Genomic DNA, 56,796 nt, shown 5'->3' on the forward strand with positions numbered 1-56,796 from the left:
CCTCGACCCGGGCCAGCGCGCCCAGGTCGTTCACCGGTCCCTGCCGGCCGTCCGGCAACCGGCCGATGATGTCCCGGAAGCCGACCGCGTCGCCGCCGTCCGGGTCGGTGCCGTCGGCGTAGGCCCGCGCGTCCAGCACGTACTCGGCGAACCGGCGGGCCTGTTCCGCGCCGCCCAGCGTCGGCGACTCGACGCGCAGCAGCGGCAGGCCGACGGCGACGCAGACGGCGTCGGTCAGCCGTTCCTCCCGCCGCGCGGGCGATCCGTCGCCGGCGGGCGCGGTGAACCGCACCGCGAAGCGCGGCAGCCCGGTGTCGGCGGCGCAGACCACCAGGTCGAGCGCCGCCCGCCCGGCGGTGCTCCACTGGCTGCCGGTGACCCCCGGCGGGCGGCCCTGCACCAGCTCACCGAGCCGTCGCCCGGCGTGGCCGAGGTGGCCGGCACGGACCAGGGACGGCGCGACACCGGGCGGGATCGGCCGCAGCCAGGAGGCGGTCACGCTGCCTGTGCTCGTCATCTCGCCCCGATCCCCCTTCGTCCGGTCGACGCCCGAGTGTAGGCGGTGCGGCAGGACCGGTCCGGCCGACCGGTGCGCTACCGCGCCCGTCCCTCTAGGCTCTGCCCGTGCCCAGCGGACGGACCCCGGAACAGTTCACCAAACGCAGTCTCGTCGCCGTCTCCCATGCCATCGAACGCGCCGCGCTCGCCGAGGCCGAGGACGGCCCGCTCGTCGTGCTCGCGCTGTTCCAGCGGCTGCCGTACTTCGCCCGGGAGCGCGAGGTCTACCGGCGCATCGCCGGCCGCGCCGCCGTGACGGTGGTGGCGATGGTCGGCGGACCGCCGCCCGACCTGCCCGAGGGCGCCTACGGCGTGGCGCTGGACGAGGCGGAGGCGCTGGCCCGGGAGTGGACGGTGGTGGCCCTGAGCCCACGTTTCGGCGCCACACTCGTCGCGCACGACCGGGCCGACGTGGTGCCCGCGCCGACGCTCGAATCCGGCCGCCTGTTCGAGGGGCGCTGGGGTTTCCGCCGCGACGAGGCGCTGCACGAGGCGATCCGGCTGCGCGAACAGCTCGCCGAGCGGCTGCCCGCCGCGGCGCGTACCGCGCTGGACGAGGCGATCGCCCGGGTACGGGACATCCCGGCCGGGCCGGGCGAACCCCGCGCCGAGGCGGCGCTGCGGCTGCTGGCCCGCCGCGGCGACCGGAACGACCAGCCGGTCGAGCCGGCCGAGGCGATGCTGGACGAACCCGGCCTGGCCCGGTGGTCCGGCGCGGACGGGGTGACCGCCTCCGGCACGCTGCCGGTGGCGCTCGTCGGCCTGCGGGTGGACGCGCCGCCCGGCTCGCCGGAACGCTTCGGCCGCCGCGGTGTCGCCCGCGAGGGGCACGCCGTGCTCACCGCGATCACCGCCGTCCTGCGGCCGGTCGACCGCGCGCTGCGCGTCACCGAGAACGAGTTCCAGCTCCTCCTGCCGGGGCTCGACGAGCCGGCGGCGCTGGACGTGGTACGCCGGCTGCACGACGCCATCGGCGCGCTGGCCCGGTCGTACCCGTTCATGGCGTACACCGTGCACGCGGCGGTCGGGGTGACCACCCGGCGGCCGCTGCCCACCGCGGACCTGCGCGCGGCGGTCGACTGGGCGGTACGCAAGGGCGTGCCGGTGGCGGGCCTGCCGACCGAGACCGCCGACGCCGTGGCCGCGCCGGCCCACTGACCGGCCGGTCCGGCCCGAGGGGAGGAGACGCGGTGCGGGTGGTGTCGCTGGTGCCGTCGCTGACCGAGGCGGTCGCGGCCACCCGCCCGGAGGTGCTGGTCGGAGCCACCGACTGGTGCACCCATCCGGCCGGGCTGGACGTCGCCCGGGTCGGCGGGACGAAGTACCCCGACCTGGACCGGGTGCTCGCGCTGGAGCCGGATCTGGTGCTGCTCAACGAGGAGGAGAACCGGCTGGCCGACGCCGAGGCGCTGCGCGCGGCCGGGGTGCCGGTCCGGGTCACCTTCCCGCGTACCGTGCCGGAGGCCCTCGACCAGCTCGGTGAGCTGGTTGTTGCGCTCGGCGCGCCGGCCGAGCCGCCGTGGCTGCGCGAGGCCCGCCGCGCGTGGGCCGCGCTGCCGCCGCCGGGACGGGTCCGCACCGCCGTGGTGCCGGTGTGGCGGCGGCCGTGGGTGGTGCTGGGGCGGGACACGTTCGCCGGGGACGTGCTGGCCCGGCTCGGTGTGCGCAACGGCTGGGCCGACGACCCGGAACGCTATCCCCGGCCGGGCCTGGACGAGCTGCGCGCCCGGGCGCCGGACCTGGTGGTGCTGCCCGACGAGCCGTACCGGTTCACCGCCGACGACGGGCCGGAGGCGTTCCCCGGCGTGCCGGCGGCGCTGGTCTCCGGCCGTCACCTCACCTGGTACGGCCCGTCGCTGGCCGAGGCCCCGGCGCTGCTCGCCGCCCAGCTCGCCACCGAGGGCCCCACCTGACCGGTGGGGCCCGGGCGGCGGCGCTCAGGCCACCGGGGTGGCGTGCACCGGGTCCAGTTCCATCAGCGTGGTGTCGTCCACGTCGTACCCGATCGCGTTGTGCACCGCGACCACGCCCGCGACCTGGGCGGCGAGACGGCCGGCCAGGTCGACGGCGCTGCGCCGGTCCAACCGCCCGTCCATGGTGACCTCGCCGCCGCGGACCTGGACGGTGACCAGGCCGTCGCGCACCGACAGCACCCGGCGCAGCACCTCGTGCACGACCTCCTCGCGGATCTCCGCGTCGGTACGCAGGTGCACGCGCAGCAGGTCACCGCGGGTGACGATGCCGGCGAGCCGGCCCAGGTCGTCCAGCACGGGGAGCCGCTTGACCGCCTCCTGGTCCATCAGCCGGGCGGTCGCCGCGAGCGACGCCCGCTCGTGGGTGGTGACCGCCGGGGCGGTCATCAGGTCCCGGGCGACGAGCGCGCCCGCCTTCTCCCGCGCGGTACGCCGGCGCCGCCCCTCGAAGACCCGCCGCTCGTCCGGGTGGCCGGACCGCTCCACCTTGTGCAGCAGGTCCGCCTCGGAGATCACCCCGAGCACCCGGCGGAACGAGTCCACCACCGGCACACCGCTGATCCGCTGCCGGACCAGCACGTCGACCACCTCGCGGTACGGGGTCTCCTCCGTCACCGTCGCGACGTCCCTGGTCATCACGTCGGCCACCTGCCACGTCCTCATCACGACCTCCTCGTGCCGGGCCTCCACCTGCGACGGTAGGCGGTCGGCGGGCGCCCTGGTCAGGGGCGGCGGACCGGCCGCGACGGGCCGACCGGACCGGGTCGGGACGGGACCAATGACCCGGTCACGAGGGCACCTCTCGGCCCTGCTCCCGGACGCCGCGCGGCGGTGGAATGAATGTGCCACCGGGAAGCGCGGTGCGAGGCACAGGAAGGGACGTGGAGACAATGACCGCGACAATCGAGCGGACCCCCGCCGTCAAGCGGACCCCCGCCGCCACCATCGCTCCGGCGGCGCACACCGAGACCACCCGCCAGAAGGCCACCCGGTACGTCTGGGCCGGTCTGCGGCTCGCCCTGGGCTGGGTGTTCCTCTGGGCCTTCCTCGACAAGATGTTCGGCCTCGGCCACGAGACCCCGGCGAAGAACGCCTGGATCAACGGCGGCAGCCCCACCAAGGGCTTCCTCGGCAACGCCGTCGAGGGACCGTTCGCGGGCTTCTACCAGAACCTGGCCGGCGCCGCCTGGGCGGACACGCTGTTCATGGTCGGCCTGCTCGGCATCGGTGTCGCCCTGATGCTCGGCATCGGCATCCGGGTCGCCGCGGTCGCGGGCGGTCTGCTCCTGGTCCTGATGTGGACAGCGGTGCTGCCCCCGGCGAACAACCCCTTCATGGACGACCACCTCATCTACGCGGGCCTGCTGGCCGGCCTGGCCCTGGTGGGCGCCGGCAACACCCTCGGCCTCGGCCGGGTCTGGGCGAGGCTCCCCCTGGTCCAGCGTCTCCCCTGGCTGAAGTGACCAGCTCGCCCCGGGGCGGGCGTCGCCGACAGGCGGCGCCCGCCCCCTTTCGTGTCCCCGCCACGCCGGTGTGCGGGGACCAGCGCGTATCGGCCGGTCGCGATCCGGCAGGATCGACAGTGACCACACCGTCAGCATCCGAGGAGACCCGCTCATGGACAAGCCCGAGGTCGGCCCGATCGAGGGCGCGCCGCCCGCCGATCTCGTCGTCGAGGACATCACCGTCGGCGACGGCCCGGAGGCCCGCCCGGGCCAACTGGTGAGCGTGCACTACGTGGGCGTGGCCCACTCGAACGGCCGCGAGTTCGACGCCTCGTGGAACCGGGGTGAGACGTTCGAGTTCCCGCTCGGCGGCGGCCAGGTCATCGCCGGCTGGGACCAGGGCGTCGTGGGCATGAAGGTGGGCGGCCGGCGCCGGCTCACCATCCCGCCGCACCTGGGCTACGGCGCCCGGGGCGCGGGTGGCGTCATCAAGCCGAACGAGACGCTCGTCTTCGTGGTGGACCTGCTCGGCGTGCGCTGAGCGCAGCGCCGTCCACGTCGGGCCGTCGGCACTCGCGCCGGCGGCCCGAAGTGTGCCCGGCCGACGCGCGGCGGCCCGGTTCGTGCCCAGCCGACCTGCGGCGGCCCGGTTCGTGCCCGGGGCGCGCAGCGGCTCCGCTCGTGCTCCGGCCGCCCGGCGCCCCGCTCGGGCTCAGGCGGCGCAGGCCACCAGGTCGTGGGCGCGGCCGGGCAGGTCGTGGGCGCGGCCGGGCAGGTCGTGGGCGCGGCCGGGCAGGGCTTGCGAACGGTCGGAGCAGCGCACCGGGAGCACCCGGTGCAGGCCGGTCACCCGCAGCACCCGGGCCACCACCGGGTCGGGATCGGTGAGCACCAGCTCGCCGCCGCGGGCCCGGACCCGCAGGTGGGTGGCGACCAGCGCGCGGACCCCGGCGGCGGAGAGCAGCCGCACACCGGACAGGTCGACCCGCAGCACCGGCCGGGCCGGCGCCGCCCAGAGCGCGGCCCGGAACGCCGTCACGGAGGCGATGTCGATCTCGCCGACCGGGCGCAGCTCGACCACGTGATCGTGCACGTCCATCGCCACGTGGAAGCGCTCAACGCTGTGTACCATGCGACCAAACCTACCCGGCCCCACCGACATTTCCGGGCCTCGCGGCGGGGGTTCCGGGTACTGTCCGGGACCCGACCCCGAGCCGTCTCAGGGTCAACCCGCAGCCGCCACGCCACGCCGCGCGGGACGCCGCGAAACGCCGTCGGGGACTGCCCACCGCGACGCCGCCGGGCCACAATGAGCCGATGGTCGTCCCCCGCCCGCGTGCCCCCCCTGCTGATCCGGCCGGTCCGCGAACCGGCCACGGTGCCGCCGCCGCTCACCGGCCCCTGGACGCCCGCTGACACCCGGCTCGACCGGGCCGACCTGCTGCCGCTGCCGGCCGGCGGGCACGGCCCGGAGGACGTGGTGGTCGACGGTGACGGCCGGGTGGTCAGCGGCGACGAGGACGGCCGGCTCTGGTGGTGGCCGGCCGACTCCCCGCCCGGCACCGCGCCCACGCTGCTGGCCGAGACCGGCGGACGGCCGCTGGGCATCGAGCACGATCCGGTCGACGGCGGGTTGCTGGTCTGCGACGCGTACCGGGGACTGCTGCGGGTCGACCCGGCCGGCCGGGTGCACGAGCTGACCGGCACCGCGCCGCCGGTGCACCTGGCCGACAACGCCTCGGTGGCGCGCGACGGCACCGTCTACTTCACCGACTCGTCCGACCGGTTCCCGCTCTCGCACTGGAAGCGCGACCTGCTGGAGCACCGGCCCAACGGGCGGATCCTCGCGTACGACAGGGGCACCGGGCGCACCGACGTGGTCGCGGACGGGCTCTACTTCCCCAACGGGCTCGCGCTGACCCCGGACGAGTCGGCGCTGATGCTCGCCGAGACCGCCACCCACCGGCTGCTCCGGGTGGACCTGCCGAGCGGGCGGGCCACGGTCCTCACCGACCTGCCCGCGTACCCGGACAACATCTCCGCGGTCGGCGACGGCACCTACTGGGTCGCGTTGCCCAGCCCCCGGCTGCGCGCCATGGAACGGCTGCTGCCACACCCCCGGGTGCGGCAGATCGTGGCCCTGCTGCCCGGCGCGGTGCAGCCGCAGCCGCGCCGCTACGGGCTGGTCGCGCTGGTCGACGGCACCGGCCGGGTGCTGCGCACGCTGCACGGCCCGAGCGGGGCGTACCCGATGGTCACCGGCGTGCGGCAGCACGGCCGCCACCTCTGGCTGGGCAGCCTGACCGCGACCGGGGTGGCCCGCGTCGGCCTGGACTGAGCACGACGCGGGGCCGGCCCGCGCGGACGCGGGCCGGCCCCGTGGCCGTTCCTCCCCAGGTTCAGCCGCCGCTGTTGCTCCGCGAGGGGGCCGGGGCCGGTGACGACCCGCCGGCCACCGCGCCCGGGTGCGGCGTGGCGCTCTGCGTGGGCTTCAGCCCCGCCGGTACGGGCAGCGCGCTGCCCTTGGCGAACTCGTCCCAGCCGACGTTCCAGGCGGTGAACCCGTTGCCCTGGTCGAGCTTCACCTCGGTGCCCTTGACCGTCACCAGGTCACCGACCTGCGTGAAGCCCATCAGCCAGTCCGCGGCGGTGGCCGAGACGTTGGTGCAGCCGTGCGAGACGTTCGTGCTCCCCTGGTCGCCCTCCGACCACGGCGCCGAGTGGATGAACTCGCCGCCCCAGGTCAGCCGCTGGGCGTCGTCCACGTCGACCACGTAGCCGCCGTTGGGCTCACCACGGGTGTCGAACGTGGTGTGCTCGTGCTTCTCCATGATCACCATGTTGCCGCTGGACGTCGGCGTGCTCGCCTTGCCCAGACTCACCGGGATCTTCTTGAGCACCTTGCCGTCCTGGTAGACAGTCATCTGCTTGGTCCCGTTGTCGATGTCGAGCGTCACCTGGCGGCCGACCTTGGCGCTCGCGACCCGGTCGGAGTCGCCGATCGCGTCCTTGCCGATGGGCAGCCCCTGCAACGCGCTGCGCACGCTGATCTTCGTGCCCGGCTTCCACCGGTCCGGCGCCCGGTACTCGGCCTGCTTGCCGTCGGCCACCCAGGACCAGGTGCCCGGCTGCGGCGGGTCGGTCTTCACGAACAGCCGGCGCTGGACGTCCGCGCGGGCCTCCTTCGGAATCGGCGGGTCGAATCCGAGCACGACCGGCATCGCCGTCCCGTACGTCTGATTCGGCCGGAAATACAATTCGCTGGTGACGGCCGGTTTGGTGGATTTGGCCATCGTCGTGAACGTCGTCTTCTGCGTGGCGGTCTTGCCGGAATCGCCGGTCGCGGTCACCTCCGCGGTGTACGTCCGGGAATTGGCGAGCGGCCGGTCCGGCACCCAGCCGGAGCCGTCCTCACGCGGCTGGGCCGGCACCGCGTTTCCCTTGTCGTCGGTCAGCTTGACGGCTGTCACCTTGCCGTTGCTGACCTTCGTCCCCACTTCCGCGCTGATCGGCACGTCCCGGGTACGGTCGGCCGGCGACACGGAGACCGACGGTGGTGCGGCCTCGGCCCGCTTCGCCACCGACTTCGGGCCGGCGGTACACGCGCCGACCGCCAGCGGCGCGGCTGCGACGGTCATCGCGAAAAGCGTCAGTCGGCGCCTCGCAAACATATTTCGCCCCCCATTTCCGAACCCTCTCGCCCACATTCTGTAGGCCCGGGATCGCGCCGTGGCACCTTCGGCGGAATTGCTCGGAAACAGCTGCGCGAATTGTGCCGGACAGGTAATTCCCGTCCCCGCTTGCGCCCCACGCCCCCTCCGCCCGGTTCCCCGCCGCTCGCACCCGCCGACTCGCCCGCCCGCCCCCGCCCCTCGCCCGGCCCGGCCCCGCTCCACCCGGCCCCGCCCCGCCCCGCTCAGCCCAGCCCAGCCCAGCCCAGCCCAGCCCAGCCCAGCCCAGCCCGTCGATCATGAAGTTAACCGCGCGATGTGCCCGTTTTCTCCCCGTCAACCTCATGATCGACGCAGAGACGGCGAGCACCAGGGGGCCGATGCCGCGCGATCTTGGTACCAAACGGTCCCCAGAGGGGCCCTTTCCTACCAAGATCTCGGCCCGTCCCACCGTGCGAAACAACCGTCTCGCGAGACGGACAGCGCTCGGCGCCGCAGGTCAGTCAACCCCGGGCTCTCGCCACGCCACAGGGCCACTGCCGCGATCTTGCGATTGCGGCCCTCCCAAATGGGGACGAATAGGGCACGTCGGGGGCAGCGAGTGCAAGATCGCGGAGGGAGGGCGGGGACGGTGCGGCCCCGGCCCTCTTGGTGAGGGCCGGGGCCGGAGGAGGTTGGTCAGACGTTGGCTACCAGCAGGGCGGGCTGCTCGACGCAGTCGGCGACGTGGCGCAGGAAGCCGCCGGCCACGCCACCGTCGCAGACCCGGTGGTCGAACGTGAGACTGATCTGGGTCACCTTGCGAACGGCGAGCTGCCCGTCCACCACCCACGGCTTGTCGACGATCCGGCCGACGCCGAGCAGCGCCGCCTCCGGGTGGTTGATGATCGGCGTGGAGCCGTCCACGCCGAACACGCCGTAGTTGTTGAGCGTGAACGTCCCGCCGGTCAGCCGTGCCGGTGGCAGCGTCCCGGCCCGGGCGGCCGCCGTGGTCTCGGCGAGCGCGGCGGCCAGTTCCCGGGTGGTGAGCCGCTGCGCGTCGCGTACCACGGGCACGACCAGGCCCCGGTCGGTCTGCGCGGCGATGCCCAGGTGCACGCCCGCGGACTGCACGATCCGCTGTCCCTCGGTGTCGACGTGCGCGTTGAGCTGCGGATACCTCCGCAGGCCGCTGAGGCAGATCCGGGCCAGCAGCGCCAGGATGCTCACCGACGCGTCAGGGGTGGCCGCGTTGATCGCGGCGCGCGTCTCCAGCAGGCCGGTGGCGTCCACGTCGACCCAGATGGTCACCTCGGGGATCTCCCGCCGGCTGCGGGAGAGCTTGTCGGCGATGACCTTGCGGATGCCGGTGAGCGGGATGACCGTGTCACCGTCGCCGGCCGGGGCGAGCCCGACGTGCGCGACCGGGGCGTCCGGCACCGCCGCGAGCCGGGCCGCCGGAGCGGGGGCGGCCACTGCCGCGTCCAGGTCCGCACGGCGGATCACGCCGCCCGGCCCGGTGCCGCGCAGCGATGCCAGGTCGATGCCGTGCTCCTTCGCGAGCCGCCGCACGATCGGCGAGATGACCAGCGGCGCCGCCGGTCCACCGGTCGGTGCCGGCTCGGCCGTGCGGTCCGCCGACCGGACGCCGCCCAGGGCCGGCGAACCGGCTGGACCCGGACTCGCCGGGGCCGGAGAGCCCGCGTGCACCGAACCCGCCAGGGCCGGAGAGGCCGCCGGGGCCGGAGAGCCGGACGCGGACGCCGGACCGGGCACGGGGCCTGCCGCGTTCGGCGTGCCGTGCTCGGGGGCAGGGCTGGGCGCGAGGCCCGCCGCGTTCGGCGCGCCGGGCTCGGGGGCCAGCGCCAGCCGCGGACGGCGCCGCCGCCGGCCGGAGCCGCCGTGCCCGGTGCCGTAACCGATCAGGACGTTGCCGGACCCCGCCCGCTCCTCCTCGCGGTAGGTGGCGTGCGGGTCGGGGGCGTCGTCGAGCGGGGCGATGGTGATCAGCGGCTGACCCACCGGGCGGACCTCACCGGCCGCGCCGTGCAGGGCCACGACCCGTCCGGCGTACGGGCACGGCACGTCGACCACGGCCTTGGCGGTCTCCACCTCGACCACTGTCTGGTCCACGGTGACCACGTCGCCGACGGCGACCCGCCACTCGACGATCTCCGCCTCGCTCAGCCCTTCCCCGAGGTCGGGCAGGAGGAAGTCGCGGGTTCCGATCGCCGCTGTCATGCCGTGCCGGCCGGGCATGGCCTCACGGCCCTCGCTCCGCTCGGTGCGTTCGCTCATGCCGCGCTGACCGGGCATGCCCACACGGCCCTCGCTCCGCTCGGTGCGTTCGGTCATGCCGCCACCCACCGCGTGTCGGGCTGGTCGTCCCACTGCAACCGGGCCACGGTGTCCAGCACCCGGTCGACCGAGGGCAGGTGGGTGTGCTCCAGCATCGGCGCCGGATACGGGATGTCCAGCCCGGCCACCCGCAGCACCGGGGCGTGCAGGGCGTGGAAGCAGCGCTCCTGCACCCGGGCGGCGATCTCCGCGCCGACACCGGCGAAGCCCTGCGCCTCCTGGATCACCACGCACCGGCCGGTACGGCGTACCGAGGCGGTCACGGTGGCGTCGTCGAACGGCACGATGCTGCGTACGTCGACGACCTCCAGGTCCCAGCCCTCCTCGCGGGCGGCCTCGGCGGCGGCCAGTGCGACCGGCACCGCCGGGCCGTACGCGATCAGCGTGGCGTCGGTGCCGGGGCGGCGCACCACGGCGGTGCCGATCGGCGCGGTACGGGCCGGCAGCTCGGCCTCGGCGCTGGTGAAGTAGAGCTTCTTGGGCTCCAGGAACACGACCGGGTCGGGGTCGTCGATGGCGGCACGCAGCAGCGAGTACGCGTCGTCCACAGTGGCCGGGGTGACCACCTTCAGGCCGGGGGTGTGCGCGTAGTACGCCTCGGACGAGTCGCAGTGGTGCTCCACACCGCCGATGCCGCCGGCGTACGGCACGCGGATGACGATCGGCACGCTGAGTGCGCCGCGGGTGCGGTTGCGCAGCTTCGCCACGTGCGAGGCGATCTGCTCGAACGCCGGGTACGCGAACGCGTCGAACTGCATCTCGACCACCGGCCGCAGCCCGGACATGGCCAGGCCGACGGCGAACCCGACGATGCCGGCCTCGGCGAGCGGGGTGTCGAAGCAGCGCTTGTCGCCGAAGCGGGCCTGCAGCCCGTCGGTGATCCGGAAGACGCCGCCGAGCTGGCCGACGTCCTCACCGAAGACGAGCACCCGGTCGTCGTCGAGCATCGCGTCGGCGAGCGCGGCGTTGAGTGCCTTCGCCATGGTCATGGTGGCCATCAGGCGTCCCCCTCCGCGTCGGCGGCCAGCTCGGCCCGGACCATCTCGCGCTGCTCGACGAGTTGCGGCGTCGGCTCGGCGTACACGTGGTCGAACAGGCTCAGCGGGTCCACAGTCGGCTGGGAGTCCATCCGGCGGCGCAGCGCCGCGGCGTACTCCTCGGCCTCCGCGGCGATCGCCGCGACGGCGTCGTCGTCGAGTACGTCCTTGGCCCGCAGGTACGCCTCGAGCCGGGCGATCGGGTCGCGGTCACGCCACGCCTCCACCTCGTCGGCGTCGCGGTAGCGGGTCTGGTCGTCGGCGTTGGTGTGCGGCTCCATCCGGTAGGTGTGTGCCTCGATCAGGTAGGGGCCCTTGCCGGCGCGGGCGTGCGCCACGGCGCGCTCCAGCACCGCGAGGACGGCCACCGGGTCGTTGCCGTCGACCTGCTCGCTGGGAACGCCGTAGCCGACGCCCTTGTAGGCGAGGCTCGGCGCGGCGGTCTGCCGGGACAGCGGCACGCTGATCGCGTACTTGTTGTTCTGCACCAGGTAGACGACGGGCGCCTTGAACACGGCGGCGAAGTTGATGCCCTCGTGGAAGTCGCCCTCGCTGGTGGCGCCGTCGCCGATGAACGCCAGCGCCACGGTGTCGCGGCCCTGGTACGACTCGCCGTAGGCCAGCCCGGCGGCGTGCACGCACTGGGTCGCGAGCGGGGTGCACTGCGGCGCGGTGCGGGTGGCGGCCGGGTCGTACCCGCAGTGCCAGTCGCCGCGCAGCAGCGTGAGCACCTCGACCGGGTCGAGGCCGCGCGCGGTCAGCGCCATCGACTCGCGGTAGGTGGGGAACACCCAGTCGGTGTCGCGCAGCGCGAGGACGCCGCCGATCTGGCACGCCTCCTGGCCGCGGGCGGACGGGTAGACGGCGAGGCGGCCCTGCTTGGTGAGCGCGGTGGCCTGGACGTCGAAGCGGCGGCCGACGACCATCCGCCGGTACATCTCGCGCAGCGTCTCGACCGGCGGCTCCGGGTAGTCGTCGCGGGCCGGCAGCGGGGTCCCGTCGGGTTCGAGCAGCCGGACCGGTTCCCGCTGCGGCATGAAGCCGGCCGACGGGTCGGGTGCGGCCGGGGTGGTCTTCCGGCGGGTGCGCGGGGATGCCCTGCGGACCGCCTGGGGTGTGGTCGTCACGGCGGGGACCTCCTGGACGTGTGGTGGCCCTATGCTCCCGGTCGTGGATGATTGACTCAACATGCGGGATGAACGCGGGACGAATGGCACGGGAGGGCGGCTGAGGTGAGCCAGGAGACCGGCACCACACCGGGCGCGGCGGGCGGAACGGGACGTTCGGCCGGGCCGCTCGACGAGGTGGACCGGCGGATCCTGCGCGAGCTGGTCCGCGACGCCCGGACGTCGATCCGTACGCTCGCCGAACGGGTGCACGTCTCCCGCACGAACGCGTACGCCCGGGTGGAGCGGCTGCTGCGCGACGGCGTGCTGACCGGGTTCACCGCGCGGGTCGCGCCGGAGCCGGCCGGGCTGGGCACGTCGGCGTACATCGCGCTGACCATCGAACAGAACACCTGGCGGGAGGTGTCCGCCGAGCTGGCCCGGGTGCGCTACATCGAGCACGCGGCGCTGCTCAGCGGCGAGCACGACGTCCTCGCGCTGGTCCGGGCGCCGGACAACGCGACGCTGCGGGACGTGGTGCTGGACCGGGTGCAGAGCATCGCCGGGGTGCTGTCGACACGTACCTGGCTGGTGTTCGAGGAGTTCGACGGCACGCAGAGCCCTTGGGACTGAGCGGTCAGCGTTCCGGCGGCGACTCCAGCCCTTCGGCGTCGGCCCGGTCCAGCAGCGGCTGGAGCGAGTACCGCCGCCCGTCCAGCCCGGCGTGCGGGTCACCAAGCTCGGCGAACCGCGCGGGCATGCTGACCACGTCGAAGTCCTCCGGCCGGGCGTCGTCCAGCTCGGACCAGTCCAGCGGCGCCGAGACCAGCGCCGCCGGCGTCGGCCGGATCGAGTACGCCGAGGTCATCGTGTGGTCGCGGGCCATCTGGTTGTAGTCGACGAAGACCGGCCGGTCCCGCTGGTCACGCCACCAGGTGGTGGTGACCAGGTCGGGCAGTCGGCGCTGCATCTCCCGGCCGAGTGCCAGCACGGCCCGCCGGCACTCGCCGAAGCTCCAGCGCGGCTCGATCGAGACGTAGACGTGGATGCCGCGCCCGCCCGTGGTCTTCGGGAAGCCCTCCAGGCCCAGCTCGGCCAGGTACGCGCGTACCTCGTGCGCCACCGGCACCACCTGCGCGAAGTCCACGCCCGGCATCGGGTCGAGGTCGATGCGCAGCTGGTCGGGGCGTTCCACGTCGTCCCTGGACACCGGCCACGGGTGGAAACGCAGCGTGCCCAGGTTGGCCGCCCAGATCACCACGGCCAGCTCGCTCGGCGCCACCTCGTCGGCGGTACGGCCACTGGGGAACGTGATGTGCGCGGTGCGCACCCAGTCGGGCGCGCCGGCCGGAAGCCGCTTCTGGTAGAACGCGTCGCCCTTGTTGGTCTGCCGGGTGGCGACCTTGGCGCCCTCGAACACGCCGCGCGGCCAGCGTTCCAGCATCGTCGGCCGGTCCTGCAGCGCGCGCAGGATGCCGTCGCCGACGGACAGGAAGTAGCGGACCACGTCCAGCTTGGTCAGCCCGCGCTCCGGGAAGTAGGGCTTGTCGGGGCTGGAGACGCGGACCAGCCGCTCCCCCACCTGGATCTCCTGCGCCGCCGTGGTCGCCACCGTCACACCGTAGCGATCCTTCCCGGCCGTGGGGACCGGCTCACCGGGACTCCGCCGTCACCGACAGCCGGATCCAGGCGTCGAGCCAGGCCCGGACCGCCGGTTCGCCCGGGTCGGCGCCGAGCGTCCCGGCCAGGCCGGACAGGGCCGCGCCGCAGCGCTCCAGTCCGACTCCGGCGAGACCAGCCGCCGTCGTGCGCAGCCGCTCGGGGAAGCCGGCCGCCAGGTGCCGCAGGCCGGAGTGCGCGGCCTGGGCGAGCAGCGCCGACGCCGTACCCAGCGCGGCCGCGACCGGGTCGGGCCGGACGTCGACCGCGCCGGCCAGCCGCCCGTCGCCCGCACCGGGCGCCAGATCGGGTACGACCACCGCGTCGGCGACCACCGCCAGCGGCTCGACGACGAGTCCGTCGGCGCCACGGCGGACCGTCCCGCTGACGTAGCGCGGCCGCCCGTGTGTGCCGTCGAGCGCCGCCGCGAGCGCGTCGAGTGCGCCCGGTGCGGCGGCGTGGTGGGTCGCGGTGACGGTAGCGGTGCCCCCGTCGGCCCCGGTCACCGTGGCGTCGAGGCGCTGCTCACCGGCCGCGTACCCGATGGCGCGCACCTCGCCGAGCGCGAGCACCCGCACGGCCTCGGCGGCGGTGCGGGGGCGCAGCAGCCGGGGTGGCCGCCCGGCCAGCTCGGCGGCGAGCGCGTCCGGGTCGTGGGCCAGCAGGCCGGGCGGCAGCCCGGACCACTCTCCGGCACCGGGGGTGACCGTGGTGCGGGCCAGCCGGCCGGCGGCGAACCGGAGCCGGTGCGCGGCGCTGCGCACCGCCGACTCGGAGACCACGTTGCCGGCGGCGAGCGCGCCGAGCGTGGCGCCGGTGGCCCGCCGCCCGGCCAGTTCGTGTCCCGTGGGCGTGCCGTCGTCGGTGACGGGGTAGGCGCGGCGCAGCACCAGCACCGAGACGGCCGCAGGGTGGGCGAGCACCACGTCCACGCCCACCTCCCCGCCGCTGCACCGGACCCGGGCGCCGAGACCGGTCAGCCGTACCCGCCGCAGCGGCGTCTCCGCCGGCTCGTGGGTGCCCAGTACCCGCTCCGGTGGGGTGGCGCCGGCGTTGACCACCGCGCGCCGCCGGGCGGGCAGCTCGGCGAGCAGGTCGGCGAATGTCTCCGGCCGGTAGCGGGCGCCGCGCGCGGCGTACGCCTCCAGTTGCCCGGCCAGGTCGTCCACCGCCAGCAGCGGCCAGCGCAGACCGGCCGCGTCGAGGTCGCGCCGGGCCGCCGCGAGCCGGGCGTCCACGCCGGAGCCCAGGTGCGCGGCCCCGGTCAGCAGCACGTCGGCGGCCAGCGTCACCGCCGCGTCCAGCGCCGGATGGTCCGTCACGGTGGCCGCACCGCCGACGCGTACCTGTGCCTCGGGACGGTCCGGGTGTTCCCGGTCGGCCGCCCGGCACGCCCACACCGCGAGCGCGATCGCCTCGCCGCCGTCGTCGGCCGCGTCGCCGCGCGCGTACCCGATCTGGCGGGGCACCAGGAAGCGGACCGTGCCGGTGGGCAGCTCCACGCGCGGGACCGGGTCGGCGGCGTCCGGCCGGTGGACCACGGCGGTGTAGCCGCGCCGTCGGCGCCGCTGCGCGGCGGCGAGCGCGGGCGCGCCGATCGCGGCGGCCAGCTCGTCGTCGGTGACGTCCCCCGGCGACCACCGCCACGGCTCGCCACCGGCCCCGGCGTCGTCCCGGCGCGGCTCGGCGTCCGGGCGCGGCTCGGCGTCCCGGCCCGGCGCGGCGTCCCGGCCCGGCTCGGCGTCCCGGCCCGGCTCGGCGTCCCGGCCCGGCTCGGCGTCCCGGCCCGGCTCGGCGTCCCGGCCCGGCTCGGCGTCCCGGCCCGACCCGGCGGCGTGGTCCGGCGCGGCCTGCCGGTCCCGCGCCGCGGGTCGGTCCGGTGCGGCCGCGTGGCTCGGCGTGGTGGCGGCGTGCGTGCGCTGGTAGGTCAGCACGACGGCGAGCAGGTGCCGGCACACGCCCGGCGCGGGGCAGGAGCAGCAGGCCGCCGCCAGGCCACCGCCGCCAGGCGGGAGCGTGACAGTCACCCCGTCCGGGTACGCCGCGCGCACCGCGCCGTCGGTGTCCTCGATGAGCGTGGGCCGCTCACCGGCGTCGACCTCCTTCGTGGCACGTTTCACCAGGCCCCTGTTGCTCAGCGCGGCGAGCACGTCCGGGGTGAGCGCGATCAGGTCGGCGCGGGTCATGCCTCGTCTCCCTACCGGCCGACGTGCTCGGCCACGAACGCCGCCAGCTCGCCCGGCGTCATCGCGCCGACCGCAGCGCCCACGTCGGCCAGCCGCTGCGCGGTGGCCCGGTCGTACGCCGGGTCGGCCTCCTCGTCCAGCGCGGCCAGGGCCAGCACGTGCGTGCCCTGCTCCACGAGTTGCTTCACCGACCGGACGAGTCGCCCGGCGTCGCCGCCCTCGTAGAAGTCGGACACCAACGCGACGATCGCGCGGCGAGGGTTCTCCACGAGCTGCGCGCCGTACGCGACCGCGCGGGCGATGTCGGTGCCGCCGCCGAGCTGCACCTTCATCAGCAGCTCCACCGGGTCGTCCACGTCGGAGGTCAGGTCGACGACCTCGGTGTCGAAGGCGACCAGGTGGGTCCGTACGCCGGGCAGCCCCCACAGGCAGGCGGCGGTCACCGCGGCGTGGATCACCGAGCCGAGCATCGAACCGGACTGGTCCACCAGCAGGATCACCTGCCAGCGGTCCAGGTGGCGGCGGGTCCGGGAGAAGAAGTGCGGCTGCCGTACGTGCAGCCGGCGCTCGTCCGGCCGCCAGTGCGCCAGGTTCGCCCGGATGGTGCGCCGGACGTCGAAGTTGCGGGCCTGCCGGAACCGGCTCGGGCGGCGCGCCCGGGGCCCGGAGAACGACTGCCGGACGTCGGCGGCCAGCCGCTCGACCAGTTGCCGCACCACCGCCTCGACCAGCCTGCGGGCCAGCCGCAGCACCTCCGGGTCCATCAGGTGCTTGGTGCGCAGCACCGCGCGCAGCAGCGCCGGGTTCGGTTCGACCCGGGCCAGCACCGCCGGGTCGGTGACGACCTCGTGGATGCCGTACCGCTCGACCGCGTCGCGTTCCAGCCGCTGCACCGTCTCCTTCGGGAACAGCCGGGTGATCCCGTCCAGCCAGTCCACAGTGGTCAGGGCGGACGCGCCGGACCCGCCGCGCCGCACGTCGCGGCGGCCCAGTTCGGCGTCGCGGCCGTAGAGCCAGTCCAGCGCGGCGTCCCGGCCGGCCGCCTCGGCCGACAGGCCGCCCAGGCTGTCCTGCGCGGCGTCGCCGAGCACCAGCCGCCAGCGTTCCCGCATCGGGTCGCTCACGTCCCGTCCCCCTCCCACAGCCCTTCCCGGGTCAGCACCGCGTCGACCCGTTCCTCCACCGCGCGGGCGGCGGCCACCAGCAGCGGATCGGCGTCCAGCCGCAGCAGGTCACCGGGCGGCGCGTCGCCGCCGTGCAGCGCCTGCACGTGCCGGGCCACCTCGGCCCGTTCCCGGGGCGGGAACCAGCCGAACGCCTGCCGCAGCGCCGGCAGCGCCACCAGGAAGTCGTGCGCGCCCATCGAGGCGAGCAGTTCGTCCACTACCGTCAACAGCGCCGCGTCGCCGCTGACCACCTCCTCCCGGGCCAGCGCGAACAGCCCGCCCAGCCAGTCGCCGAGCGTGTCCGGCGCGGCCACGGCCCGGACCGCGCGGGCGGCGTCCGGCACGTCGCCCAGCGACCAGGCCAGGCCCAGCGCCGCGCCGCGCAGGTCCGGCGGGGCCGCCGCGTCGCCCGCCACCCGCCCGGCCACTGCCAGCGCGCCGTCCCGGTCGAGCCCCAGCGCCGGACCGGCGTGGCGGACCGCGTCCCGGACCGCGACGAGCGCGGTGAGCCGCCCCGGGTCGGCCGGCGCGGCCACCGCGCGCACGCCCTCGACGAGCCAGAGCGCCCGGCGTACGGCGGCGGTGATCAGCGCGCCGAGCGGTGCGGTCCCGGCGCTGCCGAGGAGACGGTCGTGCCGCCACAGGGCCAGTGCCACGGCCAGCGCCCGGCCCAGCGCCCGCAGGTCGGTGACCCCGCCCGCGGCGCGGGCGATCGCGGTGAGCGTGCGGGTGGAGTGCTCGGGCAGCCCGGCCAGCGCGGTGTCGAACAGCGTCGTGGCGAGCGCGTCCACGTCCGCGCCGAGCAGCGTCACCCGCTCCTCGATCCGGGCGGTGACCGCGTCGAGGACGGTCGGGCCGTACCCGCCGGCCTCGATCACCCGGGCGAGCCGGCCCGCCGACGGGGCGGGCGACCAGCGTTCGGTGAGCAGCGCGTCAGCACCCACCCGCGGGCCGCTCTCGCGGGCATGGCCGGGTACGTCGAGCAGCCGCAGCCGGTGCAGCAGGCGGCTGCGGGCCAGGTCGTCCGCGTCGGTCAGGTCCAGCTCGACCGGCTCGCGCCCGTCGATGCGGTGCCGTTCCAGTTCGGCGTCGACGTCGTGCACCAGCGGCGGAAGCGGCGTGTCCGGGTGCAGGCGGCCCACCCGGTCGCCGCTGAGCGCGGCGACCATCTCCACCACCACCGGATGCGCGCCGGGTGCCAGGGTGCCCCGGGTCGCCCACGGCAGCGGCTGGTCGAGCGCGTCGGTGACCAGCGCGGACACCAGCCCGTCGAGCACGTCGACCCGGCCCGGGTGGGCGTGGCCGCGCAGCCGGGCCAGGCCGCCGGCCATGCTCCGGGCGGCGATCAGGTCGGCGGTGGAGACGGGCTGCCGCCGGGTCCGCAGCCGGGCCGCCACCGCCTCGGTGAGCGCCTCCGCGGCCCGGCGCGGACCGTCCTCCCAGACCCGCTGGTAGTACGCCGGGGAGGGCATGCCGGACTGGTAGCCGACGAACGCGTCGAGCCGCCGGAACGAGTACGGCACGAGGTAGCTGCCCGCCACCGCGTCCGGTGCGGGAGTGGGGACCTCCGGCCAGTCGTCGTCCGCCCCGTCACCGTCGGCGGTCAGCCGGACCAGGGCGGGACGGTGGAAGCCGCCGGTCACCACCAGCACCGGACGGCCGGCGGCCCGGCGCCGGGCGGCGCGGACCCAGCGGGCCATGTACGCCTCGCGGGCGGTGTCGTCATCCCCCGCCGCCGACTCGCCGCGCAGCACGTCGAAGTACGTGTCGAGGCGCTCGGCCAGCCCGTCGTCCGGGCCGATCTCGAACAGGTGGTCCCAGAGCGCGTCCACGTTGTCCACTGCCAGCGTGGCGCAGAGCCGGCGTACCGCCTCGGCGTACCGCTGGTCGGCGTCGGCGTACCGGTTGGTGCGGTCGGCCAGCGCGGGATGCCACGCGGGCAGGTCGATGAAGCGCAGCTGCGCGCCCGCCTCCCGGCCGGCGGTCAACGCCACCCACTCCGGCGAGTACGCGCAGAACGGGCTCCAGGAGGCGTGCCGCCGCGTGCCGTCGCGGTGCGCGGTGAACACGGCGATGGGCAGCTCGTGGCCGAGCAGCAGCTCGTCCATCCGCCCGTTCAGGTCCGCCGGCCCTTCCACCAGCACGTACGCCGGACGCAGCCGGGCCACGGTGGCCGCCACCAGCCGGGCGCAGGCTGGACTGTGGTGCCGGACGCCGAGGAACGTGACGCCGCCGGGCGCCCCGGTGGCGCTCACCCGGGCAGCAGGTGCCGGGCGTCGTGCACCGCCCGCCACTGCGCACCGGAGCGGCGGGACACCTGCTGTTCCAGGTAGCGCCGCAGCCGGGCCAGGTCCTCCGCGTCGTCCTTCGCGGCGGTGCCGGCCAGGCAGGCGACCAGGTCGGCGGCGTCGCCGGGTTCGCCGCGCAGGAACCAGCCCCGCAGCCCGACCGCGTGCGCCACCGAGACCGCCTCCGCGGTGCTCATCACCGCCGACAGCCGCTCCATCGCGTCGCCGCGTTCGGTGACCCCGGTCCGCAACTCCCGGAACGTGGTGACCAGCACCTCCAGCAGGTCGCGCCGGGGCGGCGTGGTCACGCCGGAACGGCGCAGCAACTCGCCCGCCTCCGCCTCGACCAGTTCCAGCTCGGTGCCGAGGTCGGGGATCGGGAAGACGGTCTCGAAGTTGAACCGCCGCTTGAGCGCGGCGCTCATCTCGTTGACGCCGCGGTCCCGGGTGTTCGCGGTGGCGATCACGTTGAACCCTTCACGCGCGAACACCATGGCGTCGGCGCCCGGCAGCTCCGGGATGGCGAGCACGCGGTCCGACAGCGGGGAGAGCAGGCAGTCCTGCACCTCCAGCGGGCAGCGGGTGATCTCCTCGAACCGGACCACCCGCCCCTCGGCCATGCCGCGCAGCAGCGGCGCCGGCACCAGCGCGCGCGGGGACGGGCCGTCCGCGACCAGCAGCGCGTAGTTCCACGAGTAGCGGATCTGGTCCTCGGTGGTGGCCGCGCCGCCCTGGATGGTGAGCGTGGAGTCGCCGCTCACCGCGGCGGCGAGCAGCTCCGACAGCAGCGACTTGGCGGTGCCGGGCTCGCCGACGAGCATCAGCCCGCGGCTGGTCGCCAGCGCCACCAGCGCCCGGTCGATCAGCGAAGGGTCGCCGACGAACTTGCGCCGGATCCCGGCCGCCGGGTCACCGAGGATGAACCGCCGCGCGGCGCGCAGGCTCAGCCGCCAGCCCGGCGGGCGCGGGTCACCGTCGTCGGCGGCCAGCGCGGCCAGCTCGACGGCGTACCGGACCTCGGCCGGCGGCCGCTGGGCCCGCTCGGCGGCCGGGTCGAGCGCGGTCACCGGGTCACCTCCGCCAGGTCGCGCAGCACCTCGGAGACGGTGACGTCGTCCAGGTCGCCGAGGCGGACCTTGCCGCCGCGCCGGAACCAGTCACCCTGCGGCACGTCGTTGACCCAGATCGCCTCGATCTTCTGGTCGGGGAACATGTCCACCACGCCGACTGCGATGCCGGGGTCGAGGTCGATCACCACGGCCCGGCCGCCGGGGACGTCACGTTCCAGCCAGCCCTGGATGCCGGCGTCCTGCGGGGCGCCGCGTCGCCAGCCCCGCCGTTCCAGGCTGAGCAGCCGCCCGGCCGGGACCGTGACGCCCATGTGCCTGTGCAGCAGCGCCTCACCGCGCTCGGCCGCGTCCAGCCGGTGCACCTCGCGCCCGAGCTGCGGGAAGGGCTGGAGGATCTCGTAGTCGGCGAAGACCTCCGCCCAGGCCGGCACCGCCGCGCCGAGGTGCAGCGGGTGCGCGATGGTGACGGTGGCGTCGTCGGGCAGCGCGTACGTCTCGTCGTCCACGTCGGCCAGCGTGCGGTCCTCGGCCACCCGGAACGCGGCGCCCACCGTCCCCGCGTCGTCCACCGTGGCCCAGACCAGTCGGCGGACGACGTGCCAGAGCAGCGGGTGGGACAGGAAGTAGCGGCGGAAGTCCGCGACCGGCCAGCGCCGCCCGGTCACCATGGCCGCCTCGAAGCGGCGGATCTGGTCGGCGGCGAGCGTACGCACGTCCTTCTTCAGGCCGGCGAAGCGTTTGTGCGCGGCGGGCGCCAGCGTCGCGTCGTCCCGGGCGCCGGGCTTGGGCAGATCCTTGCGGCGGGCGCCGGTGCCGTCCACCACGTACGGCTTGAGCTGCTCGTCGAAGCCGACTGTGAACCGGCGCGGCCCGTAGTCGAGGACCAGGCTGCCGTCGGTGTCCAGGCCGAGGTCGGGCACCAGCCGGTCGCCGAGCTGCTCGGGCGTCAGGCCCAGCCCGTCGGCGACCTCGGTGACCTTGCGTGCCGCCTGCTCCCGCAGGCCCCGGAACTTCACCTTCTGCGAGATGCCGTAGAGGTGCATCAGCGCCACGTCGGTGCCGATCTGCGCCAGCACCTCCAGGCCGGTCACCGCCCGGGTGTGCTGGCTCTCGCCGGGCCAGGCCCGGACCAGCGGCGCGAGCCGCCGCGCGGTCGAGTCGTCGCCGAGCAGGCCCAGCGCGGTGAACGCCCAGCCGTCCTTCGACGGCGCGCCGGCGCTCTGCCAGCTCTCGAACAGCGCCCAGGCGAACTCCGCCAGGGAGTCGGCGTCGGACGCCGCGCGGACGATCTCCACCCCCGGGTACGGCTCGCCGGGCGAGGAGATGGCGAGCATCGTGCAGAGGTGGCGTACCGCGTCGGCGGGCAGCGCCGCCGAGCGGTCCCGCAGCAGCACCTGCGGCAGCACCGCCGGGTCCAGCCAGGCCGGCAGGCTCGGCATCCGGGCCGGGAGCTGGGCCAGCGGGTCGGCGTCGAGCATCGCCGTGGCGGCGGCGAGCGCCTCCTCGCCGTGCTCCCGGGCCACACCGAGGAGCACACCACGGTGCTCCGCGGCGACCAGGCGCAGCGCCCGCTCGGCGGCCCGGCGACGCGGGCCGGGCGCGCCCAGGGCCGCAGGCAGCAGCGCCCGCGTGGCGTACTCCGGGTGCCGCCGCAGCCAGGCCCGGGCGGTCGGGCGTACCGTCTTGAGCCGGTCGAGCCAGTCGGCCATCAGGTCGGCGACCTCACCGTCGGCGTACGGCAGCAGCACCTCGCCGACGCTCTTCGGCGCGCTGCGGGCCAGGTGCAGCGCGGTGGGCAGCGCGTCCAGCTCGTACCGGCCGGCGAGGCGCAGCATCCACCGGTCGGCGCCCCAGGACTCGTCGGGCCGCCAGGACGGCAGCAGCGGCCGGGCCAGCTCCTCGGTGGCCCGGACGAAGAAGTGGATCGCCGCGTACGACCCGGCCCGCCCGGCGGCGACCTCGGTGGCGAGTGCGCCCAGGTCGTTCCCGTGCCAGTGACCGGCCCAGCCGGGCACGATTGCGGCCCACCGTTCCCGCTCCCCCGGCAGCCAGGCCATGGCGGACCCGGCGGGCCGTTCCAGCCCGTCCACCACCGGCGGGTTGGCTCGTGGGCGCCGGACCGACCAGGGCGGCGTCACCAGCACCGGCGGCAGCCGGTCCGGCGCGGCGACCGGCAGCGCGGACGCGTCGTCGCGGATCCGCTCGACCCGTTCCCGCCGCGCCGGGTCCAGCGCCGGCAGCGCGGCCTCGACGGCCGCCGGGTTGGCCAGCACGTGCGCGCGCAGCAACGTGGCGGCCTCCCGCGCGGCCGGGCTGCGCCCCTCGGCGGCGGCGGACAGCAGGCGCACGCCGCGCACCGGGAAGCGGCGCAGCATCTCCGTCACCGCGGGCGGGACGTACCTGCGGTCCAGCCGGTCGAGCAGCGCCGTCATCGGCTCGTCGCCGGGCAGGGCCGCCAGCAGCGACACCAGCCGCTGCCGCCCGTCCGCGCCGGTGTGCTCGTGGTCGAACCACCCGGCCAGCACCGGCGCGACGGGCGGCCCGACCGCGGTGGTGGCGGTGACGATCGGCGCCGGGTCGTACATCAGCCGGTAGACCTGCAGGTGCCCGGCGAGGGCGTGGATCGCGTCCACGTCGTCGACCGCGGCGAGCAGCAACTCGGCGAGGAACGGGCCCCCGTCGCGCGCCACGTCGGCGACGTCCTGGGCCACCCACTCCCGCTCGGTCGGCAGCAGGAACGAGGTGACCGCCCGCGTCGCCAGCGACCCGGACCGGTACGGGACCAGCGCCGCGCGGGCGGCGGCGTAGTCGGCGTCGCCGGCCGCCGCGAGGTGCGCCCGGACGCGGCGCAGCACGGACTGGCGCAGACGCCAGTGGCCGTAGTTGTGTGACTTCTCCGCCTCGGTGCGGTGCAGCAGAAGCGGCGACGCCGACCCGGTGGCCGCCACGGTGATCTGCCCGGTCGCGGCGACCGCCGCGCCGACCGGGCCGAGATCGGCGACGAGCAGGTCGGCGAGGGCCACCCCCTGCTGGTCGCGCGCGTGATAGCCGAGCGCCACCGCCGCTGCCGCCACCAGCGCGGCCCCGCCCAGCGGGCCGGGCTCGCCGTCCAGGTAGCCGCGCAGCGCCGGGCCCAGCTCCGGATCGTCGGTGGCCCGCGCGGTGGCGGCGACCGGGACGGCCACCGCGTCCAGCACCTTCCGCCCGGCGGCACGGCCCTTCGCGGCGCTCGGCAGGGCCGTGCCCGGCGTGCCACCCCGGCGCGGGACCAGCATCCGCCGCCAGCCGGCCGGAACCTCGAACGCGTCCTCGTCCGGCAGCTCGCCGGCAGGCGACGTGGCCGACTGCGCCCCGGCCGGGCCGCTACCGGCCGCACGAGCACCGGCCGGATCGGCACCGGTCGCTTCCGGATCGCGGCTCGGTGCGGCCGGCTCGGCGGCGGGCGCTCCGTCCTGCCCCGTGGACGGCGCGACTGTCGTCTCGGCGTACCCCTTGCGCAGTTTCTCCGCGATCAGCCGGTCGGCGTGCGCGGCGGCCTCGGCCGGCGAACCCAGTTCCTTGACCTGGGTGCGGCCCTGCGCGCCGATCGATCCATAGCGGACCGTCACCGTCGCTTCGCGCTGCCCGACCTCCCAGAACTTGGCCGAACCGCCGCCCACGAACTCGAATCTGCGCACACCGTCTCCTTGATCGCCCGCAGTGTGCCGGGACCATAACCGGCCCCACCGACACCCGTGGAACCGCCGGGGCGCTACTCGCTCCGCAGTGCCGTCGCGGTCCGGGTCCGGGCCGCCCACCCGGCCGGCAGCAGCGCTCCGAGCAGTGCCGTCAGCGGCCCGCCCAGCGCCAGCGCCGTCAGGAGAAACGGCCCGTACACGTCGAGCAGCGCCTCCGGCAGGTGCAGTCCGCCGCTGGCGGCCATCGTCGGGACGACGAGCCGGTGCATCGCCACACCCGCGGGTACGCCGAGCAGCCCGCCGACCAGACCGACGGCGGCGACCGACGCGACCACCATCGCGATCGTCTGGCCCGGCGTCATGCCGAGCGCCTTGTGCACACCGAGATCGTGGACCCGGTCGCGCAGGTCGAGCACGAGCATGTTGAGCACGCCCAGCGCGGCCACCGCGAGCAGCAGCAGGGTCAGCGTGGCGGTCAGCCCCTCCACGACCAGCAGGAGCGGGTCGGTCTCCCCGCCGCTCGGCCGCGCCGTGAGGCCCCGGCCGGCGAGTGCGCCGGTCAGCGCCCGCGCGTAGGCGCCGGCGTCGGCGTCCGGGGCGAGCGCGACGCGGTACTCGGACGGATTCCGGCCGGTGGGCGTGGCGGTACCGGTGAACACCGCCATGACGGACTCGAACACCTCGCCGACGATGCGCAGGCGTACCGGCGTGCCCTCGATCCGGACCGTGACGGTGTCACCGATCCGCGCTCCGGTGGCGCTCAGCAGGGGTCCGCCGACGACGGCCTCGCCGGGTGCGGCGAACCAGCGTCCGGACACCATCTCGAAGCCGTCCCACGCCGCGTCGCCGGTGATCGTCGTGACGGAGACCGGATCGGCGATGCCCGCGACGGTGCCCGGTGCCTGCGTGCGGCCGTACCGGGCGCGGGTGCCCGGCTGCGCGTCGATCGCCGCCAGCACCGCGGCCGGATCGGCGGTGGGAGCGGCGACCGGTCCGGCGTCCGGGTCGCCGGTCACCGTGACGTCCGCGACGTCCTGGGTGAGCGCGGTCTGGATGCGCAGCAGCGACGCGGCGAGCCCGGTCGCGAACGTCATCGCCGCCGCGCCGGTCGCGACCGCCAGCAGGATCGCGACCGTGCGGGCCGGCCGGGCGAACGGGCGGGCCAGGCCGAGGCCGACCGGCCGGGCCACCGGCAGCCGCGCCGCCAGCCGCGACGCCCAGCGGCCCCGCGCCGGACCGGACGCCCGTCCGACAGCGATGGCGTCCACGGTGCGGAGCCGGCCCGCTCTCAGCGCGGCCGCCCACGCGGTCAGCGTCACCACTGCCAGCACCCCGCCGGTGGCCAGGACGGTCACCCACCAGGCGATGGTGGTGTTCGCCGAACCGTAGATCTCCTCGGTCTCGGCCAGTACCGGCAGCGCGAGGAGGTTCCCGGTGACCGTTCCGGCGACGGCACCCACGGCGGCCGGGAGCAGCGTCTGCGCGACGAACGCGCGGACGACACCCGCGGGGGTGCAGCCGAGCGCCTTGAGGATGCCGATCCGGCGGGTGGCGGCACCGACCGTCCCGGCGACGACAGTGCCGACCACCAGCAGCGCCATCACGATGCCGAGCAGCGCGAACGCGACGAGGAACGGCACGAAGACGGCCGCGTCCTCGACGGCCTGCTGCCGTACGTCGAGCCAGGATCGGGCGCCGGTGACCGCGCCGGCGGGCAACGTGGCGACCACGGCGTCCCGGCCGGTCGCGACCTCCGTCGGGGTGCGTGCGTCCGTGAACCGGTAGAGCATCTGGTACCCGTCCGCCGTGTCCGGCCCGTCGAGTACGCCGACGGCGGACGGCAGCACCCAGGCCCCGGCGGTGTCGCTGATCGACCGGGCCGTACCGACCACCGTGAACTCGGCGCCGCCGGGTGTGGTCAGGCGGGAGCCGGGCGGCACGCGGACGGCGCCGCCGCTCAGCACTATCTCGTCCGGACCGGCCGGCCACCGCCCGCCGGCCAGCTCGATCCGGTCGACCGGACCGCCGGGATCGGCGCGGGCGACGACTGTCAGCGGCGGCGTCCGCATCCCGCCGCGCTCCGTGAAGGCGACCACCAGCACCCGGTACGGGCCGGCGGCGGCAACCACGCCCGGCGCCGAGGCCGACGCGGCGAGCTGCGGTTCCGTCACCGCACCGGAGTCCGCCCGCACGGTCAGGTGCGCTCCCCGCTGGGCGGCGAACGCGTCGTCGAAGGGCGCCTGCGACGCGACGAGCAGCCCGCCGCCGAGCACCGTGGCGGTCACGGCGGCGGCGGTGACCAGGCCGACGACGACTGTCTGCACCCGGCGGCGCCGTACGCCGGACCGGACGACCCGGCCGAGCCCGCTCACCGTCGCACCTCGACCCGGCCGTCGCGCAGGCGGATCGTCCGGCCGGCGGACGCCTCGGCCAGCCGCAGGTCGTGGGTGACGAGCACGATCGTCTGGCCGCTGCGGTGCAGCTCGTCGAGCAGGCGCCGGACGTCCTCCCCGGAGGCGGTGTCCAGCGCGCCGGTCGGCTCGTCGGCCAGCAGCAGCGCGGGCTGGTTGATCAGGGCGCGGGCGACGGCGACGCGCTGGCGCTCACCGCCGGAGAGGCGTCCCGGGTACGCCTGCGCGTGCCGGGCGATGCCGAGCGAGTCCAGCAGGGAGGCCGCGTGTGCGCGCGACGCGCGGGCCGGGGCGCCGGCCAGTTGGGCGGGCAGCAGGACGTTGTCCAGCACGGTCAGGTCGTCGAGCAGGTTGAAGAACTGGAAGACCAGGCCCACGTGCGCGCGCCGGAACCGGGCCGACGCGGCCTCGCCGAGCCTCTCCAGCCGGGTGCCCGCGACGGTCACCGTGCCGGCGTCCGGCCGGTCCAGCGCGGCGAGCAGGTTGAGCAGCGTGGACTTTCCGCTGCCGGACGGGCCGAGCACTGCCACGCACTCGCCGGGCCGGACGGTCAGCGACACGTCGTGCAGTGCGGGCGGCCCCTCACCGTAGCGGCGGGTCACCCCGCGTACGTCGATCACCGGATCGGTCATGTGTCGCCCCTTGTGGTCGGGCCGGTCGATTGGACGCCGTGACGTTAGGTGCGGGCCGCAGGTCGGGGCATCGGTCCGGCGACGCACTGCCGTACCGCCGGAGGTGGATCTTCGTCCGGGGTCATCCCTGCGATGTAGTCGCAGTGCACACCGTGACCGATGCCCCGGCCGGCGTGCGGCGGCGAGAATGTGGCTCGTGAGAGGCATCGTGGCGACCGGACCGCTGCCGAGGCCGGGCTGGCGGGCGCTGCTGCTCGACGCGGCGCTGGCGGGTGTGCTCGGGCTGGTGTGCTTCCAGGCCGCCACCGACGACGTCGGCGTCCCGCCCCCGCCGTTGCCGCCGCCACTGCCGCTGCCGCCGGTGGCGGTCCCGCCGGAGGTGCAGCCGGCGCCACCCGGGTCGACGCTCGGGGCGCTGCTGCTGGTCTTCGTCATGTGCGCGCCGCTGGTGCTGCGCCGCCGGCATCCGCTCGCGGTGCTCTGGGCCACGACGGCCGCCGCGTCACTGGTCCTGGTGACCGACGGGGACCGGCAGCCGGCCCTGTTCCCGTGCGTGGTGCTGACCTGCCTCGTCGCCGTCTACAGCGCGGCGGCGCACAGCCCGTACCGGCTGCCGGTGCTGGCGTCGGTCCCGGTGGTGGCGCTGCTCGCCCTGGGCCTGCGGGAGCTGATGGTGGTCACGGTGCCCGCGGACCGTCTTCCGTTCGTCGTGCTGGCTCCGCTGGTCGCCGCCGCGGGCGGCCACCACGTGTGGCGGCGACGGGCGGGCGAGGACCGGCAGCGGCTCACCGCCGAGGCCCGCGCCCACGAGCAGGCGCTGCGCGACGCGGTCGCCGGTGAGCGGGCCCGCATCGCCCGCGAACTGCACGACGTCGTGACGCATCACGTCAGCGTGATGGTCATCCAGGCCGGCGCCGCCCGGACGGTGCTCGCCGCCGCACCGGATCAGGCACGGGAGGCGCTGCTCGCCGTCGAGTCGACCGGCCGGTCCGCGCTCACCGAGCTGCGGCACGTCATGGGCCTGCTGGCCGAGTCCGAACCGGACGACCCGGAGGACCCCCAGCCCGGCATCGACGACGTGCCCGAACTGGTCGAACGCATGCGTGCCGCCGGCGTGCCGGTGGGCCTGACCGTCTCGGGCGAGCGCCGGCCGGTCACCTCCGGTGTCGGGCTGACGGCCTACCGGGTGGTGCAGGAGGCGTTGACCAACATGGTCCGGCACGCGCCGGGCGCCGCCGGCACCGTCGTCGTCGAGTACGCGCCGGAGAGTCTGCGGATCGAGGTCGGCAACACCGAGCCCGTCGTACCGGCCGCGACCGGCACGACGGGCGGGCGCGGCCTGATCGGGCTGCGGGAGCGGCTCGCCGTCTACGGTGGGACGTTGCGTGCCGGCGCGCGGCCGGGCGCCGGCTACCACGTCGAGGCCCTGATCCCGTGGGAGGCGACATGACGGTACGAGTGGTGGTCGCCGACGACCAGGCGCTGGTCCGTACCGGATTCCGCATGATCCTCACGGCCGGCGGGGTGGACGTGGTGGCCGAGGCGGCGACGGGCGCGGAGGCGGTGGACGCGGTGCGCCGCACCAGACCCGACGTGGTGCTCATGGACGTGCGCATGCCCGAGCTCGACGGTCTCGAGGCCACCCGCCGCATCCTCACCGGGGCCGTCGCGGCGCCGCGGGTCATCATCCTCACCACGTTCGACCTGGACCAGTACGTCTACGCCGCGCTCGCCGCCGGGGCGAGCGGCTTCCTGCTCAAGGACGTGACGCCGGAGCACCTGGTCGCGGCCGTACGCCTGGTCCAGGACGGGGACGCGCTGCTCGCGCCCGCGATCACCCGCCGCCTGGTGCGGCGCTTCGCCCGCCGTGACCCGCAGACGGCGGCGGTGCACCGCGACCTGGCCACGCTGACCCGGCGCGAGACGGAGGTCCTGCGCCTGCTGGCCGGCGGCCTGAGCAACGCCGAACTCGCGGAGGCGCTGCACCTGTCCGAGGCGACGGTGAAGACCCACGTCGCCCGGATCCTGGCCAAACTCGGTCTGCGCGACCGGGTCCAGGCGGTGGTGGTCGCCTACGAGACGGGTCTCGTGAGTCCCGGTTCGCCGGAGGACTGACCGGTCCGGCGACGGCCGGCAACGTGCTCAGGTGATCAGCAGCGCCCCGACGACGATCAGCGGCACCGAGACGAACAGGAAGATGCCGACGCCGGTGAGCACCCGCCCGCCGCCGCCGTCCTCCCGCTCGGGCGCCAGGCCGAACGTGGACCGGGCCGGCAGCATGCCGATGCGGCTCAGCGTCAGGTCACCGGTCATCCCGATCACGGCACCGACGATCATGAACGCCACTCCCACCCGGTGCGTGAAGTCGCCGCCGCCGACGGCCACCCAGATGCCGACCGCCGCGGCGATCACCACCGCGGCGATCACGAAGAGCACCAGCGCCTCCCGCAGACCCCGCACCACCGTCGACATGTGCGCCCTCCCTCGGACCCGGGGTCGTCCCGAGTCGTGGGACATTCTGCCGCGTCGATGCAACGGCGCGCCAGCCCGTGTGTCGCCGGTCCGGCGCGGTTATCCCCGGCCGGGCCCGGGTACCGGGAGCCGCATGGCGGAGATGGCATCGCTCTGGATCGTCCGGCACGGCGAGAGCACGGCGAACGTCGCGGCCACGGCGGCCGAGACGTCCGGCGCCGAGCTGATCGACCTCACCCACCGCGACGCGGACGTGCCGCTGTCGGCTACCGGTGAGGAACAGGCACAGGCGACCGGCCGCTGGCTGGCCGGGCTGACGGACTCGCAACGGCCGGACGTGGCGGTGGTGTCGCCGTACCTGCGGGCGGTCCGGACGGCCGAGCTGGCGCTCGACGGCACCGGGATCCCGACGAGCGTCGACGAGCGGCTGCGCGACCGGGAGCTGGGCATTCTCGACGGGCTCACCGCCCACGGCGTGACCCGGCGCTACCCGGAGGAGGCGCAGCGGCGTACCCGGCTCGGCAAGTTCTACTACCGGCCGCCCGGCGGCGAGTCCTGGACCGACGTGGCGCTGCGGCTGCGGGCGCTGCTGGGCGACCTGCGCCGCGACCACGACGGGGGCCGGGTGCTGCTGTTCGGCCACGACGCGCTGGTCTTCCTGCTGCGCTACCTGGTGGAGGGGCTCACCGAGGCGGAGCTGATGGCGCTGACCCGCGAGCACGTGATCGCCAACTGCTCGGTCACCGGCTGGCACGCCGACGACTCCGGCCGGCTCGTGCCGGACGTGTTCAACGACGTCACCCACCTGCACCGCCAGGGGGCGACACCCACCAGGGAGGACGAGGTCCATGCCGAGCCGGTCTGACGTGATCACCCCCGCGCTGCTGCGGGACTGGGCGCTGCCGGTGCCCACCGGCGGCAAGGAGGCGCGCGGCACCGTGCTGGTGGTCGGCGGTTCCCGGTTCACCCCCGGCGCGGTGCTGCTGGCCGGGGTGGCCGCGCTGCGTGCCGGGGCCGGCGTGCTCCAACTCGCCGCGGCCGAGTCGACGGCCCCGTCGCTGAGCATCCAGGTGCCAGAGGCGCTCGTGATCGGCCTGCCGGAGACCGACGACGGCGCGGTACGCGGCGACCCGGGCGACCTGCTCGGCGGGCTGGTCGCCGAGGCGGACGTGGTGGCCGTCGGCCCCGGCCTGAAGGACATCGACGCCACCGGGGAGCTGCTGCGCCTGGTCCTGGACGCGGCCGGGCGGGAGACCGCGCTGGTGCTCGACGCGTACGCGCTCGGTGCGCTCAGCCACGCGCCGGATCTGCTGGTCGGGTCCGGCCGCAAGGTGGTGCTCACGCCCAACCTGACCGAGGCCCAGCACCTGCTGGGCCGCGATCCGGGCGACGACCTGGACGCCGAAGCGGTGGAACTGGCCGGCCGGTACGACGCGGTCGTGTCGCTGTACGGGCACATCGCGACGCCGGACGGCCGGGCCTGGCGGGAGGAGAGCGGGGACGCCGGGCTGGGCACCTCGGGCAGCGGCGACGTGCGCTCCGGGCTGCTCGCGGGCCTGCTCTCCCGGGGTGCCGACCCGGCGCAGGCGGCCTGCTGGGCGGCGTTCGCGCACGCGGTGAGCGGGCAGCGGCTGGTCCCCCGGTACGGGCGGATCGGCTTCCTCGCCCGGGAGCTGCTGGACGAGATCCCCTACACGATCGCCACCGTCTGACGATCGACTTCACGGGCGCGCGGGAGGTGTAACACCCGGGGGCGCGGCGGCGCTGGTCCGGGCGAGGCCGGTACTTCGCCGTGCCTCCGCCCGGACCGCAGCCCGTTCAGGGGTGCGGTCCACCCGCACGAACCCCTGGGAGTCTGTGTGAACAATCTCCGTCGCAAGACACTCGCCGCGGCGTCCGCGGTGACGCTCGGCGCCGGGCTCGCCCTCACCGGCGGCATGTCGCCGGCCGCGGCCGCCGGACCGGAGACCTCGTATCTGGTGCTCGCCCCGCAGGGCAACGGCACCGCCAAGGCCGCCGCCCGGGTTGCGGCCGCCGACGGCACCGTGGTGGCGGCGTACGACAAGATCGGCGTGCTGGTCGTGCGCTCGTCCGCCCCGGACTTCGTCACCCGGGTGGCGGGCGCCGGCGTCGAGTCGGTCGCCTCCACCGCCGGCCTGGGCACCGCCCTGGACGAGGGCGAGACGGTCGAGGTGCCGGCCGCCGCCGTCGCCGCGGCCACCGGCGACCCGACCGCCGAGCCGCTCTACAACCTTCAGTGGGACATGGACCAGATCCGCGTCCCGCAGGCGCACGCGGTGACCGGCGGCAGCCCGTCGGTCGTGGTGGGTGTGCTGGACAGCGGCATCTCCAGCAGCCACCCGGACCTGGCGACCCAGATCGCCAGGGACAAGAGCGCCTCCTGCGTCGGCGGTGTCCCGAACACCGCCGAGGCCTCGTGGAACCCCACCACCAGCGACCACGGCACCCACGTGGCGGGCACCATCGCCGCCGCCGTCAACGGCGCCGGGGTCACCGGCGTCGCGCCGGGTGTGAAGGTCGCCGCGGTCAAGGTGGTCAACGACGACGGCTACATCTTCCCGGAGGCCGCGGTCTGCGGGTTCATGTGGGCCGCCGAGCACGGCTTCCAGCTCACCAACAACAGCTACTACATCGACCCGTGGCAGCTGAACTGCCGCAACGACGCCCGCCAGCGCCCGGTGTGGAAGGCCGTGCAGCGGGCCCTGCGCTACTCGCAGTCCCAGGGCGTGCTGCACGTCTCGTCGGCCGGCAACTCGAACTGGGACCTGGCCCACAAGATCACCGACACCGGCAGCCCGAACAACGGCACGCCGGAGGACCGCGAGAACCTCACCAACGCCTGCCTGGTCCTACCGGCCGAGGCGCCGGGCGTGGTGACGGTCGCCGCGGTCGGCCCGACCGGTGAGAAGAGCTACTACTCCTCGTACGGCCAAGGCGTGATCGACGTGACCGCGCCGGGTGGCGACACCCGGTTCCGGACCCGGGGCGCGGTCTCGACGTCCGCCGACGGCATCCTGTCCACCACCTTCAACACCGCCACCCGCACCAACGGGTGGGGCTACAAGCAGGGCACCTCGATGTCCAGCCCGCACGCCACCGGCGTCGCGGCGCTGGCGCTGTCCGCGCACCCGGGCATGAACCCGGGCCAGCTGGCCTCGTTCCTGGAGCGCACGGCGGTGGCGAAGTCCTGCCCGTCGGGCGTCTACAACCCGGTGCCGCTGATCCCGGCGGGCCCGAACGCGTACGACGCGACCTGCTCCGGCGGGAACCGCAACGGGTTCTACGGCGCCGGCGTCGTGGACGCGTACAACGCGGTGAAGTAACCCAGACCCGCGTGGACCGGGCCCGGCGATCACGCCGGGCCCGGCCTGTTTGTCCTGGTCGGGCACCGGGTAGGGGGGCACCGTCAGCCGACTTAGGAGGTAACCGGTGTCCACCGACGCGATCGTCCTGCTCAAGGAGGACCACAAGGAGATCCGCCGCCTGTTCAAGGCCTTCCAGGAGGCCGAGGAGGGGCCGGCGAGCAAGCGCGGGAAGATCGTCGGGCAGATCCTCGAAGCTCTGACGGTGCACACCTACCTGGAGAACGAGGTGATGTACCCGGAGGTCCGCAAGCTGGTGCCCGACGTCGAGGACGACATCCTGGAGTCGTACGAGGAGCACCACGTCGCGGACGTGCTCTGCTTCGAGCTGTTCACCATGGACGCCGACGACGAGCGCTTCAACGCCAAGACGACGGTGCTGATCGAGAACGTGCTGCACCACGTCGAGGAGGAGGAGCAGGAGTGGTTCCCGAAGGTGCGCGAGGCACTCGGCCGTAACCAGCTCCAGGAGATCGGCCAGCGGATGCTCGACCTGCGGCCGAAGGCGCCGAAGACGCCGACCGCCCCGAAGGCGCTGAAGAAGTCGCTGGACGCCGTGGTCGCCTGACGCCGGACCCGGAACGCGAGCGGGACCGCCCCTTTCCTTCGGGGCGGTCCCGCTCGCGTCGGTGCTCAGTCGCCCGAGCCGGGCTCGGCCATCTTCCGGTGCTGCTCGGCCTTCAGCCGATCCGGGACGATCTTGCCGGCGGCCACCTGGATCTTGTTGACCAGCGAGCCGGCGGCGACCTTGTGCTCCCCCTTCATCAGCGCCTCGAACGCGTCCTCGGCCACCTTGCGGGGGTCGTCCTTGCGCCCCTGGCCGACCCGGGTGTCCTCCATGTCGGCCCGGTCGAAGAACTCGGTGTCGGTCGGGCCGGGCATCAGCGAGGTCACCGTGACGCCGCTGTCCTTCAGCTCGTTGCGCACCCCCTCGGCGAAGGACTGCACGAACGACTTCGAGGCGTTGTAGACCGCCTGGTACGCCCCGGGCATGGTGGCGGCGATGGACGAGGTGAACAGCACCCGCCCGGCGCCCCGGCGGACCATGTCCGGCAGCAGCAGCTTGGCCAGGTGCACCGTCGAGCGGACGTTCAGGTCGATCACTGTCAGCTCGTCGGCCAGGTCGGTGCCGCCGACGAAGTCCCCGCCCGCGCCCCGGCCGGCGTTGAGCGCCAGCGCGTCGACCGGGCGGCCCAGGCCGGTCACCTCCCCGGCCAGCCGCCGTACGCCCTCGGGCGTGGCCAGGTCCACCTGGACCGGGTACACCTCCGGGCCGCCGTCGCGCCGCAGGTCACCCGCCGCGCGCTCGATCGCCGCGTCCTCGGCGGCGACCACCACGTCGTACCCGTGCTCGGCGAACTGGACCGCCAGCTCGTACCCGATGCCGCTGGACGCGCCGGTCACCACGGCGAGCGGCCGTCCGGTGCTCGGTGTGGTCATGGTCGTGCCTCCTCTCCCCCGGGCCGGGTCGGGGCCGGCCTCCCCCACGGTGTGCCCCGGGACGGGCGGCCCAACCCCGCAGGTCCCGGCCGGGCCGGTAGGATCGGCACGGGCCGTGACTGGCGCGTGGAGATGGAGCACCATCGGGGAGCGGCCTCGTCATGAGGACGCATGCCGAGCGCCTGGGCCTTCCGCACGTCACCTGGAGGTCGCATGTCGCGCAACGCCGAGTCCACTGCCTTCCGCAGCGCGTTGGAGGTCGTCCGCGGCGTCGAGCCGCGCGTGGCCGACGCCATCGCCGCGGAACTGGCCGACCAGCGCGAGTCGCTCAAGCTCATCGCCAGCGAGAACTACGCCTCCCCCGCGACGCTGCTCGCAATGGGCAACTGGTTCAGCGACAAGTACGCCGAGGGCACCGTCGGGCGCCGGTTCTACGCCGGCTGCCAGAACGTCGACACCGTCGAGGCGCTCGCCGCCGAGCACGCCCGGGAGCTGTTCGGCGCGTCCCACGCGTACGTGCAGCCGCACTCGGGCATCGACGCCAACCTGGTCGCGTTCTGGGCGATCCTGGCCGACCGGGTCGAGTCCCCCGCGCTGCGCAAGGCGCAGGCGCGGCAGGTCAACGACCTCACCGAGGCCGACTGGTTCGCGCTGCGCCGCGAGCTGGGCAACCAGCGGATGCTCGGCATGTCGCTGGACGCCGGCGGGCACCTCACCCACGGTTTCCGGCCGAACATCTCCGGCAAGATGTTCGACCAGCGCAGCTACGGCACCGACCCGGCCACCGGCCTGATCGACTACGACCGGGTGGCCGTGGCGGCCCGCGAGTTCAAGCCGCTGATCCTGGTCGCCGGTTACTCCGCGTACCCGCGGAAGGTCAACTTCCGGATCATGCGGGAGATCGCCGACTCGGTCGGCGCCACGTTCATGGTCGACATGGCGCACTTCGCCGGGCTGGTCGCCGGCAAGGTGTTCACCGGCGACTTCGACCCGGTGCCGCACGCGCACATCGTCACCACGACCACGCACAAGTCGCTGCGGGGCCCGCGCGGCGGCATGGTGCTCTGCGGCCCGGAGCTGGCCGACCAGGTCGACCGGGGCTGCCCGATGGTGCTCGGCGGGCCGCTGCCGCACGTGATGGCCGCCAAGGCGGTCGCGCTGGCCGAGGCGCGCCGCCCCGACTTCGCCGACTACGCCCAGCGGATCGTGGACAACGCGCAGGCGCTCGCCGACGGGCTGCTGCGCCGGGGCGCCACGCTGGTCACCGGCGGCACCGACAACCACCTGGTGCTCATCGACGTGTCCGGGTACGGCCTGACCGGCCGGCAGGCCGAGCAGGCGCTGCTGGACTCGGGCATCGTCACCAACCGCAACTCGGTGCCGCAGGACCCGAACGGCGCCTGGTACACCTCGGGCATCCGCATCGGGACCCCGGCGCTGACCACCCGAGGGCTCGGCGCCGCCGAGATGGACGCGACCGCCGAGCTGATCCACACCGTGCTCAGCCAGACCACGCCGGGCACCGGCCCGGACGGCGCGCCGTCGAAGGCGAAGTACGTGCTGGACCCGGCCGTCGCCGAGTCCGTCGGCAAGCAGGCCGCCGACCTGCTCACGCCGTTCCCGCTCTACCCCGCCGTGGACCTGGGCTGACAGTCGTGACAGCGGCGCCCCGGGAGCTCGTTCTCCCGGGGCGCCGGCGGTTACGGGGTCAGCGCAGCGGGCGCTTCAGGTGGTAGCGGTGGACCTCGGTGCTGCCCTGCACGTTGTTCACGTCCTCGGCGGCGGAGACCAGCTCCCACCCCTCCCGGCCGACCCGGTTGAGATGCGCGATCGCGGTGTCGCCGTATGCGGTCACGTCGGTGCGTGACCCGTCCGGGCCGTACCACACGAACGAGACGTGGAAATTGCGACCCTGACCCTGATACCGACGAACGAGCAACGCGTACTCCCAGGCAACCATTCGTCCATTATCAACAGAGCGACGGCGTCAGGAAACACGCGCTGTGGCGGAACCCTGACACTCCGGCGTCACGTCGTCCGGCATGGTGTCCGTGACCAGCGCGGCCAGCCGGTCCAGACCCAGATCGATGGACTCCGGTGTGACAGCGCTCACCGACAACCGCAACGCGTTCACCGGTGTGCCCGCGTCGTAGAAGTGCGCCATCGGGGTCCAGAGCACGCCGTACTCGCGGGCCGAGCGGTGCAGCAGCGCGTCGTCGACGGCGAACGGCACGCTCACCACCACGAAGAACCCGCCCGCCGGGACGGTCCAGGAGACCGGCCCGCCGGCCGGGAAGCGCCGGGCCAGGCCGTCGACCAGGTGGCGCAGGTTGCGGGCGTACGCGGCCCGCTCCCTGGTGTTCGCGGCCACCAGCGAGCAGTCGTGCGCGAGCAGCGCGCCGCCGATCACCGCCTGGCTGATCGGCGACGTGTTCACGGTGACCATGCTCTTGATCTTCGCGAGGTGGTCGGCGAACGGGACCGCGGTGCCGTCGGCCTCCCCCACCCGCTGGTCGGCCACCACGTAGCCGACCCGGGCGCCCGGCAGCACGGTCTTGGCGAACGAGCCGAGGTAGACCACCCGGCGGGCGGTGTCCAGCGCCTTCAGCGTGGGCCGCCGCGCGGTGCCGTCGGCCGGGAACAGGCCGTACGGGTTGTCCTCGATCAGCAGCAGGTCCTCCTCGGCGGCCAGGTCCAGCAACCGCCGCCGCTGCGCGGTGTCCATGCTGACCCCGGACGGGTTGGCGAAGTCGGGCATCACGTAGCAGCCGCGAGGCCGCAGCCCCTCCGCCCGGGCCCGGCGCAGCCCGGCGCGCAGGTCGTCCAGGTCGACGCCGTCGGGCCCGCCGGCCACCGGGCGTACCGGCAGGTCGACCAGGCGGGCCGCGCCGGTGAGCCCGACGTAGGTGGGCGCCACCGCGAACAGCACGTCGGCCGGGCCGGCCCGCAGCGCGCGCAGCACCAGGAACATCGCCTCCTGGCAGCCGACTGTCACCACAATCGACTCCGGGTCGACGGTGAGCCCCTCGTCCACGGCGAGGTGCCGGGCGATCAGGTGGTGCACGATGCCCTTGGTGCGGCCGTACTGCAACAGCGTCCGGTCCACACCGGCCCGGTCCAGCCCGACCTCCTCGGCGAGGTGGCGGCGGAAGCGGTCCAGGTGCGTGTGCAGCAGCGCCGAGTCGAAGAACTCCTCGTACGGCCGCCCGGCCGCCAGCGACACCGCGTCCGGGTAGTGCTGCGCCACCTCGTTGAGGAAGTTCATCGAGTTCAGCGCCGGGTCGCCGACGCTGCCGTGCAGCGCCGTGACGGCCAGGTCGACGGGCTCCACGTCAGCCTCCGATCCGGGTACGCAGCCGCCGGGCCGAGGCCGGGTCGGGGCAGCCGCTGAGGATGAGGGCGTCGCGCAGTTCCGCCGCGAGCAGCGCCAGCGCCGCCTCGGCACCGGCCCGGCCGCCCGCCGCGAGCGCCCAGAGAAGCGGCCGGCCCAGCAGCACGCCGTCCGCGCCGAGCGCCAGCGCGCGCAGCACGTCGACGCCGCTGCGGACGCCGCTGTCCAGCAGCACCGCGCACCGCCCGTCGACCGCGCCGACCACCTCGGGCAGCATGGCCGCGCTGGCCGGGGCCGCGTCGAGCTGGCGTCCGCCGTGGTTGGAGACCACCACGGCGTCGACGCCGGCGTCCGCCGCGCGGACCGCGTCGCGCGGGTCGAGGATGCCCTTGACGAGCAACGGCACCCGGGTACGCTCGCGCAGCCACTCCAGGTCCGCCCAGCTCAGCGCCGGGGCGAACACCGCGCCGGTGTGCACCGCCACCGCCGAGACGCCCGGGGTGCCCTGGTGCGCCAGGTCGTCCCGGCCGCCGGGCAGGTTCGCGGCGGTGACGTGCGGCGGCAGCGCGAAGCCGTTACGGGCGTCGCGCAGACGCCGCCCGAGCACCGGCACGTCCACCGTCACCATCACCGCCGCGCAGCCGGCCGCCTCCGCCCGGTCGAGCAGGTCGGCCACCAGGGCCCGGTCGCGCAGCCAGTAGAGCTGGAACCACACCGTCGCGCCGGTCGCCGCGATCTCCTCGATCGGCGTGCTGGACAGCGTGCTCGCCACGTAGGGCACGCCCGCCGCGCGGGCCGCCGCCGCGAGCGCCGGCTCGCCGTCGGGGTGCAGCAGCCGCTGGTACGCCATCGGCGCCACGGCCACCGGCAACGCGGCCCGGCCGCCGGGCAGCGCCGCCTCGGTGGACGGGTCGTCCACCCCGGCCAGCATCCGGGGCAGCACCGCCACCCGGTCCAGCGCGGCCCGGTTCGCGGCCAGCGCGGTCTCGGTGCCGCTGCCACCGTCGACGAAGTCCCACACGTCGGCCGGGAGGACCGCCCGGGCCGGCGCGGCGAACTCGGCCAGGCTGGCCGGCGGCACGAACCCGTCCGTCGGTTCAGCCATGGTCGGCAACCGTCGCCGCCCGGGCGGGCGCCGGGTCGAGCCCGAATGCGCGGCGCAGGAAGGCGGCCGCCCGCTCCTGGGCCTGGCGGCCCGCGTCGAACACGCCGGGCATCGCGAAGAACCCGTGCACCATCCCCGGGTAGTGGGCCGTCTCGGTGGGCACGCCCGCCTCACGCAGCCGGGACGCGTACCGCTCGCCCTCGGCGCACAGCGGGTCGTACCCGGCGGTGACCACGAGCGCCGGAGGCAGGCCGGACAGGTCCTCGGCGAGCAGCGGCGACGCGAGCGGGTGGGCCGCGTCGCCGGGGTCGGCCAGGTAGTGGCCGCGGTACCACCCCACCGAGTGCCTGTTGAACAGCATCGGGTCCTCGTCGTCGCCGGGCCGGTGCCCGGGCCGCTGGTCGGTGTTCGGGTAGACCAGCAGCTGGGCGGCGAGCCGGGGGCCGCCGTCGGCGCGCGCCAGCAGCGTGACCGCGGCGGCCAGGTTCCCGCCCGCGCTGTCGCCGCCCACCGCCAGCCGGTCCGGGTCCACGCGGAACTCGGCGGCGTGCGCGGCGAGGTGCCGCAGCGCGGCGTGGCAGTCCTCCACCGCCGCCGGGAACGGATGCTCCGGGGCGAGCCGGTAGCCGACCGTCACGGTCTGGGCGCCGGTGAGGTTGACCAGCCGCCGGCAGATCCCGTCGGCCGTGTCGACACTGCCGAGCGTCCAGCCGCCACCGAAGAAGTAGACGAGCGTGGGCAGCGGCCCGTCGCCGTCCGGCCGGTGGATCCGCACCGGCAGCGGCCCGCCCGGGCCGGGCACCGTCGTGTCGCGTACCTCGGCGACCGGCTCGACCGCGCCGGAGCCGGCGCGGATCGCGGCGAGGTCGGCGGCGCGGGCCTCGGCGAGGGTCTGGGTGTAGAGCGGCACGGTGCCGGCGGCGGCCCGCGCAGCCCGCCACGCGACCACCTGCGGATCGAGTGTCATCCGGCCTCCCCGGTGGTGACGAAGAGTTTGTCGATACCGCGCAGGAACAGGCTCCCGCTGTACGTGTAGGGCTGGGTGACGGCGAGCCGGGGGAAACGCGCGAACAGGCGCGGCAGCGCCAGGCGGCCCTCCAGCCGGGACACCGCCGACCCGAGGCAGAAGTGCAGCCCGACACCGAAGGCCAGCGACGGCGGGCCGTCGCGGCGCGGGTCGAAGCGGTCCGGGTCGGGGAACCGGGCCGGGTCGCGGTTGGCGGCGGCGATCAGCAGCAGCACGTTGTCGTCGCGGTCGACCGGGACGCCGCCGAGGTCGACGCCGGCCGGCGCGGAGCGGGCCAGGAAGTGCACCGGGCTCTCCATCCGCAGCACCTCCTCCACGCAGCCGCGGGCCAGTTCGTCGTCGCCGGGCAGCGCGGCGGTCACGTCCGGGTGGTCCAGCAGCAGCGGCAGGCCGTTGCTGAACATGTAGACGGTGGTGACGAAGCTGGCGTTGAACAGCACGATCAGGTTGCTGATCAACTCTTCCTCGGTGAGGTCGACGCCGCCCGCGTCGAGCACCTCGGCCAGCCCGCTGATCAGGTCGTGGCCGGGCGTGCGGCGCCGGTGGGCGATCAGGTCCCGGTAGTAGACACGCAGCTCCTCGGCGGCCTGGTTGGCCCGGGCCAGCCGCTCCGGCGTCTTGCCGGACACGTCCATGTACTCGTCGATCCAGTCGACCCGCTGCCGGTACCAGGACAGGTCGGCCGCGGGCAGGCCGATGAACTCGGCCATCACCAGCGCCGGGACCGGGTACGCGAAGTCGGCCACGAAGTCCACCTCGTGACCGTCCGCACCCACCTCGGCCATGTGGTCCAGGCGCTCGGCGACGATCCGCTCGATCACCGGCTCCAGCGCGCCGAGGCGGCGCGGGGTGAACGTCCGGGCGAACACCGCACGCATCCGGGTGTGGTCCGGCGGGTTGACGAACATCATCGAGGTGAGGAACGTGCGCAGGATCTCCTGCTCCTCCCAGCCGGGCGGGAAGCCCTTGTACCAGCCGGGGTCGCGCAGGATCTGGTCCACGATGTCGTACCCGCCGGCCACCGCGCTCACGGTGCTGTGCTCGGCCCGGGCCGGTACGGCGTTGATCGGCCCGTGCTCGTGCAGGGCCGCGTAGAAGGGATACGGGTTCTGCCGGCCCTGCTCGCTGTAGAGCCCGGTCAGGATCTCGCTGACGTCCACTGTCTCTTCCTCCCCAGGAAACGGCGGCGGGGGCGGCGTCGTGTCGACCGCCGCCCCCGCCCGGTGTCACAGTCCGAGCAGCTTCAGTGGCACGGCGTTCGCCATGGCCGCAGCACCCGTGTCGTTCGGGTGGATGTGGTCACCCGAGTCGTACGCCGGCAGCAGCCGGCTCGGCTGGGCCGGGTCCCGCATCACCGCGTCGAAGTCGACGACGCCGTCGAACTCGGCCCGGCCGGGCCCGCGCAGCCAGGTGTTGACGGCCTGCCGGGTGGCGTCCTTCTCCGGGGTCCACACGCCCGGCCCGCCGTTGCCCTCGTACGGCATGAGCGTGCCGGCGATGCTGGTCAGGCCGCGTGCCTGGACCTGCCGGTTGAGCTGGCGCAGCGAGGCGATGATCGCCTCCGGGCTGTCGCCGTTCATCCAGATGTCGTTGATGCCCAGGTGGGTGATGACGGTACGCACCCCGGTCTGCGGGAACACGTCCTCGTTGAGCCGGGCCAGCGCGTTCGGGCCCAGCTCGTAGTAGCCGGGGAAACCGCCCGCGCCGGGCTCGGTGCCCTCGTGGTTGAGCCGGTTGCCGGCCAGGCTGAGGTTGAGCACACCCGGCGTACGCGGCTCCGGGCGGGCGTCGATCAACCGCTCGGCCAGCAGGTCCGGCCAGCGGCGGTCGGCGTTGACGGTGCTGCCGTTGCCGTCGCCGATCGAGTCGCCCAGCACCACGACCGAGCCGGGCGTGACCTTGCGCTCCACGTCGATGCCGGACAGGAACATCCAGCAGCAGTTGGGCCGGATGGTGAACCCGGCGCCGTCGGCCGCCGAGGTGAGGTCGGTGGCGCCGATGAAGTTGGTGACCTTGGACTGGCCGTGGAACGTCACCGGCCCGGTGAGCACCGGGAAGTACAGGGTGACCACCAGGTCCTCCTGCTCGGCCACCGGGAAGGCCACCGGGTCGCTGAGCAGCTCGGCGCCCTTGTTGATGGTCGCCGACCCGGCGCCGGAGAACGTCAGCTGGCGGACGCTCGCCGGGACGATGTCGGACAGGTCGTCGGGAGTGGCGGTGTTCGGCCGGGCGATCGTGGCGCGGCCGACCTGGACGGCCTGCTGGCCGTACAGGTTGGTCAGCCGCACCCGCAGGCGCGGCCCGCCGACCGAGGTCTGCACGGTCATCCGGATGCTCTGGTTGTTCAGGCCGGTCTCGGTCAGGCCCACGTTGTTCCCGCGGGTCACCGCCGCGGCCCAGGTTCCGGCCCACTCGGCGCGCCCGTGCCCGGCGCGGTCGTTCCCGGTCGGGCCGGCGCTCGCGGTGACCGCCGGGGTGGCGGCGATCAGCAGCGTTACGGCGGAAGCTATGACGTGCCATCTCTTCGGGGTCGGCATCGATCCTCCATGGTCGGCAGCCCCGGGCGTGACGCGGTCGGCGGCACCGGCCCGGGCGATGGACCGGAAACTAGCTTCCGGCCGTGACGAGCGTCAATCAACCTGATCGACATGATCAAATGCCCGGGGGACGTGACGCAGCGACGATCGGCTCTGTCCGCCGTGGACCGCGGCTGCCTAGGCTCGGGGCTGGCGGCGGTGCGGTCGCCGACCCTGGCACCTGCCGTCTTGTCCCGGCCCTGACCTGGCCGGACGCCGCTCGCGGACCATGATGGGGGCTGCCCGATGACCGACCGGCCGAACTACGTGCACGAGGCGCTGGAGCTGTTCGCCGGGTTCGGCGACCGGGAGGCGCTCGTCGGCGGCGGACGCCGCCTCACCTACCCCCGGGTGGCCGCCGAAGTGCGCGGCCTGGCCGCCGCGTTGCGCCGTCACGGGGTACGCCCCGGCGCCGCGGTGCTGGTGATGCTCGGCAACACGATCGACGGCCCGCTGCTGCAACTGGCCCTGCACCTGCTCGGCTGCCGGAGCATGTGGGTCGCGCCGGTGACCTCCCGGCGGGAGGTCGACGAGTTCGTCGCGCTGTCCGCGCCGGAGGCGTTCGTGTACGACCCACGGGACGCGCAGGCGGTGCAGGTCGCGGCGGGCCTGGCCGGCGTACCGGTGCTCTGCCTCGGCCCCGGCGGCGCCGGACCGGACCTGACCGCCGAGGCCGCCGGGCCGGCCGTGGAACTGCCCGCCGAGGTGCCCGCGCCCGAGTCGTTCCTGCAGACCAGCGGCACCACCGGGACGCCGAAGCTGGTGCACCACCGGGAGAGCTTCTACCGGCAGGTGCTCGCGCTCGCCGCCGACTTCCGGGGCGCCGGGTTCCCGCTGCTGCGGCACCTGTCGCACTCCCCGATGTGGCTCGCCAGCGGCCAGATCACCACGTTGTTCAACCTGTTCACCGGCGGCGTGCTGTTCCTGCGCGAGCAGTGGGACCCGGCCGCGTTCATCGCCACCGTGGACGCCGAGCGGCTCACCTCCACGTTCGTCACCCCGCCGATGCTCTACGAGGTGCTCGACCACCCCGACCTGCCGGGCGCCGACTTCTCCGCCATGTTCATGTTCAACGTGGGCGCCGGGCCCGCCGCGCCGGCCCGGCTGCGCCAGGCCATCGCCCGCTTCGGCCCGTGCCTGCGCATCGTGTACGGGCTCAGCGAGGCGGTCGTCATCTGCGCGCTGCCCGGCCTCACCGAGGACCCGGAGCACCCGGAGCGGCTGCGCTCCTGCGGCCGCCCGTACGGGGACGTCTCGGTCCAGATCCGCGACGCCGACGGGCGGGTGCTGCCGGCCGGCGAGGACGGTGAGGTGTGGGTGCGCACCAAGCTGAGCTTCGCCGGCTACCACGGCCAGCCGGAGCTGACCGCCGAGACGCTCGTCGACGGCTGGGTCCGTACCCGCGACATCGGCCACCTCGACGCCGACGGCTTCCTCTACCTGGTCGACCGGTTACAGGACCGCATCCTCACCCGGCAGCGCAGCTGGCCGATCTACTCGCGCCCGATCGAGGACGTGCTCGCGGGCCACCCCGAGGTACGCGCCGCCGCCGTGATCGGCGTGCCGGACCCGGTGGCCGGGGAGTTGCCGCACGCGTACGTGGTGCCGGCACCGGACGCGTCGGTGACCGGCGAGGAGCTGATCGCGCTCGTGGTCCGGGAACTCAGCGAGACCTGGGCACCGGGCGCCGTCGAGTTCGTCGACGCGCTGCCGCTGAACCGCTCCGCGAAGGTCGACAAGCGCGCGTTGCGGGCCCGGTACGCCGCCGGACACCCGGTCGGCGCCGACCCGATCGGCAGTCCGGCGTGAACCCGCGCCGGGAGTTGTACACCCTGGTCGGCGCCGACCTGCTGTCCAACCTCGGCACCCGGATCTCGGTGGTCGCCATCCCCTGGCTCGTGCTGGAGACCACCGGCAGCCCCACCAAGATGGGGCTCGTCGCGGCGGCGGAGACGCTTCCGTACATGCTCTCCAGCGCGCTGGCGACCCCCTGGGCGGACCGGTTCGGGGTACGCCGTACCTCGGTGTTCGTGGACGCGGCCAGCGCCGTCGCGATGGCCGTGGTGGCGCTGGCGCCCTGGCTCGGCTTCGGCACCCTGCTGGTGCTGGTGGCGATCGCCGGCGGGCTGCGCGGCATCGGCGACCGGGTCAAGCACGTGCTGTTCAAGCCGGCCGCCGAGCGGGCCGGGGTGCCGCTGATCCGGCTCACCAGCGCCTACGACGGCCTGGCCCGCGGCATGACGCTGTTCGGCGCGGTGCTCGGCGGGCTGCTCATCGACTGGGTCGGGCTGACCCGGGCCATCTGGATCGACGCGGCCACATTCGCGGTCTGCGCGCTGCTGATCGGCGTGCTGGTCCGGCCGCCCGCACCGGCGCAACCGGCGCCCCGGGAGCCGTACCTGCGGGCGCTGCGCGGCGGCTTCGCGTACCTGCGCACCGACCGGACGTTGATGACCATGCTGATCGTGGTCTCGGTGTCCAACATGTTCGCCAACGCCAGCGTCGCGGTCTGGATCCCGCTGTGGGTCAACGAGGTGCTCGGCGACCCGGCCGGGTTCGGCCTGCTGCTGGGCGTCTTCTCGGCCGGCGCGCTGCTGGGCAACCTGCTGTTCACAGTGGTCGGCACGCGGCTGCCGGCCGGGACCACGTTCGCGCTGGGGCTGACGCTCAGCGGCGCGCCCCGGCTGCTCGCGCTGGCGCTCAGCGACGACCTGGTCGTGGTGCTCGTGGTGACGTTCCTGTCCGGCATCGGCATCGCGGCGGTGAACCCGCTGCTCGGCGCGGCGCTCTACCAGCGGGTGCCGGGCGAGCTGCAGACCCGGGTGCTGGGCATCTCCGGGTCGGTGGCGTTCCTCGGCCTGCCCGTCGGCGCGCTGGTCGGCGGCTGGTCGGTGGCGCTGCTCGACCTGACCCCGGCGCTGCTGGTGATGTCGGGCGTCTGCCTGGTGCTGACCGTCGGGCCGCTGCTGCTGACCCGCGCGTCCCGGCGCCCGGCCGCGGAACCGGCCACGCCCACGCCGGTCTGAGCCGTCGTGTCGGGGGGTTTCGGTAGGGTCGGGGCCATGGCGACCTGGGACGACGTGCGGCGCATCGCGCTGGCCCTGCCCGAGACCACCGAGCGCGGCTCGCACGACGACCTGCCCGCCTGGCGGGTACGCGACAAGATGTTCGTCTGGGAACGGCCGCTGCGCCGCGGTGACATCGAGGCGCTCGGCGACGCCGCGCCCGACGGCCCGATCCTCGGCGTCCGGGTGCCCGACCTGGGCGCCAAGGAGGCGCTGATCGCCGACGACCCGGCGGTCTACTTCACCACGCCGCACTTCGACGGCTACCCGGCGGTGCTGGTGCGGCTCGACCGGATCGACATGGACGAGCTGACCGAGCTGGTCACCGAGGCGTGGTACGCACGCGCACCGAAGCGGCTCGCCACGGCGCACCGGGCGGAGAACGCGTGACCGGCCCGGTGGACGCGATCGTCTTCGACATGGACGGCACGCTCGTCGAGTCGCACGCGGTGGTGCCCGCGGCCTACCGGGCGGCGGTGCGCGCCGGAGGCGGCCCGTCGTACACCGACGCCGAGGTCATCGCCGGCTACTCGATCGGCTCTCCGGCGGACCTGCTGACGCACCTGCTGCGGCGGCCGGCCTCCGGTGACGACCTGGACCGCTACCACGCCGAGCTGGACGCGCTCGCCGGGCGGGTACGCGTCTACCCCGGCGTCGCGGACGCCCTCGCCGAGATCGCCGCCCGGGTGCCGGTCGGCGTGTTCACCGGCGCGAGCCACCGGGCCGCCGAGATCCTGCTCGCCCGGGCCGGTCTGCTCGATCACTTCGAGGTCGTCCTCGGCGGCGACCAGGTCGACCGCCCCAAACCGGCGCCCGACGGCGTGGAGGCGGCCTGCCGCCGGCTCGGCGTGCCACCCGGCCGCGCCGCGTACGTGGGCGACTCGCCACTTGACGTACGCGCCGCCCGGCACAGCGGCGCGGTGGCGGTGGCCGCCGCCTGGGGTCACCAGTACGACCCCGACGAGCCGGCCGACCTCAGCCTGACCCGGCCCGGGGAGCTGCTGGCCCTGCTGCCCTGAGCCTCTTTCCCCGCACGGGGGGCTCGGCTAGCCTGCCGGGCATGCCATCGACGTTGACCGAGGCGACGGACCCGTGGTGCCTGCGGCCCGGGGAGGCCGCCGAACTGCTGCGCGGGCACCCGTGGCGCCGGTTCGTGGTGCTGGGTGACAGCGTCGCGGAAGGGCTGTGCGAGCCGGCCGACGGCTACCCCGACCTCCAGTGGGCCGACCGGATCGCGGCCGAGCTGCGCGCGATCCGGCCGGAGCTGGCCTACCTGAACCTGGGCCGGCGCGGGCTGCGGGCACACGAGGTGCGGGCCACGCAGCTCGCCGACGCGCTGGCCTTCGCACCGGACCTCGCCCTGGTGGTGTGCGGCGGCAACGACGCGTTCCGGTCCGCCTACGACCCGGACGCGGTCGACGCCGAGCTGACCGCGATGATCGCCGCGTTGCGGGAGGCGGGAGCGGACGTGATCACGGTGGGCATGTTCGACGTGTCGCACAGCCCGGCGGTGCCGGACGCGCTACGCGCGGGCCTGGGCGAGCGGATGCGCCGGCTGTCCCGGCACACCCGGGGCGTGGCCGAACGGCTGGGCACGCTGCACGTCCACCTGACCGACCACCCGCTGGTGGCCGACCCGTCGCTGTACAGCAGCGACGGCCGGCACGGCAGCGCTCGCAGCGACGCCGTAGCCACCGCCGAAACCCTCCGAGTCCTCTCCACCCACGTCCCCCACCCCTGACCCACTCGTCCCGCCGCCCTGCCCTGCCCTGCCCTGCCCTGCCCGGCCCGGCCCGACGATCATGAAGTTGACGGCACTGAGCGTCCATTTTGTCCCCGCCAACTTCATGATCAGCAGGGGACACGGGTGCCCGGGACCCGACCCGCAGGCCGGATCCAGTCCGTTGACCCAAGGAGTTTGGGTCGGTGACGCGCCTCGGTGGGACACAAACTCCTTGATCAACGCGATGGGAGCGAGAGGGACCGGGGGTCAGTCGGTTAGGAGGATGCCGGTCAGGAGGACGCCTCTCGCCAGGTTGAGGACCTCGTCGCAACCCGGGTAACCCACTCGGGCGAGCGCACCCGATGCGGTGCGGTCGAACAGGTACGGGGCGAGGCTGTACGGGACGTCGGCGGTGACCGTCTCACCGGTCTCGATCTGCACGAAGTCCATCGCCACCCGGTCCGCCTCGTGGTAGCGCTGCAGGATGTTGCCGCCCTCGGCGATCGCCGCGCGTACCCCGTCCGCCCACGCCACAGCTGTCATCTCCCGGCCGATCAGCACTCCGTGCCCGGCCGAGCCGCCGGCGGGCTTGGCGACCAGGTCGGCCTGTTCGGCGAGCGCCCGGTCGAGCTGGTCGGCGGTCAGCGCCACGGTGTGCGGCACGTACCGGCGGATCAGCGTCCGGTCGTCCTCCGGCAGCAGGTCCAGGTCGTCCCAGAGCCACGCGTAGTTCAGCTTGTTGCTGAGCAGCCACGCGGCACTGCTGACGAACATCGGCAGCGTGCCGGCGGCGAGCGCGCCCGCGACCGCGTCCAGCCCGGGGCTGGGAGTGACCCGGTTGGGCACGAACAGCCGGAACAGGGCGTCGACCGGTGCGCCGCCGACGACGAGCCGGTTCTGCGCGTCCAGGCCGGCGGTGGCGACCGGGGCGATGACCAGGTCGATGCCGAACGGGCGGGCCTGGTCGATCAGCGGGGACAGGATCCGGATGAACGTCTCCGGGTCGTCCAGTCCCGGGTAGTCGGCGTCGAAGTCCATCAGCAACGCCACGCGCGCGCCGTCGGGCAGGCCGAGCGTGTCCCGGATGGCCACGAACCGCTGGTCCAGCAGCGAGGGCGCGGGCCGCGACCCGTCGAGCAGGTCGTGCGCGCGGTACAGCTCGGCGTACCGCTGGATCACCGTGTCGGCGTCGAAGCCGCCGCCGAGGCTGCTGTCGATGTTGTACTCCACGATGCACGGCACGCCACCGGAGAACAGCACGTCGGGCCGGTACGCGGCGAGCAGCCCCTCGTGCAGTTCCTCGTCCGGGTCGAGCAGCCGGGTCTCGCCGTCCGGCACGTCGAGCAGCAGGCGCAGTTCGCCGGCGGTACGGGCGCGGCGCCGGCACGCCTCCAGGATGAGCTGGGCGATGCGGTCGCAGACCTCGTTCAGCTCGCGGAACGCGTCGGCGGTGAACACCGGCGGGCGGGCCAGCCGCCACTGCTTGTTGTACGTGGCCCGGCCGTGGAAGACCTTCTCCCAGGCCGCGGCGCCGGTGGTCACCATCGCGGTACGGGTGGACTCGGGCAGGTCGGTCCACGCCTGGCCGAGCGGCGGCCACGTGTAGTTCGGGTCCATCGTTCATCCGTCCTTGAGGGTCAGTTGGATGGCGGCGGTGAGCTGGTCGCGGCCGGGTTGCACGGCCCGGTCCAGGGCGGGCGCGAAGGGCAGCACCGCGCCGTCGGGGCGGGTCACCCGCCGGGGCGGCGCGGCCAGCCGGACCCGCTCGACCACGGTGGCGATGATCTCCCCGGCGATGCCGCAGGAGCGGTTGCCGTCGTCGACGACGACCAGCCGCCCGGTGCGGCTCACCGACTCGACGAGGCCGTCCCAGTCGAACGGGTAGAGCGTGCGGGGGTCGAAGACCTCCACTGACGCCTGGCCGGCGAGTTCCTCGGCGACGGCGAGCGCGTCGTGCACCAGGTGCCCGACCGCCACCACAGTCACGTCGGCACCGGCGCGGCGGATGATCCCCCGGCCCAGCGGCACCGGCGTCAGGTCGGTGACGTCAGCGCGCAGGTCCAGGGCGCCAGCCGGGGCGAAGACCACCACCGGGTCGTCGCAGCGGATCGCGGAGACCAGCAGCCCGTACGTGTCGGCCGGGGTGGCCGGTACGACTGTGGTCACCCCGACGTGGGCGAACAACGCGTACGGGTGGTCGGAGTGCTGCCCGGCCCAGCCGGTACGGGAGCCGGAGCCGGGCACCACGTAGGTGACCGGCACCGCGCACTGGCCGCCGGTCATCAGCGGGAACTTGTGCGCGTGGTTGACGATCTGCTCGAAGACCAGGAACAGCAGCGACGGGATCTGGAACTCCACCACCGGGCGGGCCCCGGCCAGCGCCGCGCCGGTGGCGAAGCTGGTGAACGCCTGCTCGGACAGCGGGGTGTCGCGGACCCGTTCCGGGCCGAACTTCTTCAGCAGGCCGGTGGTGACGTTCGCGGCGGCCACCCGGATGTCCTCGCCGAGCACCACGACCGAATCGTCGCGGGTCATCTCGTCGGCCAGCGCCCGGGTGAGCGCCCTGCGGTAGGAGAGCCGGGGCATCAGCCACCTCCGGTCCGGGCGGTGAGCCCGCTGGCGTACAGGTGGTCCAGGGCGGTCGCCGGGTCGGGGTGCGGCCCGGCGAGCGCGTACTCGACGGCGGCGTCCAGTTCCGCCTCGACCGCGGCGTCCACCTCGGCCCGCACGGCCGGGTCCAGCCGCGCTCCGGCGATGTCGACCGGATCACGGGACCGGCCCTCGGCCACCTCCTCCGGCGGCCGGTAGTCGAGGCGTACCTGATGTTCGAAGGTGTGGTGGGCGTCGAAGCGGTAGGTGCGGGCCTCGACCAGCTCGGGTCCGCCGCCGGCGCGCATCCGCGCGACGGCGGCGGCGGTGACCTCGCGTACCGCCTCGGGGTCCTGCCCGTCGACGGCGGCCGCCGGCATGCCGAAGGCGGCGGCCCGCCCGGCGATGGTGCCGGCGACCGCGCCGTCGACCGGCATGGTGGTGGCGTAGCCGTTGTTCTCGCAGACGAACAGCACCGGTATCCGCCAGAGCGCGGCCAGGTTGAACGCCTCCAGGAGCATGCCCTCGTTGACCGCGCCGTCGCCGAAGAAGGTGGCGCCGACGATGTCGGCGCCGCGCCGCCGGCGCTCCCACACCGCTCCGGTGAGGATCGCGCCGGCGGCACCGACGATGGCGTTGGCGCCGAGGACGCCGACGCCGAAGTCGGCGGCGTGCATCGACCCGCCCCGGCCCCGGTTGAGCCCGGTGACCCGGCCGCACAGCTCGGCCAGCATCCGGGCCGGGTCGGCGCCCTTGGCGAGCACGTGCCCGTGCCCGCGGTGGGTGCCGGTGACCAGGTCCTCGGCGCCCAGCGCCGCGCAGACGCCGGCGGCGATCCCCTCCTGACCGAGGTACGGGTGGATGCCGCCGACGATCTCCCCGGCGCGGACCAGCTCGATCGCGCGCTCCTCGAAGCGGCGGATCAGCCGGACCGTCCGGTAGAGCCGGAGCGGGTCGGAGCCGGTCACGCCGGACGGCCCTCCTTGACGGCGGCGAGGATGTCGTCCCAGAGGCGGGCGCGGGCGGCGAGCGCGGCGTTCACCGTGTCGGCGCACTCCTGCCACTTGGTGTCGTCGTCGCCGCACAGGTCGGCCAGCATCTGCATGGCCATCGGGGTGTGCTGCTCGCCGTCGACCTCGATGTGCCGCTCCAGGTAGTCGACGAACTTGTTCAGCCGGTTGCTGCGCTCGTTGACGGCGACGACCTGGGTGAACATCTCCGGGATGAGGTCCTCGCGGCCGAACGCGAACGCCGCGGCCTGGCAGTGCACCGGGGTGGTCTCGATGATCCGCCAGGTGGTGCCGGCGAACGCGGCCGACGCCGCGGGGACGCCGGCGGCGCCGAGCGCCTCGGTGACCGGGGTGCCGTCGCGCAGCAGGTCGACGAGCTTGTTCACGGCGGTGGTGTCGGCGCCGGCCTCGGTCATGCCCTGCACGTACAGCTCGAAGTGGCTGATGTAGCCGTCGCCCAGCTCGTCGCTCTCCTCGACCATCACGATGTCGTTGATCAGGCGGCGGCTGCCGGTCGGTCCGGTGGGGATCCACGGCACGGTGACGCAGGTGAGCTGCCGCTGCAACGACTTCAGCAGGGACATGAAGTCCCAGACGGCGAAGACGTGGTGCTCCATGAACGTGACGAGCGCGTCGTGGGTGTCGAGGTTGGCGTAGAGGGGGTGCTTGACCACCACGTCGCGGCGCTCGGTCACCGCCCGCTCCAGCCGCTCGATGCCCGGGTGCGTCTTACCCCAGTCGTACCGTGACATTGTCAGCCTCCCTGCTGGGCGCGGTCGCGCCAGATGACCGGGCAGTAATCGGGGTCCGCGTAGTCCGGCCGGCCCTCGTGGGTGCGGCGGACCAGCACGTCGTGGTTGTACGCGGCGAGCGTGCCGTCGGAGAGCGGATACTCCCGCCAGGCGTTGTCGCCGTCCTGCAGGTGCAGCGAGACGGCCCGGCGGGGCCGCCCGCTGACGTTCGCACCGCTGCCGTGGTAGGTGCGGCAGTGGTGGAAACTCATGTGTCCCTTGGGGATCACCATGGGGATCTTGCGGATCTGCGCGCCGTTGTACGCCGCGTTCTCGGCGAGCATCACTTCGAGCTGGTCGCGGTCCCGGTCGGCGAAGTGCCGCACCACCGTGTCGTCGGCGCCGATCTCCCGCCAGCGGTGGGAGCCGTCGACCATGGTGATGGTGCCCATCTCCTCGCCGCAGTCGTGGAACGGGATGAAGGCGGTGAGCATGTTCTCCGACGACGAGGACGCCCAGTAGTGCTTGTCGAAGTGCCAGGGCACGATGTTGGACGGCTCACCGGCGATCGGCGGCTTCCAGATCAGCGTGGACTGGAAGATGCGGATCTCGGCGGCTCGGGCCAGCCGGGCGGCGACCGCGCCGATCAGCGGCTTGCGCAGGATGCGGGCGATGCCGTCGTGCTCGTGGTGGACGTAGTCGTTGTGCCGCTGCACGTCACCCCGGGACGGCTCCCAGTAGGCCAGCTTCGGCGGCCGTACCGGCAGCCGCCGGTCGCGTTCCCCGGCGTAGTAGCTGTCGGTGGCGGCGACGAGTTCGTCCACCTCGTCGTCGGTGAGCAGCTTCTTCGACAGGTACCAGCCGTGCTCGGCGTAGTGCCGGACGTCCTCGTCGGAGGGAAGCAGCGCCTCCTCCTCGGCGGTCAGCCCGGGATCGATGGTGGTCATGCCCCTACCCCTCCGGCCGCGACGCCGGGGGTCGCCCCCGCCGCTGCCAGCTCGCGTTCCTTGGCCTCGTAGAGCGCCTTGATGTTGCCGCTGCCGAAGGTGCGCGCCCCGCGCCGCTCGATGAGTTCGAGGAAGAGGGTGCGGCGCACGTGCATCGACTCGGTGAAGATCTGCAGCAGCTGCCCGTCGTGGTCGGAGTCGACCAGGATGCTCAGCTCACGCAGCCGGTCCACCGGCGCGTCCAGCCGGCCGACCCGCTGCTCCAGGCCGTCGTAGTACGCGCCGGGGGTGCTGGCGAACCGCACCCCGCGCCCGGCGAGCGCGCCGACGGCGCTGACGATGTCGTCGGTGCGCAGGCCCAGGTGCTGCACCCCGGCGCCGGCGTGCCAGCGCAGGAAGTCCTCGATCTGCCCCGGCCGGGCGCCGGTGTCCGGCTCCAGCAGCACGAAGGTGACCTTCCCGGACGGGCTCTGCACCACCTTGGAGTTCATCGCCTGGCCGGCGACCTCGATGTGCTCGGTGAAGATGTCGGCGAAGCCGAACACCTTCTCGTAGTGCGCCACCGTCTCGCCGAGTTGCCCCGGCGGCACGCAGATCGCCAGGTGGTCGACCTCGGCGAGCAGCGTGTCCGCGCCGTCCGGCGCGGTCACCGGCTCGATCGCGCCGGGCAGGAACACACCCGGGTCGCCGCGGCGCTCGACCAGGCGGTGCACCACGTCGCCGAAGCCGCCGACCTCGGCCACCACCACCTCGGCGTCCGCGCCGGTGAAGGTGCGCGGCGGGCTCAGCGCCGTCGCGCCGCGGTCCACCAGTTCCGCGTACGCCCCGGCGGCGTCGTCGACGGCGAGCGCCACCACGGCGATGCCGTCGCCGTGCCGGTGCACGTAGGTGGCCGCCGGGTGCTCCGCGGACAGGCCGGTGGTCAGCAGCAGCCGGATGCCGGCCTGGGCCAGCAGCAGCGAGCGCTGCCCGTCCAGCCCGGTCTCCGGACCGCCCTGCCCGCACAGCCGGAAACCGACGGCGTTGTCGAAGTAGAAGGCCGCCTGCCGGGCGTCCCCCACGTACAGTTCGAGATGATCTATCCCGTTGATGGTCATGGGCTTCCCCTGTTCCCCCCGTGATCGCGACCCGGACGGACGCCCGGGACTGGAGTCCGGTCAGCCAGCGGCCGGGGTGGCGGCCCGGCGGGCCGGCCCGTAGAGCCGGCGCAGGAGCAGGCTGACGTTCTGGCCGCCGAACCCGAACGAGTTCGTCAGCGCGTGGCCGGCCCGGGTCGGCCGGGGCACGGCGCGGACGTGGTCCGCCTCGCACTCCGGGTCCGGGTCGTCCAGGTGGTAGGTGGGTGGCAGCAGGCCACCGTCGAGCGCCAGCGCGGTGGCGGCGGCCTCCAGCACCCCTGATGCGCCGAGCAGGTGCCCGGTGAGCGCCTTGGTGGAGCTGACCGGCACGCCGCCGGTGCCGAACACCTCGGCCAGCGCGATCGTCTCGGCGACGTCACCGAGCTTGGTGCCGGTCCCGTGGGCGTTGACGTACCCGACGTCGGCGGGCTCGACCCCGCCGGCCGCCAGCGCCCGGCGCATGCACGCCGCCGCGCCGGCGCCGTCGGGCCGCGGCGCGGTCGGGTGGTACGCGTCGGTGTTCGCACCGAAACCGGCGACCTCGGCGTAGCCGCGCACACCCCGGCCGTCGGCGTGCCCGGCGCGCTCCAGCACCAGCAGCGCCGCGCCCTCGGCCAGCACGAATCCGTTGCGCCGCTTGTCGAACGGGCGGCTCGCCTCGGTAGGTTCGTCCCAGCCGCGGGCCAGCGCCCGGGCGTTGCCGAACGTGTCGGCGAACGTGCCGAACAGCGGCGCCTCGCTCGCCCCGCACACCACCACGTCGGCCTCGCCGGAGCGGATGAGGCGTACCCCGTCGGCGACCGCCTGGGCGCCGGAGGCGCAGGCCGTGCCGACCGACGAGCTGTAACCGCGGATGCCGTGCGCGATGGCGATCCGCGCCGAGGGCATGTTCGGCAGGATGCCGGTGAGCAGGTACGGGCTGACCGCCGCCCGGCCCCGGGCGGCCCGCGCCAGCACCTGGCCCTCCAGCGTGGACATGCCGCCCACACCGCCGACGATCACCGCGATGCGCTCCGGGTCGACGTCGCGGCCCACCTCGATGCCGGCGTCGGCGAGCGCCTCGGCGGCGGTGATCAGGGCGAGCAGCACCACCCGGTCGAGCACCTTCGTCTCCGGTCCGGAGGCCACGCTGCGCGGGTCGATGTCCGGCAGCACGCCGGCCACCTCCAGGCTGCCCGCCGCCGGGTGCCCCTCGGGCGGGCGGCGCAGCCCGGACCGGCCGGAGATCAGCGCGTCGAACGTGTCCGCCGCGCCGCGCCCGGCCGGGGTGAACAGGCCCATGCCGGTGATGACGGCGCTCACGACGGCGCCTCGGTCAGGTAGCGCTCGCGCAGCGCCACCTTCCGCACCTTGCCGGTGACGGTGACCGGGATGTCGTCGGCGCGTACCGGGACGATCCGGCGCAGCGTCGCGGCCACGTCCGGGCCGACCGCGGTACGGATGCGCTCGGTGCGGTCCGTCCCGGGGTCGGCGCCGGCGGCCAGTTCCAGCAGCACGTCGGTGGTGACGGTGCCGTCGTCCGCCTTGACGATCACCACTGTGCAGTCGGTCACGTCGGGGCAGGCGGCGAGGATGCGTTCCTCGGACAGCGCGGTGAAGAACCACTTCCCGTCGCCTGCCTCCACCGAGTCGACCGCCCGGTCCAGGTGGTAGTAGCGGCCGTCGTCGTCGGCGTACACCAGGTCGCCGGTGAGGTACCAGCCGCGCAGCCGGAACCGGTACGTGGTGACCGAGTCGTTCCAGTAGCCGCGGAACAGCGACGGCGAGTCGATGCCGAGCCAGCCGACCTGCCCGGGCGGCAGTTCGTTGCCGTCGGCGTCGAGGACCGCGACCTTGGTGAACCGGTACGGGCGGCCGACGCAGCGGCCGTACCGGTCGGTGTCGACGGTGTGGGTGATGTGGAACATCGAGTGGCCCATCTCGCTGGAGCCGAGGCCGTCGATGAACACCGAGCCGGGTACCCGGGTCACGCCGCCGCGGGTCACCACGTCCCGGGAGCCGACCGCGACCAGCCGCCGGACGTGCGGCTCGTGCGAGCAGTCGCCGGTGTTGAACCACAGCCGCACCGAGTCCAGGTCGTAGCCGGACAGGTCGAAGCGGGCCAGCTCGGCCCAGGTGACCGAGAAGCCGAACACGCCGTCCGGGCGCCAGCGCTGGATCGCGTCGAGCACCCGCTCGCCGCCCTGCTCGGAGAGCAGGAACATCTCAGCCCGGTTGCCGAGCGCCTGGTTGACCATGAGCACCGTGGCGGTGTGCGGGGCGGGCAGCGCGTTGAGGATGCGCGTGGTGCCCTGCGCCTGTGGCATGGACAGCAGGTGGCGGGTGGCGGCGAACAGGCTGGCGTGCGAGTGCAGCACGGCCTTCGGCACGCCGGTGGTGCCGGAGGTGTGGGTGATGACGATCGGGTCGTCCGGGTGGTGCCGGTAGTGCGCGGGCGCGGCGTCCGGGTCGCCGGTGCCCGCCTGCGCGGGTTCGCCGATCATCGGCGCGCCCAGGTCGTGCCCGGCCAGCGCCTCGGCGTGCGCGGCGTCGGCGAGCACCCCGGCGGCGCGCAGCCGGCGGATGTACTCGGCGGCGATCTCGGGGCGCAGCCTGCCGTTCATCAGCGCCGGGATGGCGCCGAGGCGGGTCAGCGCCAGGAACGACAGCACCATGTCGGCGGCGGTGCCGGCCCAGACCGCGACCGGGTCGCGGGGCTTCACCCCGCGTTCGTGCAGCCAGGCCGCCCGGGCGGCGACCATCCGGTCGAGCCGTCCCAGGGTCAGCGGGGTCTCGGCCGGGTGGCCGTCGACCTCGGTGTCGAACGTGAGCCCCGGCCCGTCCGGGTCGGCGCCGTGGGCCAGCACCCGGGCGAGCACATTGCCCGCGCCCAGCTCCGCGTCGGCCGCGAGCGCGCCGCGCAGTCCCTTCGTCCTCATTGACGTGTTCCCTCCCCCAGCAGCACCGCGGTCGCCTCGCCCGGCGTACCGTCCGGTGCCAGTTCGATCAGGATCAGCAACGCCTGTGCGGCGTCGCCGTCGTACAGCAGCAGGTCCGCTTCGGCCTCCCCCTCGGCCCGCGGGT

Annotated in this window: 50 protein-coding genes and 1 riboswitch (2 of these 51 only partly in view); of the genes, 18 read left to right on the top strand and 32 right to left on the bottom strand. The window is 74.7% G+C overall.

Features of this window, described 5'->3' with window-relative positions:
• Positions 1-517 carry the 5' portion of a hypothetical protein gene (locus ACN27D_RS33305; protein WP_421500907.1) on the bottom strand. It extends 350 nt beyond the left edge of the window, so the window shows 517 of its 867 coding nt (coding positions 1-517); the start codon lies at positions 515-517; its stop codon lies beyond the left edge, outside the window.
• A 107-nt stretch (positions 518-624) separates the two neighbouring features.
• On the opposite strand from ACN27D_RS33305, the gene ACN27D_RS33310 reads away from it, so the two are divergent.
• Together ACN27D_RS33310 and ACN27D_RS33315 are read left to right on the top strand one after the other, a co-directional pair.
• Positions 625-1,716, top strand: coding sequence for a DICT sensory domain-containing protein (locus tag ACN27D_RS33310; RefSeq protein WP_120569673.1), 1,092 nt, complete (start codon positions 625-627; stop codon positions 1,714-1,716).
• Between the two features lie 32 nt (positions 1,717-1,748).
• On the top strand, positions 1,749-2,471 hold the full coding sequence (locus ACN27D_RS33315) for a helical backbone metal receptor (protein WP_121685841.1): 723 nt from the start codon (positions 1,749-1,751) through the stop codon (positions 2,469-2,471).
• A 24-nt stretch (positions 2,472-2,495) separates the two neighbouring features.
• Here the strand turns inward: ACN27D_RS33315 and ACN27D_RS33320 are convergent, their stop codons facing one another.
• Positions 2,496-3,194, bottom strand: coding sequence for a CBS domain-containing protein (locus ACN27D_RS33320; RefSeq protein WP_120573754.1), 699 nt, complete (start codon positions 3,192-3,194; stop codon positions 2,496-2,498).
• A 218-nt stretch (positions 3,195-3,412) separates the two neighbouring features.
• Here ACN27D_RS33320 and ACN27D_RS33325 point away from each other — a divergent pair, with 218 nt between their 5' ends.
• Positions 3,413-3,994, top strand: a complete 582-nt coding sequence (locus ACN27D_RS33325) for a hypothetical protein (protein ID WP_374667520.1) — start codon at positions 3,413-3,415, stop codon at positions 3,992-3,994.
• A gap of 154 nt (positions 3,995-4,148) precedes the next feature.
• Complete coding sequence (locus ACN27D_RS33330; RefSeq protein WP_120569670.1) at positions 4,149-4,517, top strand: FKBP-type peptidyl-prolyl cis-trans isomerase; 369 nt, start codon at positions 4,149-4,151, stop codon at positions 4,515-4,517.
• 171 nt (positions 4,518-4,688) lie between these two features.
• Here the strand turns inward: ACN27D_RS33330 and ACN27D_RS33335 are convergent, their stop codons facing one another.
• Positions 4,689-5,108, bottom strand: coding sequence for an STAS domain-containing protein (locus tag ACN27D_RS33335; protein WP_364805019.1), 420 nt, complete (start codon positions 5,106-5,108; stop codon positions 4,689-4,691).
• Between the two features lie 204 nt (positions 5,109-5,312).
• Here ACN27D_RS33335 and ACN27D_RS33340 point away from each other — a divergent pair, with 204 nt between their 5' ends.
• Positions 5,313-6,314, top strand: a complete 1,002-nt coding sequence (locus ACN27D_RS33340) for an SMP-30/gluconolactonase/LRE family protein (protein ID WP_421500908.1) — start codon at positions 5,313-5,315, stop codon at positions 6,312-6,314.
• A gap of 61 nt (positions 6,315-6,375) precedes the next feature.
• Here the strand turns inward: ACN27D_RS33340 and ACN27D_RS33345 are convergent, their stop codons facing one another.
• From ACN27D_RS33345 to pdhA, 4 genes are all read right to left on the bottom strand, one after another.
• Positions 6,376-7,647 (bottom strand): L,D-transpeptidase, encoded by a 1,272-nt coding sequence (locus ACN27D_RS33345; RefSeq protein ID WP_199733120.1) that lies wholly within the window; start codon positions 7,645-7,647, stop codon positions 6,376-6,378.
• Between the two features lie 678 nt (positions 7,648-8,325).
• On the bottom strand, positions 8,326-9,867 hold the full coding sequence (locus ACN27D_RS33350) for a dihydrolipoamide acetyltransferase family protein (RefSeq protein WP_421501228.1): 1,542 nt from the start codon (positions 9,865-9,867) through the stop codon (positions 8,326-8,328).
• Positions 9,868-9,977: 110 nt separating this feature from the next.
• Entirely contained in the window at positions 9,978-10,982 is a 1,005-nt protein-coding gene (locus ACN27D_RS33355) for an alpha-ketoacid dehydrogenase subunit beta (protein ID WP_421500909.1), read from the bottom strand.
• Positions 10,982-12,181, bottom strand: coding sequence for a pyruvate dehydrogenase (acetyl-transferring) E1 component subunit alpha (gene pdhA / locus ACN27D_RS33360; RefSeq protein ID WP_358172185.1), 1,200 nt, complete (start codon positions 12,179-12,181; stop codon positions 10,982-10,984). The genes ACN27D_RS33355 and pdhA overlap by 1 nt, the downstream gene beginning before the upstream one ends.
• Positions 12,182-12,253: 72 nt before the next feature.
• Here pdhA and ACN27D_RS33365 point away from each other — a divergent pair, with 72 nt between their 5' ends.
• Positions 12,254-12,760 (top strand): Lrp/AsnC family transcriptional regulator, encoded by a 507-nt coding sequence (locus ACN27D_RS33365; protein ID WP_030499924.1) that lies wholly within the window; start codon positions 12,254-12,256, stop codon positions 12,758-12,760.
• A gap of 4 nt (positions 12,761-12,764) precedes the next feature.
• On the opposite strand, the gene ACN27D_RS33370 is transcribed toward ACN27D_RS33365, so the two are convergent.
• The 8 genes from ACN27D_RS33370 to ACN27D_RS33405 form a co-directional block, all read right to left on the bottom strand.
• Complete coding sequence (locus ACN27D_RS33370; protein ID WP_421500910.1) at positions 12,765-13,745, bottom strand: DNA polymerase domain-containing protein; 981 nt, start codon at positions 13,743-13,745, stop codon at positions 12,765-12,767.
• Positions 13,746-13,779: 34 nt separating this feature from the next.
• The gene (locus ACN27D_RS33375; RefSeq protein ID WP_421500911.1) at positions 13,780-15,972 is read right to left on the bottom strand and encodes an SWIM zinc finger family protein; all 2,193 of its coding nucleotides are present in this window, start codon (positions 15,970-15,972) and stop codon (positions 13,780-13,782) included.
• A gap of 11 nt (positions 15,973-15,983) precedes the next feature.
• Positions 15,984-17,096 (bottom strand): VWA domain-containing protein, encoded by a 1,113-nt coding sequence (locus tag ACN27D_RS33380; RefSeq protein WP_421500912.1) that lies wholly within the window; start codon positions 17,094-17,096, stop codon positions 15,984-15,986.
• The gene (locus tag ACN27D_RS33385; RefSeq protein ID WP_421500913.1) at positions 17,093-19,393 is read right to left on the bottom strand and encodes a DUF5682 family protein; all 2,301 of its coding nucleotides are present in this window, start codon (positions 19,391-19,393) and stop codon (positions 17,093-17,095) included. Before ACN27D_RS33385 ends, ACN27D_RS33380 begins: the two co-directional genes overlap by 4 nt.
• On the bottom strand, positions 19,390-20,493 hold the full coding sequence (locus ACN27D_RS33390; RefSeq protein ID WP_421500914.1) for an ATP-binding protein: 1,104 nt from the start codon (positions 20,491-20,493) through the stop codon (positions 19,390-19,392). Before ACN27D_RS33390 ends, ACN27D_RS33385 begins: the two co-directional genes overlap by 4 nt.
• Positions 20,490-24,173 carry a DUF4132 domain-containing protein gene (locus ACN27D_RS33395; RefSeq protein ID WP_421500915.1) on the bottom strand — a complete coding sequence of 1,228 codons (3,684 nt, stop codon included), beginning with the start codon at positions 24,171-24,173 and terminating at the stop codon, positions 20,490-20,492. The genes ACN27D_RS33390 and ACN27D_RS33395 overlap by 4 nt, the downstream gene beginning before the upstream one ends.
• Before the next feature lie 74 nt (positions 24,174-24,247).
• Complete coding sequence (locus ACN27D_RS33400; RefSeq protein WP_421500916.1) at positions 24,248-26,545, bottom strand: FtsX-like permease family protein; 2,298 nt, start codon at positions 26,543-26,545, stop codon at positions 24,248-24,250.
• Positions 26,542-27,216, bottom strand: coding sequence for an ABC transporter ATP-binding protein (locus tag ACN27D_RS33405; protein ID WP_421500917.1), 675 nt, complete (start codon positions 27,214-27,216; stop codon positions 26,542-26,544). Before ACN27D_RS33405 ends, ACN27D_RS33400 begins: the two co-directional genes overlap by 4 nt.
• A gap of 187 nt (positions 27,217-27,403) precedes the next feature.
• Between ACN27D_RS33405 and ACN27D_RS33410 the strand changes: the two genes are divergently transcribed.
• Entirely contained in the window at positions 27,404-28,666 is a 1,263-nt protein-coding gene (locus ACN27D_RS33410) for a sensor histidine kinase (protein WP_421500918.1), read from the top strand.
• A complete protein-coding gene (locus tag ACN27D_RS33415; protein ID WP_421500919.1) occupies positions 28,663-29,331 on the top strand; it encodes a response regulator in 669 nt (222 codons plus the stop codon). Before ACN27D_RS33410 ends, ACN27D_RS33415 begins: the two co-directional genes overlap by 4 nt.
• Before the next feature lie 27 nt (positions 29,332-29,358).
• Here ACN27D_RS33415 and ACN27D_RS33420 read toward each other — a convergent pair whose 3' ends face one another.
• Entirely contained in the window at positions 29,359-29,688 is a 330-nt protein-coding gene (locus ACN27D_RS33420) for a hypothetical protein (RefSeq protein WP_091043629.1), read from the bottom strand.
• A gap of 133 nt (positions 29,689-29,821) precedes the next feature.
• On the opposite strand from ACN27D_RS33420, the gene ACN27D_RS33425 reads away from it, so the two are divergent.
• The 4 genes from ACN27D_RS33425 (at position 29,822) to ACN27D_RS33440 (ending at position 33,639) form a co-directional block, all read left to right on the top strand.
• Positions 29,822-30,553, top strand: coding sequence for a histidine phosphatase family protein (locus ACN27D_RS33425; RefSeq protein ID WP_421500920.1), 732 nt, complete (start codon positions 29,822-29,824; stop codon positions 30,551-30,553).
• A complete protein-coding gene (locus ACN27D_RS33430) occupies positions 30,537-31,400 on the top strand; it encodes an NAD(P)H-hydrate dehydratase (protein ID WP_151500215.1) in 864 nt (287 codons plus the stop codon). The genes ACN27D_RS33425 and ACN27D_RS33430 overlap by 17 nt, the downstream gene beginning before the upstream one ends.
• Before the next feature lie 147 nt (positions 31,401-31,547).
• The gene (locus tag ACN27D_RS33435) at positions 31,548-33,032 is read left to right on the top strand and encodes a S8 family peptidase (RefSeq protein ID WP_120569652.1); all 1,485 of its coding nucleotides are present in this window, start codon (positions 31,548-31,550) and stop codon (positions 33,030-33,032) included.
• Positions 33,033-33,138: 106 nt separating this feature from the next.
• Positions 33,139-33,639: a hemerythrin domain-containing protein gene (locus ACN27D_RS33440; RefSeq protein WP_120569651.1), complete on the top strand. Its 501-nt coding sequence runs from the start codon at positions 33,139-33,141 to the stop codon at positions 33,637-33,639.
• 65 nt (positions 33,640-33,704) lie between these two features.
• On the opposite strand, the gene ACN27D_RS33445 is transcribed toward ACN27D_RS33440, so the two are convergent.
• On the bottom strand, positions 33,705-34,511 hold the full coding sequence (locus tag ACN27D_RS33445; protein ID WP_252449165.1) for an SDR family NAD(P)-dependent oxidoreductase: 807 nt from the start codon (positions 34,509-34,511) through the stop codon (positions 33,705-33,707).
• A 105-nt stretch (positions 34,512-34,616) separates the two neighbouring features.
• Positions 34,617-34,706: riboswitch (ZMP/ZTP riboswitch) on the top strand.
• 18 nt (positions 34,707-34,724) lie between these two features.
• On the opposite strand from ACN27D_RS33445, the gene ACN27D_RS33450 reads away from it, so the two are divergent.
• Positions 34,725-36,161 carry a glycine hydroxymethyltransferase gene (locus ACN27D_RS33450; protein WP_421500921.1) on the top strand — a complete coding sequence of 479 codons (1,437 nt, stop codon included), beginning with the start codon at positions 34,725-34,727 and terminating at the stop codon, positions 36,159-36,161.
• Between the two features lie 58 nt (positions 36,162-36,219).
• Here ACN27D_RS33450 and ACN27D_RS33455 read toward each other — a convergent pair whose 3' ends face one another.
• From ACN27D_RS33455 to ACN27D_RS33480, 6 genes are all read right to left on the bottom strand, one after another.
• A complete protein-coding gene (locus tag ACN27D_RS33455; protein WP_013286617.1) occupies positions 36,220-36,471 on the bottom strand; it encodes a hypothetical protein in 252 nt (83 codons plus the stop codon).
• 27 nt (positions 36,472-36,498) lie between these two features.
• A complete protein-coding gene (locus tag ACN27D_RS33460) occupies positions 36,499-37,842 on the bottom strand; it encodes a PLP-dependent aminotransferase family protein (RefSeq protein WP_421500922.1) in 1,344 nt (447 codons plus the stop codon).
• Position 37,843: 1 nt separating this feature from the next.
• Positions 37,844-38,947: an alpha-hydroxy acid oxidase gene (locus tag ACN27D_RS33465; RefSeq protein WP_358171874.1), complete on the bottom strand. Its 1,104-nt coding sequence runs from the start codon at positions 38,945-38,947 to the stop codon at positions 37,844-37,846.
• A complete protein-coding gene (locus ACN27D_RS33470) occupies positions 38,940-39,914 on the bottom strand; it encodes an alpha/beta hydrolase (protein ID WP_358171872.1) in 975 nt (324 codons plus the stop codon). The genes ACN27D_RS33465 and ACN27D_RS33470 overlap by 8 nt, the downstream gene beginning before the upstream one ends.
• Positions 39,911-41,134: a cytochrome P450 gene (locus tag ACN27D_RS33475; protein WP_358171870.1), complete on the bottom strand. Its 1,224-nt coding sequence runs from the start codon at positions 41,132-41,134 to the stop codon at positions 39,911-39,913. Before ACN27D_RS33475 ends, ACN27D_RS33470 begins: the two co-directional genes overlap by 4 nt.
• A gap of 66 nt (positions 41,135-41,200) precedes the next feature.
• The gene (locus ACN27D_RS33480; RefSeq protein WP_120569645.1) at positions 41,201-42,511 is read right to left on the bottom strand and encodes an SGNH/GDSL hydrolase family protein; all 1,311 of its coding nucleotides are present in this window, start codon (positions 42,509-42,511) and stop codon (positions 41,201-41,203) included.
• A gap of 285 nt (positions 42,512-42,796) precedes the next feature.
• Here ACN27D_RS33480 and ACN27D_RS33485 point away from each other — a divergent pair, with 285 nt between their 5' ends.
• The 5 genes from ACN27D_RS33485 to ACN27D_RS33505 are packed head-to-tail and all read left to right on the top strand — an operon-like array spanning position 42,797 to position 47,356.
• Positions 42,797-44,359 carry a class I adenylate-forming enzyme family protein gene (locus tag ACN27D_RS33485; RefSeq protein ID WP_421500923.1) on the top strand — a complete coding sequence of 521 codons (1,563 nt, stop codon included), beginning with the start codon at positions 42,797-42,799 and terminating at the stop codon, positions 44,357-44,359.
• The gene (locus tag ACN27D_RS33490) at positions 44,356-45,576 is read left to right on the top strand and encodes an MFS transporter (RefSeq protein WP_421500924.1); all 1,221 of its coding nucleotides are present in this window, start codon (positions 44,356-44,358) and stop codon (positions 45,574-45,576) included. Before ACN27D_RS33485 ends, ACN27D_RS33490 begins: the two co-directional genes overlap by 4 nt.
• 36 nt (positions 45,577-45,612) lie before the next feature.
• Positions 45,613-46,005: an MmcQ/YjbR family DNA-binding protein gene (locus ACN27D_RS33495; protein ID WP_350815857.1), complete on the top strand. Its 393-nt coding sequence runs from the start codon at positions 45,613-45,615 to the stop codon at positions 46,003-46,005.
• Positions 46,002-46,634 carry an HAD family hydrolase gene (locus ACN27D_RS33500; protein ID WP_421500925.1) on the top strand — a complete coding sequence of 211 codons (633 nt, stop codon included), beginning with the start codon at positions 46,002-46,004 and terminating at the stop codon, positions 46,632-46,634. The genes ACN27D_RS33495 and ACN27D_RS33500 overlap by 4 nt, the downstream gene beginning before the upstream one ends.
• A gap of 41 nt (positions 46,635-46,675) precedes the next feature.
• Positions 46,676-47,356 carry an SGNH/GDSL hydrolase family protein gene (locus tag ACN27D_RS33505; protein WP_421500926.1) on the top strand — a complete coding sequence of 227 codons (681 nt, stop codon included), beginning with the start codon at positions 46,676-46,678 and terminating at the stop codon, positions 47,354-47,356.
• Between the two features lie 249 nt (positions 47,357-47,605).
• Here ACN27D_RS33505 and ACN27D_RS33510 read toward each other — a convergent pair whose 3' ends face one another.
• The 9 genes in view from ACN27D_RS33510 to ACN27D_RS33550 are tightly spaced (at most 60 nt apart) and all read right to left on the bottom strand, a layout consistent with a single transcriptional unit that may run on beyond the window.
• Positions 47,606-48,955: a hypothetical protein gene (locus ACN27D_RS33510; protein WP_421500927.1), complete on the bottom strand. Its 1,350-nt coding sequence runs from the start codon at positions 48,953-48,955 to the stop codon at positions 47,606-47,608.
• 3 nt (positions 48,956-48,958) lie between these two features.
• Positions 48,959-49,924, bottom strand: a complete 966-nt coding sequence (locus tag ACN27D_RS33515; RefSeq protein ID WP_421500928.1) for an alpha-ketoacid dehydrogenase subunit beta — start codon at positions 49,922-49,924, stop codon at positions 48,959-48,961.
• Positions 49,924-50,895, bottom strand: a complete 972-nt coding sequence (locus ACN27D_RS33520; protein ID WP_252449176.1) for a thiamine pyrophosphate-dependent dehydrogenase E1 component subunit alpha — start codon at positions 50,893-50,895, stop codon at positions 49,924-49,926. The genes ACN27D_RS33515 and ACN27D_RS33520 overlap by 1 nt, the downstream gene beginning before the upstream one ends.
• Complete coding sequence (locus ACN27D_RS33525; RefSeq protein ID WP_013286631.1) at positions 50,892-51,689, bottom strand: DUF3050 domain-containing protein; 798 nt, start codon at positions 51,687-51,689, stop codon at positions 50,892-50,894. The genes ACN27D_RS33520 and ACN27D_RS33525 overlap by 4 nt, the downstream gene beginning before the upstream one ends.
• Positions 51,690-51,691: 2 nt before the next feature.
• Positions 51,692-52,615 (bottom strand): phytanoyl-CoA dioxygenase family protein, encoded by a 924-nt coding sequence (locus ACN27D_RS33530; protein ID WP_120569636.1) that lies wholly within the window; start codon positions 52,613-52,615, stop codon positions 51,692-51,694.
• Positions 52,612-53,712, bottom strand: coding sequence for a 4-hydroxyphenylpyruvate dioxygenase (gene hppD, locus ACN27D_RS33535; RefSeq protein ID WP_421500929.1), 1,101 nt, complete (start codon positions 53,710-53,712; stop codon positions 52,612-52,614). The genes ACN27D_RS33530 and hppD overlap by 4 nt, the downstream gene beginning before the upstream one ends.
• 60 nt (positions 53,713-53,772) lie before the next feature.
• Positions 53,773-55,035, bottom strand: a complete 1,263-nt coding sequence (locus ACN27D_RS33540; RefSeq protein WP_421500930.1) for a beta-ketoacyl-[acyl-carrier-protein] synthase family protein — start codon at positions 55,033-55,035, stop codon at positions 53,773-53,775.
• A complete protein-coding gene (locus ACN27D_RS33545; RefSeq protein WP_421500931.1) occupies positions 55,032-56,651 on the bottom strand; it encodes a class I adenylate-forming enzyme family protein in 1,620 nt (539 codons plus the stop codon). The genes ACN27D_RS33540 and ACN27D_RS33545 overlap by 4 nt, the downstream gene beginning before the upstream one ends.
• Positions 56,648-56,796, bottom strand: partial view of a hypothetical protein gene (locus ACN27D_RS33550; RefSeq protein WP_421500932.1) — the 3' portion only. 352 nt of this gene lie beyond the right edge of the window; the window shows 149 of its 501 coding nt (coding positions 353-501); its start codon lies beyond the right edge, outside the window; it ends in the stop codon at positions 56,648-56,650. The genes ACN27D_RS33545 and ACN27D_RS33550 overlap by 4 nt, the downstream gene beginning before the upstream one ends.

The sequence above is a fragment of the Micromonospora sp. WMMD1274 genome, from assembly GCF_049179035.1.
Taxonomy (GTDB): Bacteria; Actinomycetota; Actinomycetes; order Mycobacteriales; family Micromonosporaceae; genus Micromonospora; species Micromonospora tulbaghiae.

What these genes read in the sequence shown, in the direction of transcription:
- ACN27D_RS33330 (WP_120569670.1), top strand. Translation starts at nt 4,149, where the DNA reads ATGGACAAGCCCGAGGTCGGCCCGATCGAGGGCGCGCCGCCCGCCGAT.
- ACN27D_RS33495 (WP_350815857.1), top strand. Translation starts at nt 45,613, where the DNA reads ATGGCGACCTGGGACGACGTGCGGCGCATCGCGCTGGCCCTGCCCGAG.
- ACN27D_RS33455 (WP_013286617.1), bottom strand. Translation starts at nt 36,471, where the DNA reads ATGGTTGCCTGGGAGTACGCGTTGCTCGTTCGTCGGTATCAGGGTCAG.
- hppD (WP_421500929.1), bottom strand. Translation starts at nt 53,712, where the DNA reads ATGACCATCAACGGGATAGATCATCTCGAACTGTACGTGGGGGACGCC.
- ACN27D_RS33350 (WP_421501228.1), bottom strand. Translation starts at nt 9,867, where the DNA reads ATGACAGCGGCGATCGGAACCCGCGACTTCCTCCTGCCCGACCTCGGG.
- ACN27D_RS33445 (WP_252449165.1), bottom strand. Translation starts at nt 34,511, where the DNA reads ATGACCACACCGAGCACCGGACGGCCGCTCGCCGTGGTGACCGGCGCG.
- ACN27D_RS33470 (WP_358171872.1), bottom strand. Translation starts at nt 39,914, where the DNA reads ATGACACTCGATCCGCAGGTGGTCGCGTGGCGGGCTGCGCGGGCCGCC.
- ACN27D_RS33430 (WP_151500215.1), top strand. Translation starts at nt 30,537, where the DNA reads ATGCCGAGCCGGTCTGACGTGATCACCCCCGCGCTGCTGCGGGACTGG.
- ACN27D_RS33415 (WP_421500919.1), top strand. Translation starts at nt 28,663, where the DNA reads ATGACGGTACGAGTGGTGGTCGCCGACGACCAGGCGCTGGTCCGTACC.
- ACN27D_RS33510 (WP_421500927.1), bottom strand. Translation starts at nt 48,955, where the DNA reads ATGGACCCGAACTACACGTGGCCGCCGCTCGGCCAGGCGTGGACCGAC.
- ACN27D_RS33485 (WP_421500923.1), top strand. Translation starts at nt 42,797, where the DNA reads ATGACCGACCGGCCGAACTACGTGCACGAGGCGCTGGAGCTGTTCGCC.
- ACN27D_RS33405 (WP_421500917.1), bottom strand. Translation starts at nt 27,216, where the DNA reads ATGACCGATCCGGTGATCGACGTACGCGGGGTGACCCGCCGCTACGGT.
- ACN27D_RS33525 (WP_013286631.1), bottom strand. Translation starts at nt 51,689, where the DNA reads ATGTCACGGTACGACTGGGGTAAGACGCACCCGGGCATCGAGCGGCTG.
- ACN27D_RS33335 (WP_364805019.1), bottom strand. Translation starts at nt 5,108, where the DNA reads ATGGTACACAGCGTTGAGCGCTTCCACGTGGCGATGGACGTGCACGAT.
- ACN27D_RS33420 (WP_091043629.1), bottom strand. Translation starts at nt 29,688, where the DNA reads ATGTCGACGGTGGTGCGGGGTCTGCGGGAGGCGCTGGTGCTCTTCGTG.
- ACN27D_RS33355 (WP_421500909.1), bottom strand. Translation starts at nt 10,982, where the DNA reads ATGGCCACCATGACCATGGCGAAGGCACTCAACGCCGCGCTCGCCGAC.
- ACN27D_RS33480 (WP_120569645.1), bottom strand. Translation starts at nt 42,511, where the DNA reads ATGCCGACCCCGAAGAGATGGCACGTCATAGCTTCCGCCGTAACGCTG.
- ACN27D_RS33450 (WP_421500921.1), top strand. Translation starts at nt 34,725, where the DNA reads ATGTCGCGCAACGCCGAGTCCACTGCCTTCCGCAGCGCGTTGGAGGTC.
- ACN27D_RS33320 (WP_120573754.1), bottom strand. Translation starts at nt 3,194, where the DNA reads ATGAGGACGTGGCAGGTGGCCGACGTGATGACCAGGGACGTCGCGACG.
- ACN27D_RS33505 (WP_421500926.1), top strand. Translation starts at nt 46,676, where the DNA reads ATGCCATCGACGTTGACCGAGGCGACGGACCCGTGGTGCCTGCGGCCC.
- ACN27D_RS33375 (WP_421500911.1), bottom strand. Translation starts at nt 15,972, where the DNA reads ATGACCCGCGCCGACCTGATCGCGCTCACCCCGGACGTGCTCGCCGCG.
- ACN27D_RS33465 (WP_358171874.1), bottom strand. Translation starts at nt 38,947, where the DNA reads ATGGCTGAACCGACGGACGGGTTCGTGCCGCCGGCCAGCCTGGCCGAG.
- ACN27D_RS33530 (WP_120569636.1), bottom strand. Translation starts at nt 52,615, where the DNA reads ATGACCACCATCGATCCCGGGCTGACCGCCGAGGAGGAGGCGCTGCTT.
- ACN27D_RS33515 (WP_421500928.1), bottom strand. Translation starts at nt 49,924, where the DNA reads ATGCCCCGGCTCTCCTACCGCAGGGCGCTCACCCGGGCGCTGGCCGAC.
- ACN27D_RS33545 (WP_421500931.1), bottom strand. Translation starts at nt 56,651, where the DNA reads ATGAGGACGAAGGGACTGCGCGGCGCGCTCGCGGCCGACGCGGAGCTG.
- ACN27D_RS33425 (WP_421500920.1), top strand. Translation starts at nt 29,822, where the DNA reads ATGGCGGAGATGGCATCGCTCTGGATCGTCCGGCACGGCGAGAGCACG.
- ACN27D_RS33345 (WP_199733120.1), bottom strand. Translation starts at nt 7,647, where the DNA reads ATGTTTGCGAGGCGCCGACTGACGCTTTTCGCGATGACCGTCGCAGCC.
- ACN27D_RS33410 (WP_421500918.1), top strand. Translation starts at nt 27,404, where the DNA reads ATGTGGCTCGTGAGAGGCATCGTGGCGACCGGACCGCTGCCGAGGCCG.